At 65.8% G+C, this 57,671-nt stretch carries 45 protein-coding genes and 2 pseudogenes (2 of these 47 running past the window's edge); 22 read left to right on the top strand and 25 right to left on the bottom strand.

Going from position 1 to position 57,671, the window contains the following annotated elements:
• The 3 genes in view from J2848_RS30155 to J2848_RS30145 are tightly spaced (each overlapping or abutting the next) and all read left to right on the top strand, a layout consistent with a single transcriptional unit that may run on beyond the window.
• Nucleotides 1-910 carry the 3' end of an ATP-binding protein gene (locus J2848_RS30155; RefSeq protein ID WP_170307201.1) on the top strand. 2,051 nt of this gene lie to the left of the window's left edge, so only the last 910 of its 2,961 coding nucleotides appear in the window; its start codon lies beyond the left edge, outside the window; its stop codon occupies nucleotides 908-910.
• A complete protein-coding gene (locus tag J2848_RS30150; protein WP_149234067.1) occupies nucleotides 907-2,649 on the top strand; it encodes a response regulator receiver domain in 1,743 nt (580 codons plus the stop codon). Before J2848_RS30155 ends, J2848_RS30150 begins: the two co-directional genes overlap by 4 nt.
• Complete coding sequence (locus tag J2848_RS30145; protein WP_149234068.1) at nucleotides 2,639-3,727, top strand: DNA cytosine methyltransferase; 1,089 nt, start codon at nucleotides 2,639-2,641, stop codon at nucleotides 3,725-3,727. The genes J2848_RS30150 and J2848_RS30145 overlap by 11 nt, the downstream gene beginning before the upstream one ends.
• Before the next feature lie 133 nt (nucleotides 3,728-3,860).
• Here the strand turns inward: J2848_RS30145 and J2848_RS30140 are convergent, their stop codons facing one another.
• The 4 genes from J2848_RS30140 to J2848_RS30125 all read right to left on the bottom strand — a co-directional run bounded on the left by J2848_RS30140 (nucleotide 3,861) and on the right by J2848_RS30125 (nucleotide 7,938).
• Complete coding sequence (locus J2848_RS30140) at nucleotides 3,861-4,280, bottom strand: hypothetical protein (RefSeq protein ID WP_246194217.1); 420 nt, start codon at nucleotides 4,278-4,280, stop codon at nucleotides 3,861-3,863.
• 63 nt (nucleotides 4,281-4,343) lie between these two features.
• Nucleotides 4,344-5,524, bottom strand: a protein-coding gene (locus J2848_RS30135) for an IS3 family transposase (RefSeq protein WP_149234069.1) whose coding sequence is annotated in 2 segments (ribosomal slippage) — nucleotides 4,344-5,230 and nucleotides 5,230-5,524 — 1,182 coding nt in all. Because the reading frame shifts where the segments join, the coding sequence is not laid out codon by codon here.
• A 136-nt stretch (nucleotides 5,525-5,660) separates the two neighbouring features.
• On the bottom strand, nucleotides 5,661-6,683 hold the full coding sequence (locus tag J2848_RS30130; RefSeq protein WP_149234070.1) for an AraC family transcriptional regulator: 1,023 nt from the start codon (nucleotides 6,681-6,683) through the stop codon (nucleotides 5,661-5,663).
• Between the two features lie 49 nt (nucleotides 6,684-6,732).
• Nucleotides 6,733-7,938: an ABC transporter substrate-binding protein gene (locus J2848_RS30125; RefSeq protein WP_149234071.1), complete on the bottom strand. Its 1,206-nt coding sequence runs from the start codon at nucleotides 7,936-7,938 to the stop codon at nucleotides 6,733-6,735.
• Between the two features lie 209 nt (nucleotides 7,939-8,147).
• On the opposite strand from J2848_RS30125, the gene J2848_RS30120 reads away from it, so the two are divergent.
• Nucleotides 8,148-8,654 (top strand): 4-hydroxylaminobenzoate lyase, encoded by a 507-nt coding sequence (locus tag J2848_RS30120; RefSeq protein ID WP_149234072.1) that lies wholly within the window; start codon nucleotides 8,148-8,150, stop codon nucleotides 8,652-8,654.
• A gap of 130 nt (nucleotides 8,655-8,784) precedes the next feature.
• Here the strand turns inward: J2848_RS30120 and J2848_RS30115 are convergent, their stop codons facing one another.
• Genes J2848_RS30115 through J2848_RS30085 form a run of 7 tightly spaced genes read right to left on the bottom strand, consistent with a single transcriptional unit; the run spans nucleotide 8,785 to nucleotide 14,805 of the window.
• Entirely contained in the window at nucleotides 8,785-9,339 is a 555-nt protein-coding gene (locus tag J2848_RS30115; RefSeq protein ID WP_149234073.1) for a 3-hydroxyanthranilate 3,4-dioxygenase, read from the bottom strand.
• A 29-nt stretch (nucleotides 9,340-9,368) separates the two neighbouring features.
• Nucleotides 9,369-9,788 carry a RidA family protein gene (locus J2848_RS30110; RefSeq protein ID WP_149234074.1) on the bottom strand — a complete coding sequence of 140 codons (420 nt, stop codon included), beginning with the start codon at nucleotides 9,786-9,788 and terminating at the stop codon, nucleotides 9,369-9,371.
• Nucleotides 9,785-10,564: a 2-keto-4-pentenoate hydratase gene (locus tag J2848_RS30105; RefSeq protein ID WP_149234075.1), complete on the bottom strand. Its 780-nt coding sequence runs from the start codon at nucleotides 10,562-10,564 to the stop codon at nucleotides 9,785-9,787. Before J2848_RS30105 ends, J2848_RS30110 begins: the two co-directional genes overlap by 4 nt.
• The gene (gene dmpG / locus J2848_RS30100) at nucleotides 10,561-11,604 is read right to left on the bottom strand and encodes a 4-hydroxy-2-oxovalerate aldolase (protein ID WP_149234076.1); all 1,044 of its coding nucleotides are present in this window, start codon (nucleotides 11,602-11,604) and stop codon (nucleotides 10,561-10,563) included. The genes J2848_RS30105 and dmpG overlap by 4 nt, the downstream gene beginning before the upstream one ends.
• Nucleotides 11,604-12,548 (bottom strand): acetaldehyde dehydrogenase (acetylating), encoded by a 945-nt coding sequence (locus tag J2848_RS30095; protein ID WP_149234077.1) that lies wholly within the window; start codon nucleotides 12,546-12,548, stop codon nucleotides 11,604-11,606. The genes dmpG and J2848_RS30095 overlap by 1 nt, the downstream gene beginning before the upstream one ends.
• On the bottom strand, nucleotides 12,545-13,339 hold the full coding sequence (locus tag J2848_RS30090) for a 2-keto-4-pentenoate hydratase (protein ID WP_149234078.1): 795 nt from the start codon (nucleotides 13,337-13,339) through the stop codon (nucleotides 12,545-12,547). Before J2848_RS30090 ends, J2848_RS30095 begins: the two co-directional genes overlap by 4 nt.
• An 8-nt stretch (nucleotides 13,340-13,347) precedes the next feature.
• Nucleotides 13,348-14,805, bottom strand: a complete 1,458-nt coding sequence (locus J2848_RS30085; RefSeq protein ID WP_149234079.1) for a 2-hydroxymuconic semialdehyde dehydrogenase — start codon at nucleotides 14,803-14,805, stop codon at nucleotides 13,348-13,350.
• 455 nt (nucleotides 14,806-15,260) lie between these two features.
• On the opposite strand from J2848_RS30085, the gene J2848_RS30080 reads away from it, so the two are divergent.
• The 7 genes and pseudogenes from J2848_RS30080 to J2848_RS30050 form a co-directional block, all read left to right on the top strand.
• Entirely contained in the window at nucleotides 15,261-16,865 is a 1,605-nt protein-coding gene (locus J2848_RS30080; RefSeq protein ID WP_149234080.1) for an MFS transporter, read from the top strand.
• 46 nt (nucleotides 16,866-16,911) lie between these two features.
• Nucleotides 16,912-20,349: a molybdopterin-dependent oxidoreductase gene (locus J2848_RS30075; RefSeq protein WP_149234081.1), complete on the top strand. Its 3,438-nt coding sequence runs from the start codon at nucleotides 16,912-16,914 to the stop codon at nucleotides 20,347-20,349.
• 85 nt (nucleotides 20,350-20,434) lie between these two features.
• Complete coding sequence (locus tag J2848_RS30070) at nucleotides 20,435-21,412, top strand: LysR substrate-binding domain-containing protein (protein WP_149234082.1); 978 nt, start codon at nucleotides 20,435-20,437, stop codon at nucleotides 21,410-21,412.
• 197 nt (nucleotides 21,413-21,609) lie between these two features.
• Nucleotides 21,610-22,665: an amidohydrolase family protein gene (locus tag J2848_RS30065; RefSeq protein WP_149234083.1), complete on the top strand. Its 1,056-nt coding sequence runs from the start codon at nucleotides 21,610-21,612 to the stop codon at nucleotides 22,663-22,665.
• Nucleotides 22,666-22,734: 69 nt separating this feature from the next.
• Entirely contained in the window at nucleotides 22,735-23,307 is a 573-nt protein-coding gene (locus J2848_RS30060) for an NADPH-dependent FMN reductase (protein WP_211103281.1), read from the top strand.
• 29 nt (nucleotides 23,308-23,336) lie between these two features.
• The gene (locus tag J2848_RS30055; RefSeq protein WP_149234084.1) at nucleotides 23,337-24,182 is read left to right on the top strand and encodes an SDR family oxidoreductase; all 846 of its coding nucleotides are present in this window, start codon (nucleotides 23,337-23,339) and stop codon (nucleotides 24,180-24,182) included.
• Nucleotides 24,183-24,265: 83 nt separating this feature from the next.
• Nucleotides 24,266-24,811 (top strand): annotated as a pseudogene (locus tag J2848_RS30050) (IS6 family transposase); the annotation flags it as partial.
• A 42-nt stretch (nucleotides 24,812-24,853) separates the two neighbouring features.
• Here J2848_RS30050 and J2848_RS30045 read toward each other — a convergent pair.
• Genes J2848_RS30045 through J2848_RS30030 form a run of 4 tightly spaced genes read right to left on the bottom strand, consistent with a single transcriptional unit; the run spans nucleotide 24,854 to nucleotide 29,184 of the window.
• Nucleotides 24,854-26,311, bottom strand: a complete 1,458-nt coding sequence (locus J2848_RS30045; protein WP_149234086.1) for an MmgE/PrpD family protein — start codon at nucleotides 26,309-26,311, stop codon at nucleotides 24,854-24,856.
• A complete protein-coding gene (leuD, locus tag J2848_RS30040) occupies nucleotides 26,308-26,913 on the bottom strand; it encodes a 3-isopropylmalate dehydratase small subunit (RefSeq protein ID WP_149234087.1) in 606 nt (201 codons plus the stop codon). The genes J2848_RS30045 and leuD overlap by 4 nt, the downstream gene beginning before the upstream one ends.
• Nucleotides 26,914-26,917: 4 nt before the next feature.
• A complete protein-coding gene (leuC, locus tag J2848_RS30035) occupies nucleotides 26,918-28,315 on the bottom strand; it encodes a 3-isopropylmalate dehydratase large subunit (RefSeq protein ID WP_149234088.1) in 1,398 nt (465 codons plus the stop codon).
• 5 nt (nucleotides 28,316-28,320) lie between these two features.
• A complete protein-coding gene (locus J2848_RS30030) occupies nucleotides 28,321-29,184 on the bottom strand; it encodes an isocitrate lyase/PEP mutase family protein (protein ID WP_149234089.1) in 864 nt (287 codons plus the stop codon).
• Between the two features lie 104 nt (nucleotides 29,185-29,288).
• Here J2848_RS30030 and J2848_RS30025 point away from each other — a divergent pair, with 104 nt between their 5' ends.
• The 9 genes and pseudogenes from J2848_RS30025 (at nucleotide 29,289) to J2848_RS29990 (ending at nucleotide 38,292) form a co-directional block, all read left to right on the top strand.
• Nucleotides 29,289-30,074 (top strand): GntR family transcriptional regulator, encoded by a 786-nt coding sequence (locus tag J2848_RS30025; RefSeq protein WP_149234090.1) that lies wholly within the window; start codon nucleotides 29,289-29,291, stop codon nucleotides 30,072-30,074.
• A gap of 259 nt (nucleotides 30,075-30,333) precedes the next feature.
• On the top strand, nucleotides 30,334-30,678 hold the full coding sequence (locus tag J2848_RS36235; RefSeq protein ID WP_366520497.1) for an isocitrate lyase/phosphoenolpyruvate mutase family protein: 345 nt from the start codon (nucleotides 30,334-30,336) through the stop codon (nucleotides 30,676-30,678).
• Between the two features lie 258 nt (nucleotides 30,679-30,936).
• Complete coding sequence (locus J2848_RS30020) at nucleotides 30,937-31,731, top strand: ABC transporter ATP-binding protein (RefSeq protein ID WP_170307202.1); 795 nt, start codon at nucleotides 30,937-30,939, stop codon at nucleotides 31,729-31,731.
• Nucleotides 31,728-32,510 (top strand): ABC transporter permease, encoded by a 783-nt coding sequence (locus tag J2848_RS30015; protein ID WP_149234092.1) that lies wholly within the window; start codon nucleotides 31,728-31,730, stop codon nucleotides 32,508-32,510. The genes J2848_RS30020 and J2848_RS30015 overlap by 4 nt, the downstream gene beginning before the upstream one ends.
• A 49-nt stretch (nucleotides 32,511-32,559) precedes the next feature.
• The gene (locus J2848_RS30010; RefSeq protein WP_149234093.1) at nucleotides 32,560-33,585 is read left to right on the top strand and encodes an ABC transporter substrate-binding protein; all 1,026 of its coding nucleotides are present in this window, start codon (nucleotides 32,560-32,562) and stop codon (nucleotides 33,583-33,585) included.
• A 41-nt stretch (nucleotides 33,586-33,626) separates the two neighbouring features.
• Nucleotides 33,627-35,249 carry a long-chain-fatty-acid--CoA ligase gene (locus J2848_RS30005; RefSeq protein ID WP_149234094.1) on the top strand — a complete coding sequence of 541 codons (1,623 nt, stop codon included), beginning with the start codon at nucleotides 33,627-33,629 and terminating at the stop codon, nucleotides 35,247-35,249.
• A gap of 319 nt (nucleotides 35,250-35,568) precedes the next feature.
• Entirely contained in the window at nucleotides 35,569-36,780 is a 1,212-nt protein-coding gene (locus J2848_RS30000; protein WP_149234095.1) for an MFS transporter, read from the top strand.
• A 31-nt stretch (nucleotides 36,781-36,811) separates the two neighbouring features.
• On the top strand, nucleotides 36,812-37,552 hold the full coding sequence (locus J2848_RS29995; protein ID WP_149234096.1) for a Sua5/YciO/YrdC/YwlC family protein: 741 nt from the start codon (nucleotides 36,812-36,814) through the stop codon (nucleotides 37,550-37,552).
• A gap of 116 nt (nucleotides 37,553-37,668) precedes the next feature.
• Nucleotides 37,669-38,292: pseudogene (locus J2848_RS29990) on the top strand (transposase).
• A gap of 40 nt (nucleotides 38,293-38,332) precedes the next feature.
• On the opposite strand, the gene J2848_RS29985 reads toward J2848_RS29990, so the two are convergent.
• The 6 genes from J2848_RS29985 to J2848_RS29960 all read right to left on the bottom strand — a co-directional run bounded on the left by J2848_RS29985 (nucleotide 38,333) and on the right by J2848_RS29960 (nucleotide 44,662).
• Entirely contained in the window at nucleotides 38,333-38,821 is a 489-nt protein-coding gene (locus tag J2848_RS29985; RefSeq protein WP_211103282.1) for an IS6 family transposase, read from the bottom strand.
• Between the two features lie 69 nt (nucleotides 38,822-38,890).
• Nucleotides 38,891-39,757, bottom strand: a complete 867-nt coding sequence (locus J2848_RS29980; protein WP_149234097.1) for an isocitrate lyase/PEP mutase family protein — start codon at nucleotides 39,755-39,757, stop codon at nucleotides 38,891-38,893.
• 53 nt (nucleotides 39,758-39,810) lie between these two features.
• On the bottom strand, nucleotides 39,811-40,191 hold the full coding sequence (locus J2848_RS29975) for a putative antibiotic biosynthesis monooxygenase (protein WP_149234182.1): 381 nt from the start codon (nucleotides 40,189-40,191) through the stop codon (nucleotides 39,811-39,813).
• Entirely contained in the window at nucleotides 40,188-42,071 is a 1,884-nt protein-coding gene (locus tag J2848_RS29970; protein WP_149234098.1) for a TRAP transporter large permease, read from the bottom strand. The genes J2848_RS29975 and J2848_RS29970 overlap by 4 nt, the downstream gene beginning before the upstream one ends.
• Before the next feature lie 43 nt (nucleotides 42,072-42,114).
• The gene (locus J2848_RS29965) at nucleotides 42,115-43,173 is read right to left on the bottom strand and encodes a TRAP transporter substrate-binding protein (protein ID WP_149234099.1); all 1,059 of its coding nucleotides are present in this window, start codon (nucleotides 43,171-43,173) and stop codon (nucleotides 42,115-42,117) included.
• A gap of 76 nt (nucleotides 43,174-43,249) precedes the next feature.
• A complete protein-coding gene (locus J2848_RS29960; RefSeq protein WP_149234100.1) occupies nucleotides 43,250-44,662 on the bottom strand; it encodes an FAD-binding oxidoreductase in 1,413 nt (470 codons plus the stop codon).
• A 250-nt stretch (nucleotides 44,663-44,912) separates the two neighbouring features.
• Between J2848_RS29960 and J2848_RS29955 the strand changes: the two genes are divergently transcribed.
• The gene (locus J2848_RS29955) at nucleotides 44,913-45,587 is read left to right on the top strand and encodes a GntR family transcriptional regulator (RefSeq protein WP_149234101.1); all 675 of its coding nucleotides are present in this window, start codon (nucleotides 44,913-44,915) and stop codon (nucleotides 45,585-45,587) included.
• 469 nt (nucleotides 45,588-46,056) lie between these two features.
• The gene (locus J2848_RS29950) at nucleotides 46,057-47,331 is read left to right on the top strand and encodes a hypothetical protein (RefSeq protein WP_149234102.1); all 1,275 of its coding nucleotides are present in this window, start codon (nucleotides 46,057-46,059) and stop codon (nucleotides 47,329-47,331) included.
• Between the two features lie 37 nt (nucleotides 47,332-47,368).
• Here J2848_RS29950 and J2848_RS29945 read toward each other — a convergent pair whose 3' ends face one another.
• The 4 genes in view from J2848_RS29945 to J2848_RS29930 are tightly spaced (at most 9 nt apart) and all read right to left on the bottom strand, a layout consistent with a single transcriptional unit that may run on beyond the window.
• Nucleotides 47,369-48,742 (bottom strand): ATP-binding protein, encoded by a 1,374-nt coding sequence (locus J2848_RS29945; protein ID WP_149234103.1) that lies wholly within the window; start codon nucleotides 48,740-48,742, stop codon nucleotides 47,369-47,371.
• 8 nt (nucleotides 48,743-48,750) lie between these two features.
• Entirely contained in the window at nucleotides 48,751-52,659 is a 3,909-nt protein-coding gene (locus J2848_RS29940; RefSeq protein WP_281288650.1) for a contractile injection system tape measure protein, read from the bottom strand.
• A 9-nt stretch (nucleotides 52,660-52,668) separates the two neighbouring features.
• Nucleotides 52,669-55,371, bottom strand: coding sequence for an eCIS core domain-containing protein (locus J2848_RS29935; protein ID WP_149234105.1), 2,703 nt, complete (start codon nucleotides 55,369-55,371; stop codon nucleotides 52,669-52,671).
• Nucleotides 55,368-57,671, bottom strand: the 3' portion of a protein-coding gene (locus J2848_RS29930) for a glycoside hydrolase domain-containing protein (protein ID WP_149234106.1). Its footprint extends 1,236 nt past the window's final position; 2,304 of the gene's 3,540 nt are visible here — the last part of the coding sequence; its start codon lies beyond the right edge, outside the window — the gene reads right to left on this strand; the stop codon is at nucleotides 55,368-55,370. Before J2848_RS29930 ends, J2848_RS29935 begins: the two co-directional genes overlap by 4 nt.

Here is a 57,671-nt window from a genome sequence, read left to right as displayed (position 1 = left end):
TGGACGAATGAATCTCGATCGGCTCGATGATATGGAGGCTTACAATCGGCAACGTGAGTTGGAGCGAGCAATTGCTGAACGCCTTAACCAAGGGCGGCTTCTCCTTGAAGGCATGAGGGACCAACTTAGCGGCGTCGCCTCGGCAATGGCTGAGCGCAACGATCTGGACGAAACTGCCGCTGCTCTTGAGCGTCGTGCTATCGAGTTGCAGGACCGCCTTGACCTATATACTGATTTGGCTCAAGCGGGATCGGCTATCGGAATTGTCGGCCATGAGTTCGCCAACGTTGCCGATGGCGTACGGAAGAGTGTCCGCCGTCTCAAGCCATGGGCGGACGGCACTCCTGCTTTGAAGGACATCTACAACGATCTGGTATCCTATTTTGATGAACTGGACAGTTATCTCGCTCTGTTCGCCCCGCTGAGCCGGCGTCGATATCGGAAAAAAACATCTGTGACCGGAGCCTTCATTGAGAAATATCTATTGGAAGCACTAGCCTCAAGAATGCACGAATCTGGTATAAATCTAGAGGTCACGGAGAGTTTCCGTACAAAATCTTTAGAAGGCTTCTTGTCTACAATTCTGGGCGCGACCTTGAACATAGTGGACAATGCCCTTTATTGGGCCTCCTTGGGTATCGGTGAAGATAAGCGAATAATCTTGGACGCTGATGATGTAGGATGGTTGTTCTCAAATACCGGGCCAGGAATTTCATTGAGAATGGCTGAGCGCATATTTGAGTTCGGTATAAGCACTAAACCCGGCGGACGAGGCATGGGACTTGCCATATCTCGTGATGCCTTACAGAAAATTGGATTTGATTTAGAGCTTCTAAATCCGGGGACACAGAACCATCCGATATTCCGTATTGGGCCTAATGCCGATATGACTGAGGAAAATGAAAAATGACTCGTCTGTTTACGTCGTTACGAGAACTGCGCCAGGATGCGGTTGAAGCCTTTGTGCGTACTGCCATTCTGATTGATAACGAACCGCTAACCGAACAGAGCTCGGACGTAGTTGAAGGTACCATTCTGACGGCGCAGTCAGCTGCCTATCGTCCTGGTGCAGTAGCCAGATTGGAACCTTCAGCCGAGGACAGCGTTACCTCCGTTAAAGCGCAACGTCCTATCACAAACCATCCTCATCAACTCAGCGTGAGGCCGGTAACGAACGCTTTTGCTGGTCGTAGAATAACCTGCGGCTTCTATTTTCCTTCTGATGAAGACGCGGATATTGTAGAAACCGCATTTTCTGCCGCTAAACACGTCGATGTTACAATCTTGGATTGGCAGCTGCGTGTAGGCGATACCGCACCTGCAAAGGAGTTGATTGTCCGTCTGCTAAAGGATGACCAGGGTGCTGGTGGGCGCCTGCGGCTTATCGTCGTCTATACTGGCGAAAGACCGCTAAATGATCAATGTACGAACTTGCATAACCACCTTATCTCTCAAGGCTTTAACCAATTTAGAGTCGTAGATGAGGAACGCGGTCTGCATGATCGTGATGTTCTGATTGCATTTGCCAATAAGCCTACCCGAGGCCCACAAGTCGAGCAGGTGGGCCCTGCTGCTCGCCCTATAGCTTGGAGTGAGCTTCCTCAGTTCGTGTTGGAACAATTTGGCAATCTGGCGCAGGGCCTCCTTCAGGCATTTTCGTTGAAGAGTATTGGCGCCGTTCGCGATGACACGCACCACCTACTCTCTGTTTTCTCCGAAGATCTCGATGGAGCCTATCTTGCTCAGCGCGCCGGCATTGGCTCCCCGACTGATGCTGAAGAGATGATGGTTGGGTTACTTGCTTCGGAGTTTGTTACTTCGATTGCTGATCGCGAGATTGGTAAAGAAATTCTTGGTTCAGAATCTTGCATATATGCCGTTAAGCCGAGAAATAATCCGGAGCAGGTGGTGGTTAAGGAGTATAATGGCGGGGAAAAATACAAAACTATTGTGAATCAACCTAAAGGAAAATCCAAGTTTATTCAAGCTGACGACACGTCTCTTCAATATTTGGCTCGGATTGGGCTGGACAGCGGTGCGCTAAAACTGAAGGCGAATAATATAAAGCATTTAAAAAGGCAGTTTTTTGATAGTGATGCGGTGGCTGAGGCGGTGTTGGCTAAGTTTGCTAGATTGACGTTGTTCACTCGGGAGTCTGATGGAGTGCGCAAGTCTGGTAAAGATCCGATTGCTTTGACCGGAGGCGTCATTGTAAGAAGAGAAACCAGGGGTGAAGATGGCTCCGTTACCGAAACATATTTGCTTTGTATGCAGCCAGGATGCGACGCAGTCCGACTGTCTAAGCCGACGGCCTTTCCGTTTTGCAAAACGACTGTGAACGACAATTGTTTTGATCTCGTTGTTCATGTGAACGGGGTCAATATCTTTCTTCTAGTTGATAGACGGCCAAAGAATATGAGCCTTATTGAATTTGAGGTTGATTTACCTACGCAAGTTGTTAAAACGGAGGTGAATGGTAAGAAGCGAGGGTTTTGGACTAAGGGGCGCACGGAGTTTTGGGAGTTTGTGGCTGAGTTGCGCCCAATGGAAGCGCAAAATTTCACCAGTCAGCTCGTTGGGCAGTTTAATCGTGTGGCCTTGAACGGTTCCGAGTGGTTGCGGTTGAGTGGTAACAACGATGAGCGCTAACTTCTGGAAATCGAGGTCGAGAGCCTCGGCTGGCGGAAATTCGGCGGATAAGCCCATTGCTATTGACCTTTTCTGTGGCTCTGGGGCTGTTACCACTGCGATAAAGGCAAATGGATATCGTGTCGTTGCTGCGGTTGATATAAATCGAATCTGTGGTGTCACTTATAGGAAAAATCACCCAGAGGTTATCTTTAAGAGAAGGGATATTCGCTCTCTTCAGCCGTCGGAGCTTGCGGTTGCAATTCCTACTGGCAAGCAATTAAAGCTGATGGCTGTTTGTGCGCCTTGTCAACCCTTTAGCTCGCAAAACCGTAGGCGAGGAGCCGCGGACACACGGGCTCCTTTGATCCTCGAATCCGTTCGTCTGGCAAGGGCACTGAAGCCGCAGCTCATCATTTATGAGAATGTGCCTGGGATTGCCGCCAGCGCCATTTTTCAGCGGCTTAAACGCTCGCTTGCGTCGGCAGGGTATATCTTAGGAATTCCGCAGCGAGTTGATGCTGCGGATTTCGGTGTGCCCCAGCGGCGCGTTCGATGCATCGTGGCAGCTGTACGCGCGCCAGGCAGGATTAAAGATTTTGCGCTATCGACGCAGGGATCCGAGCGCGTGACCGTACGTGACGCGTTGGCAGATTTGCGACCTCTTTCGTCCGGCGAAAGCGACCCTTACGATCCTTTGCACATTAGCCGTGTGCACCACGAGATCACGCTTAGGCGATTGGCGGCTATCCCACAGGACGGCGGGAGTCGGGACAGCTTGCCTCCTGAGTTGCAACTTGAATGTCATCGAAATCGAGATAGGGGTGATTTTTGCGATGTTTATGGGCGCATGCGATGGGACGGTGTCGCTCCAACATTGACGACGGGCTGCACAGATGTGACCCGAGGACGCTATGCACATCCTCGTGATGATCGTGCAATTACGTTGCGCGAAGCCGCACGCTTGCAGACTTTTCCTGACTGGTACCGATTTGCAGGCAATCGCTCGCAAATTGCTGAACAGATTGGTAATGCCGTTCCTGTAGAGATGTTTCGTCGGTTGGTGTCGGCATTGAGGCGGTCTTATCCAGATGCGTAGGGGGATTAAGTGTACTTCTTAGAGCCATTAACGCTAATGGATATCTAGGATAAATTTCCCTTTTTTAATGGGCGTGGGGTGTTGCGAGTGAGGATTGGGAAGTAAAAAGCTGGAACGGCCAAGGGGTGTATGGTCATATTGACAGAATGAGCCATTGTTGCTCTCGGCCATTGCGTGCCCCCGCAACCAACGACAGTTGACAGCCCGCCTCCAACGAGGCGGGCTGTCGGCGTTTCGGGTCCGCCTCGGCGCACGCCTCCAGGATTGCCAGCAGGTCGCCATGAAGCTGGGCCTCCAGCCCGGCGCCCGAGGGGCAGGGGGACAGCACGACGCGGTCGACCATGGACCGGATCATCTCCATCGCGGCCATCCCCTCGTCGCCGTCGCCGAGCACGGACTCGAGCTCAGCGATCTTCCGCCTGTACAGCTCCGGCAGGTTGGCCGGCAGCAGTATCTCCGGCGCCTCCGTCCCCAGGGCGCCGATCTCGGCGGCGAGCGTGGCGCGCTCGGCCTCCAGGGCGGACAGCCGCTCCTTCAGGGCCGGGCTGTACATCCTGTTCTCCACCGCCTCCAGGATCGACGCGATTGATCTTGCCCTGCTTCGGTGGACATGGGTTCACGCAGATTTTAGCCCGGCCTGTTCGGGGGTGATGTATCCGATGGCCGAGTGAGCGCGTTGGCGATTGTAGTAGGTTTCGATGTAGGCGAACACCTCCCGGCGGGCCTGGTCGCGGGTTTCGAACCGGGTACGATGGACCAACTCGACCTTGAGGGTGTGGAAGAAGCTCTCCATGGGAGCATTGTCGTAGCAGCAGCCCTTGCGCGACATGGACTGCCGCATCCCGGCCGCCTGCAACAGGTCCCGGTAGTCCCGAGAGGCATACTGACTGCCGCGATCGGAATGCTGGATGAGACCCACAGACGGCCGTTGGCGCTGGATGGCCATCACCAGAGCCGAGGTGGTGAGTTCGGTGCGCATATGATCGCGCATCGCCCAGCCAACGATCTTCCGGGTCGCCAGATCGAGCACCGCCGCCAGATACAGCCAGCCTTCAGCAGTGGGCAAATAGGTGATGTCGGCAAGCCAGACCCGGTTGGGCTCGGCCACCTGGAAGACCTGACCCAGCAGATCGGGAGCGACCGGAAGGCCATGGCGGCTATCGGTCGTTACGGGCCGGAACCGGCGTGCGGCTGCACCCCGGATGCCGTGGCGGCGCATCAGACGCGCCACCCGGCCCCGGCTGGCGGCGACGCCCTCCGCGCGGAGGGATGCATGCACGCGCGAGCTGCCATAGTGGCCATAGTGGCGACCATGAACGCGTCGGATCTCGACCAGAAGCTGTCGGTTGGCGGCGGCCCGTTGGCTTTCCGGCCGCCCACGCCACGCGTAGTAACCGCTGGCGGACACCCCGAGTACCGAGCACATGAGCCGGGCCGGGAACTCGTCCCGGTGGTCCTCGATGAAGCGGAACCTCATCTCGGCGGTTCCGAGAAGATGCTGATGGCCTTTTTTAAAATGTCGCGTTCCTGCCGGGTGCGCTCCAACTCGCGTCGCAGCCGCGCGATCTCCGCCGTCTGCTCGTCCGGCTTGGCCGGAATGGCGGTGCCGGATACGGCAGGGGCGCCAGACCGTGAGCGCGGCGGGTGCCCTTGGGCTACCCGCCGCCAGTTCCTCAGCACCGAGGCCTGGAGGCCCAACTCCCGCGCCACATGCTCCAGTGGCCGGCCGCTCCCTTCCAGAAGGGCAACGGCCTCACGCTTGAACTCGTCCGCGAAGGATCGCCTCGTCTTCGTCATCAGACACCTTCCCGCTCCACTCGGAGCTTAGCTGTGGTGTCCACCGAAGCAGGGCAAGATCTCTTTTCCCTTGCGCCGCAGCGGTCGTCCACACAATGACGGTGCCTGGTCGGTGCCAACGAGTTGACGGTGCCCTTCAGCGGGCTGATCGCCGGGTTCGCCGGTATTGACCGGGGGACATCCCGACAACGCTCCGGAATGCCGAACCGAAGGCGCTTTGTCCGGAATAGCCGACATCCTGCGCGATGCTGGTCAGCGACGCATCGGTTTCGATCAGCAGACGACCGGCCACCTCCATCCGTTTCAGCAGTTGCCATTTCAACGGCGGCACCCCGATGGCGCGCCGGAAGGCCCGGCACAGGTGCTCGCCGGACAATCCGACAAGCGACGACAGCTCGTCCAGTCCGACCGGTCGATCGAGATTTCCTTCCAGATGCGTGCAGATCTTGCGGACCTGCCAGGGCGCCATCTCGCTTCCGGCGGATGGCGGGACTGCCGGACGTTGCCGCCAATGGCGTTGCAGCAGGCGCAGCACGATCAGGTTCGCCCGGCTCTCCATCTCGAACCTGGAGGGATGGTCGTCCCTTTCGAACGCCCGTCGCACGTACCATCCGATCGCCTCGGTGATTTCCCGGTCCTCGTACATCACCCGCTCGGTCCGGATGAGGCCGCCGGGGTCCCCCGCCGAAGCCATGCCGGACACCTGGGAGACGAAGGCGTCCGGCAGGTAGAGATGGGCGAACCGGATGGCCGAAGGGGCCATGAACCGCAGTTCGACATTTGCCGGATGGACGGAAAAGCCGTCTGGACGCAGCCGCTCCGGCCGGACGGTTGTCGGCCCGACACGCTGGACCAGACTGCCGGTCAGCCTGAGCGCGATGACGTGGCAAGGCTGGTGGTCCGGATGGAGACGGGTGTCGAACCCCTTGGGCGCATCCCACAGGGCGACGGGCATCGGCCAGGACGCCCCGACGCCGGCGAGGTCCATGAGTTCGACCCCAGCCCTCTTCGGAAGTTCATCCATTGAGAACACGAGACCCTCGCCACGCTGTGGTCCGCCCGATGCTACCACCTTGTCCGGAGAAGGCCAATCCGCACCGTTAGAGCGGATCGCGTAAGATCGGAATCGATTTGAAGCGTGAATCCGATCGCCAAACATAAAGCTATGGCATCGTGCATTTCATATGAAACACACGATGCCATAGCATCTATTTCGCGACCAGCGGGCACTGGCTCTCCGCCAGCGGGCGGACGGTGTCCACCGCCGGGATGGTGCGCAGGATCCGGTAGTAGTCCCAGGGGTATTGAACCTCCTTCGGCGACTTCACCTGGACCAGATACATGTCGTGCACCATCCGGCCGTCTTCGCGGATGAAGCCGTCCTTGGCGAAGATGTCGTTGACCTTCGTCTCGCGCATCTTCGCGGCGATTTTTTCCGGATCATCGGTGCCGAGCGTCTCGACCGCCTTCAGGTAATGCGTCACGGCGGAATAGACGCCCGCCTGCGCCATCGTCGGCATCGCGCCGTGCAGTTGATGGAAGCGCTTGGACCAGGCACGCGTCTCCTCGGTGCGGTCCCAGTAGAAGCCGGTCGTCAGGATCAGCCCCTGGGCGCTCTCCAGCCCGATGCCGTGGACATCGGAAATGAAGACCGCCATCCCGGCCAGCTTGGGCCCCCCGGCGTTGCCGCCGAATTCGGCGAATTGCTTGACCGCGTTGATCATGTCGGCGCCGCCGTTGGCCAGCGCGATGACATCCGACCCGGTCGCCTGGGCCTGGAGGATGAAGGAGGAGAAGTCGGCCGTGTTCACCGGGTGCTTGGTGACGCCGAGAACGGTACCGCCCTGCGTCTCGACCACCTTGGCGAGGTCGGCGGCCATCGCCTGGCCGAAGGAATAGTCCGCAGCGATCACGTACCATTTCCTCAGCTTCTCCTCCAGGATCGCCCGGGCCGTCGACGCGGCGACCGAGTAGGTGTCCCAGACCCATTGGAAGCCGGTCGGCATGCAGGCCTTGCCGGTAAGGTCGGCGGTGCCGGACCCGGCATAGACGACGAGCTTGCGCCGTTCCCTGGCGATCGCCTGCACCGCCAGCGCAACCGACGAATTGGGGACGTCCATCACCAGGTCGACGCCGTCCTCGTCATACCAGCGGCGTACGATGGCGGAACCGATGTCGGCCTTGTTCTGATGGTCGGCGGCGACCAGCTCGACCGGCACCCCGGCGACCTTGCCGCCGAAATCGTCGATCGCCATGCGGGCGGCGACCCGGCCGCCCGGTCCCGACAGGCCGGCGAAGATGCCGGAGTAGTCGGTTGCTATGCCGATGCGAACGACACCGCCGGAGATTTGGGCGACGGCGGCGGTGCCGCCCATCACGCAGTAGGTCAGGAATGCCAGTGTGAGACGCCGCATGTCAGCCTCGCTGCATGAAGAATGATTTTCATGAACGCACCGGGTTCCCGCCACGGCAACGGCCGAACGGGCCGTCCGCCCCCACTTGTCCGACTTTGCGTCAATCGCGCGAGAAACGGATCAATCCGGCGCAAACCGGTTCCGTCCGTCGCGCTAGCATCGCCGTACGACCCGCCCCATGACGGTGGCCGGAAAGGAGAGGGAACGCGATGATCAACCAGGACGGCCTGCCGACAGGACCCCACAAGCCCGAACTCGTCGCCCGGCTGGAGCAGCTCGTCGCCTTCATCGGCGACAGTCCGCTGGACGCCGCGCTGGAGGACAGGCTCAACCGGCATTTCGGACCGCAGACGCCGGAATTCCAGGACATGACGCGCCTCCTGCGGGCCGGCATCGAGGAAGGATGGGCGTGCTATGCCGAGATCGACGGGGCCGACTACCGCCGTGGCCGGCTGGGAACGGCCGGTGACGGCGTACATGATTTCGTCATCGAAAGCGCGCGGCTGAAGGACGTGAAGGGCAACCACCACCGGCATCCGCTGGGGGAGATCAACATGATCCAGCCTCTGGATCCGGCCGGCCGGTTCTGCGGCAGCGGAGAGGGCTGGAAGGTGTTCGCCCCCGAGACCAGCCACTACCCGACGGTGACCGGCGGGGCCTGCACCTTCATCTTCCTGCTGCCGAAGGGTAAAATCGAATACAGCGACGGGCCTTGAGGCCGGATTCCGCACGTGCAGGCCATCGCCGACCTGATCCTGGGGTCGGCGGGAAGCCGCAGACAGGGCACGACGAAGAACCCCGCGGGGACGTCCCCGCGGGGTTCTTCTTGAACCGGCGCCTTTCCGCCTACCGTCTTTCCGGCAGGGTCACCCAGCCCGCCGGTGGTTCCTTGCCGGGATGCACCGTGCCGCAATGGGGACAGGTGCGCTTCTCCACGCTCTCGTAGAAGGATTTGTAGAGCGGCGGCAGGTCGCGGACGATGGAGACGAGGCTGACCTCGACCCGATGGACGAGGTGCCGGCACTCGAAGCAGTACCATTCGAAGGCGTCGAGCGCGTCCTTGGGCCGCTTGGGCTCGACCACCAGCCCGACCGAGCCTTCCATCGGCCGCTGCGGCGAATGGCGGACGTGCGGAGGCAGAAGGAAGATGTCCCCCTCGCGCAGCGGCACGTCGTAGAAGTCGCCGTTATCCACCACCTTCAGCACCATGTCGCCCTGAAGCTGATAGAAGAATTCCTCCACCGGGTCGTCGTGGTAGTCGGTGCGGCGGTTCGGTCCGCCGACGACGGTGACCATCAGGTCGGCATCCTCCCAGATCTGCCGGTTGCCGACCGGCGGCTTCAGCAGGTGGCGGTGTTCCTCGATCCAGCGGCCGAAGTTGAATCCCTGAAGTCGTGCCATGGCGATGTGGTCCTTCCGGTTGTGCCGCCTCAGCGCAGCGGCTTGTAGGCGACGGCCTTGATCTCGATCAGCAGGTGGGGATGCGGCAGCTGGTGGACGGCGACGGTCGTGCGGGTCGGGCCATCGACGTCGAAATATTCGGCGTAGACTTCGTTGTAACCCTTGAAATCGTTCATGTTAATGAGAAAGGCCCCGACCTCCACCAGATCGCCCAGCGCGGCGCCCTCGACCCGCAGGATGTCGGCGATGTTCTCGATCACCGCGCGGGTCTGGGCGCGGATGTCGAGGTCGGTGGCGCCCATCGCGTCCACCGAAACCCCGTCGAAGCTGTTGTCGGGCCGGCGCGACGAAGTGCCGGAGACGAACAGGAAGTCACCCGCCCGCTTGATGTGGGGAAAGCGGCCGCGCGGCGTCGCCTTGCCCTCGACCAGGGTTGCCTTCACGCTCATGGTTGTTCTCCTCTCACGCTGAAGGCGACGGAACCCAGCCCCTGAATTTCGGTGCGGACATGCCGGCCGGCCTGCAGCGGCACCGCTTCGGTCGCCGCCCCGGCCAGGACGATGTCGCCGGGCGACAGGGTCTCGCCGGCTTCCGCCACCAGCCGGGCCGCCGCGACCAGGGAGCGCAGCGGATGACCGAGGATGGCGGCGGAGGAGCCGATCTGGACCGGCTGCCCGTCGATCCGCATCACCATGCCGAGATTGGCGATGTCGGTCGCCGCCGGGCGCAGCGCCCCCAGCACGATGCCGGAGGAGGAGGCATTGTCCGCCACCACATCGGCAAGGCTGAACTTGAAGTTCCGGTAGCGGCTGTCGATGACTTCCATCGCCGGCGCCACCGCCTCGACCGCGCCCAGCGCCTCGGCCGGCGACACCCGGCCGGCCAGCGGCTTCTTCAGGAGGAAGGCGATCTCCGGCTCGGCCCGCGGATGGATGCGGCCGGACAGTGACAGTTCGCCCCCCTCCTCGATCCGCATGGCATCGGTCAGCCGGCCCCAGATCACCTCCGACACGCCGACCTGACGCATCTTGGCGCGGGAGGTCAACCCCATCTTCACCCCGATGCGCCGTTCCCCCCGCTCCAGCCGGCGGGCGATCGACAGCTGTTGGACGGCATAGCCGGCGGCGGGGTCAAGGCCGGGGACCGCGTCGGTCAGTTGCGCGATGGCGGTACCGGTGCGGGCCGCCTCATCGACGATGGCGGCCAGTTCATTCAGGTCGGTCATGCCGCCGCCTCCTTTCGGGCCAGAAGATCGAGCGCCACGTCCACGATCATGTCCTCCTGGCCGCCCACCATGTTGCGCCGTCCCAGCTCCACCAGGATCTCCCGCGTCTCGATGCCGTAGGTCTCCGAGGCGCGTTCGGCGTGGCGCAGGAAGCTGGAATAGACGCCGGCATAGCCGAGCGACAGCGTCTCGCGGTCCACCCGCACCGGCCGGTCCTGCAGCGGTCGCACCAGCTCTTCCGCTGCGTCCTGCAGCTTGAACAGGTCGCAGCCGTGCGCCCAGCCGCAGCGGTCGGCGACGGCGACGAACACCTCCAGCGGCGCATTGCCGGCCCCGGCGCCCATTCCGGTCAGCGAGGCGTCCACCCGGCGCGCCCCGCCCTCGACGGCGACCACCGAGTTGGCGACCCCCAGCGACAGATTGTGGTGCGCGTGGATGCCGCGTTCGGTCCCGGGTTTCAACGCCCGGTCATAGGCGGCGAAGCGCTCGGCGACTGCCCGCATGGTCATCGCGCCGCCGCTGTCGGTGACGTAGACGCAATGGGCGCCGTAGCCTTCCATCAGCGTCGCCTGCCCGGCCAGCGCCGTCGGGTCGCTCATGTGGCTCATCATCAGGAAGCCGGAGACGTCCATCCCGAGGTCCCGCGCCGCCGCGATGTGCTGGGCGGAGACGTCGGCCTCCGTGCAGTGGGTGGCGACGCGGACCGACGCGACGCCGAGGTCGCGCGCCCGCTTCAGGTCATCGATGGTGCCGATGCCGGGCAGCAGCAGGGTGGTCAGCACCGCGCGCCTGCACGCCTTGCCCGCCGCCTCGATCCAGGCCCAGTCGGTGTGCGCGCCGAAGCCGTAATTGAACGAGGAGCCCGACAGCCCGTCGCCATGCGCCACCTCGATGGCATCGACGCCAGCCTCGTCCAGCGCCTCGGCGATGGCGCGCACATGGCCGAGGTCGTAGCGGTGGCGGATGGCGTGCATGCCGTCGCGCAGCGTCACGTCCTGGATATAGAGCCGGGGTGCTCCGGCGGTGTTGGATCCTTGCATCAGTGCGTCCCCCCGACCCAATTGCGCAGCACGGCCAGCCGTTCCGCCGTCGTCATCGCCGCCGAGGTCATGATGTCCAGATTGCCGGCATAGGCCGGCAGATAATGCGCGGCCCCCTCGACCTCGAGGAAGACGGAGACCTTGAGGCCGGTGAATTCGCGGTCCAGCTCTGCGATGCGCAGGGGCTGGTTGTGGCCGATCCGCTCGATCTGCACCGCCTGCTTCAGGCGATAGCCCGGCGCGTAGGACCGCACCGCCTGGACCATGTCCTCGACCGAGGCGCGGATCGCGTCCGGATCGGTGTCGTCGCACAGGCAGTAGACGGTGTCCCGCATGATCAGCGGCGGCTCGGCCGGGTTGAGCACGATGACCGCCTTGCCGTGGCTGGCGCCGCCGACCGCCTCGATCGCCTGTGCGGTGGTCTCGGTGAACTCGTCGATGTTGGCACGGGTGCCGGGGCCGGCCGATTTCGAGGCGATCGACGCGACGATCTCACCCCAGTGGACCTTGGCGACGCGGTTGATCGCATGGACGATCGGAACCGTCGCCTGTCCGCCGCAGGTCACCATGTTGACGTTCGGCGCGTCGAGATGCCGGTCGAGGTTGACCGACGGGACGACGTAGGGGCCGAGCGCGGCCGGCGTCAGGTCGATCACCTGCTTTCCGTCGGCCCGCAGCACGGCGTCATGCACCGCATGCGCCTTTGCCGATGTGGCATCGAAGACGATCTTGATGTCCTTGTAGACCTCCATCCGCCGCAGGCCCTCCAGCCCGTCCGCGGTGGTCGCGACACCCAGCCGGGCGGCGCGGGCCAGCCCGTCGGACGCCGGGTCGATCCCGACCAGCGCCGCCATCTCCAGCGTCCTGGACAGGCGCAGGATCTTGATCATCAGGTCGGTGCCGATGTTGCCCGAACCGATGATGGCGCATTTCGCTTTGCTCATTGGGACTCCTCCCCGCCGAAGCCGACGCGCACGGAGCCGAGCCCCTCGATGCGCGCCTCGTAGGTTGTTCCCGGCGATGCCGGCACCATCGGTCCCAGGGCGCCGGACAGCACGATGTCGCCGGCGCGCAGGGGCCGCCCCGATCGCGCCATCACCCGCGCCAGCCACAGCGTCGCATTGACGGGCGAGCCGAGGCAGGCGGCGCCGGCCCCGGTGGAGACCGGCTCGCCGTTGCCCTCCAGCACCATGCCGCAGGTCAGCAGATCGACCGCATCGAGCCGCCGCATCTCGTGGCCGAGCACGAACAGGCCGGAGGAGGCGTTGTCGGCGATGGTGTCGGTGATCCGGATGTTCCACCCCTCCACCCGGCTGTCGACGATCTCCAGCGCCGGGACCGCCCAGGCGATCGCCGACAGCACGTCGGCGGTGGTCAGCCGGTCGTCGTCGAGGTCGCGGCCGATCAGGAAGGCGATCTCCGCCTCGATCTTCGGCTGGATCAACCGTCCGGCGGGGACTTCGCCGCCGTTGGCGACATCCATGTCATGGAACAGCATGCCGTAATCGGGCTGCGACACGCCGAGCTGCGCCTGCACCGACCGGGCGGTCAGCCCGATCTTGCGGCCGACCAGCCGGGCGCCTTCGGCGAGCCGCCGCTCGGTGTTGCGTTCCTGGACCGCGTAGGCGGCCTCAATGTCGCTCTCGCCGATGATCGAGCGAACGGGGGGACAGGCGATCCCGCTTCCGGCGGCCTCCCAGAGGGCCGCGGCGGCGCGTGTTACGGAATCCGGCATGCGGGTCCTCACAGCTTGATGCAGATGTTGGAAGGTTCGGAATAGAAGTTCAGAGAGTGCACGCCGCCCTCCCGCCCGATGCCGGAGAGCTTCACGCCGCCGAACGGCGTGCGCAGGTCGCGCAGGTACCAGGAGTTGATCCAGACCAGCCCGGCCTCGATGCGGCGGGCGACGCGATGGCCGCGCGACAGGTTCTGCGTCCAGATCGAGGCGCAGAGGCCATAGTCGGTGTCGTTGGCGCGGGCGATCGCCTCCTCCTCGCTGTCGAAGGGGGCGATGTGGCAGACCGGGCCGAAGATCTCCTCGCGGCAGACCCGCGCATCGTCGCCGAGGCCGGTCCAGATGGTCGGCTGCACGAAGAAGCCGTCGTCGCGATCGTCGCCGAAGCGGGGCGTGCCGCCGCCGGTGACCACGGTGGCGCCTTCCTCCACCGCCAGCCGGAAATAGGACAGAACCTTGTCGCGGTGCCCGGCGGAGATCAGCGGGCCGGTATCGACGCCGGCATCCTCCGGCCGGCCCAGCACCAGCGCCTCCGCCTTCTCCTTCAGGGCGCGGACGAAGCGGTCGAAGATCGGCCGCTCGACATAGACACGCTCGGTGCACATGCAGACTTGTCCGCAATTGGTGAACACCGCCCGCGCCATGCCCTCGACCGTCGCGTCGAAATCGCAGTCGGCGAAGATCACCGCCGGATTCTTGCCGCCCAGTTCGAAGGAGATCGGCTTCACCCGGTCGGCCGCCGCCTTCATGATCGCGGTTCCCGTCCGGCTTTCCCCGGTGAAGGTGATGGCGTCCACGCCGGGGTGGGTGGTCAGCAGTTCGCCGGCCGAACCGGGGCCGAATCCATGCACCAGATTGAAGGCGCCGGCCGGGATGCCGACCTCCTGCATCACCTCGGCCAGCAGGGTGGCGGTGGAGGGCGTCTCCTCCGACGGCTTGGCGATCACCGCGTTGCCGGCGGCCATGGCCGGCGCCACCTTCCAGGTCAGCAGAAGCAGCGGCAGGTTCCACGGCGCGATCACCGCGACGACGCCCAGCGGCCGGCGGACCGAATAATTCAGGGCGCCGGCGCCGTCCGGGGTCGTCATCTCGTAGGATTCATTGGGATAGGCCCGGATCAGGTCGGCGAAGATGCGGAAGTTCGCCGCCCCGCGCGGGATGTCGATGGTGCGGGCCTGGGAATGGGACTTGCCGGTGTCGGCGATCTCCGCCGCTAGGAAATCGTCGAACCGGGCTTCCATCCGGTCGGCCACCTTGTGCAGCAGGGCGGCGCGCTCCGCATCGCCCATCCGTCCCCAGTCGCCTTCGACGGCCCGGCGGGCCGCTGCGACGGCGCGCGCCACGGTCGCCGCATCGGCTTCCGATACGTCGCAAACCTTGGTGCCGTTGACGGGATTCACGTTCGCGAAGGTCCGTCCGGTTTCGATCCAGCTGTTTCCTGCAAAATTGCGAAGCAAGGCCGCCATGGGTGCTCCTGTGCCGCAGGCCGGTGGCGGGCGAGGCCGCCACGGCGTCGATTTTCCGATGTGAGGCGATATTGGGAAGACGCAGGGCGCCGGAGCCCCGGCAGTGCCTGCAGGGGACGTTTTGAAAAGGCCGTCGCCGGGTCCGGTATCGGTTGTCGCCTGCCGATTGCCGTGACGAAGCGTCTCATTGCGCGGCATCCGGATCAAATAAGTTTTGCCTGCCCTGATATTCTGGATCGGAATACCAGACACCGCTCCACCCGGCCGGTATTCGATCGTTCGGCGATATTCCAATGCAGAATATCAAAGCGGGAATCTTTGATTATCGGCGCCTTATCCAGGGTCCTAAAGTGACGGCCGGTATTCTGACGCCTGTATCCAAAACGGGACCGCGAGCATTGTCCCTCCGGGCGGACAGATTTTCTTCGATGCGACGCCCAATACGGAGACTCACAATGACTGCCGAAATCATGACCGGCACGCCAGAGCGGCGTGTCTCCCGGCGCGAGACCGTCAAGGTTATTACCGGCGCTTCGGTCGGTACCGTTCTCGAATGGTATGACTTCTTTCTCTACGGCAGCCTGGCCGTATTCTTCAGCGCGCATTTCTTTCCTTCGGGCAGCGCCACTGCGGGCTATCTGGCGACCCTCGCGACGTTCGGCGTCGGCTTCGTGATCCGTCCGCTGGGTGCCGTCCTCTTCGGCCGCTTCGGCGACAAGGCCGGGCGCAAGGCGACGTTTCTCGCCACCATCATCGCGATGGGTATTTCGACGGCCGGCATCGGGCTGCTGCCCGGCTTCGAAACGCTCGGCTGGGCCTCGACCATCCTGCTGATCGCCCTGCGCCTGCTCCAGGGGCTGGCGATGGGCGGCGAGTATGGCGGCGCCGCCACCTACATTGCCGAACACACCGAGCCGGGACGCCGCGGCTACAGCACGAGCTGGCTGCAGACCACGGCGACCGTCGGCTTCCTGCTGTCGCTGGCCGTCGTGCTGGCCTGCCGCGCGACGATCGGTGCCGACGACTTCGCGGCGTGGGGCTGGCGCATCCCGTTCCTGTCGTCGGTCCTCATCCTGATCATCTCGGTCTACATCCGGGCGACGCTGAGCGAATCCCCGGTCTTCACCCGGATGAAGCGGGAAAACCGCGCCTCCGCCTCGCCGCTGCGCGACACCTTCGCCGACCGGGCCAACGTCAAGAAGATGCTGGTCGTCCTGTTCGGCGCCCAGGCGGCGGTCGCCGTAGTCTGGTACACCTGCAATTTCTACACGCTCTATTTCCTCACCAGCACGCTGAAGCTGCCGACCATGCTGACCTATGGCTACATGGGTGCGGCGTTGCTGTTCAGCCTGCCGCTCTACATCTTCTTCGGCTGGCTGTCCGACCGGATCGGACGCAAGTGGATCGTGCTGGCCGGCTGCGCCCTGGCGGTCGCCACGCTGCAGCCGATTTTCCAGCAGCTGACCGTGGCCGTGAACCCGCGGCTGGCGGAATTCCAGCGGACGGTGAAGGTCGAGCTGATCTCCGGCGCATGCAGCCGCGCCCTGTTCGCCGCACCGGTGAGCGACTGCGACAAGGCGCGGGACTTCCTGACCCAGGCGGGCATTTCCTACAGCCTGACTCCGGCGAAATCCGCGCATGAGCCGCTCGACATCCGCATCGGGGAAAACCGGGTGTCGGGCTTCGACCGCGCGGCCCTGCAGGACGCCCTCGACCGGGCGGGCTATCCGCGGGCGGCCGATCTCGAAGCGGTCGACAGGCCGATGCTGTTCGGCCTGCTCGCCCTTCTGATGATCTGGGGTGCGATGGCCTACGCACCGATGTCGGCCTATTATGTGGAGCTGTTTCCGGCGAAGGTGCGCTACACCTCGGTCTCGGTGCCCTACAACGTCGGGGCCGCCTATTTCGGGGGGCTGGCGCCGTTCATGTCCACCGCCTTCGCCGTCCAGTCGGGCAACATCTACAACGGCCTCTGGTACACCATCATCGTCGGCGGAGCCTCCGTCCTGTTCGGCGCCATCTTCCTGAAGGAATCCCGCGGCAACGACCTGTCGCAGTGAACGGTCCGTTACGGACCGCCCGATACCGGACGAGCGGGGGCTACCGATGGATGTACGCGAGGAACATGGCTGGTGCGCCCTTTGCCGGTCGCGCTGCGGAACCGTCAACACCATTGCCGGCGACCGGCTGGTCGGGGTCGCGCCCGATCCCGGCCATCCGACCGGCCGCGCGGTCTGCCCCAAGGGGCGCGCCGCGCCGGAGATCGCGCATAGTTCCCGCCGCCTGCTGCGTCCGCTCAAGCGGACCCGGCCGAAGACCGACCCGGACCCCGGCTGGCGGGAGGTGAGCTGGGATGAGGCGCTTGACGACATCGCGGCGCGCCTGGACGGGATCAGGCAGGAGAGTGGCGCCGAGGCGGTGGCCTTCGCGCTGAGCTCGCCGAGCGGGACGGCGCTGTCGGACAGCTTCGACTGGATCCTGCGCTTCATCCGCCTGTTCGGCAGCCCGAACATCTGCGACGCCATGGAAATCTGCAACTGGCAGAAGGACCATGCGCACAAGTTCACCTTCGGCGTCGGCATGCCGACGCCGGAGTTTTCGAAGTCCGACCTGATCCTGCTGTGGGGCTACAATCCGGCAAACTCCTGGCTCGCCCATTCCGGCGCTGTCGCGGCGGCGCAGGCCGCCGGCGCAAGGGTCGTCGTGATCGACCCGAAGAAGTCGGGACACGCGTTGCAGACACCGTACTGGATGCGGTTGCGCCCCGGCACGGACGGCGTCCTCGCCCTCGGCCTCGCCCATCTGCTGATCGAAAGCGGCGGCTACGATCAGGATTTCGTCCGGCGCTGGACCAACGGGCCCCTGCTGGTCGACCGCGCCACCGGCCTGTTCCTGCGCGGCGCCGACGTCGGGCTTGCCGAGACCCCCGATTGCTACGTCGCCTGGGACGAGGGGGATGGCGGGATCGTACCTTATCATCCCGACCTTGCGGTCGATCCGGACGAGGGGAGGCGCCTCGCCCTGCACGGACGGTTCGACGTCCGGACCGGCGGCCGGACGCTCGACTGCGAGCCGGCGTTCGCGATCTACGCCAGGGCCTGCGCGGCCTACCCCCCCGACCGGGTGGCGGAGATCACCGGACTGCCGCCGGAGGATGTCCACACCCTTGCCGGGCTGATCGCGAGTTCCAGCAGGATCAGCTATCACGCCTGGACCGGCATCGCCCAGCACGCCGAGGCGACGCAGACCGAGCGCGCCATCGCGCTGCTCTATGCGCTGACCGGCTGTTTCGATGCGGAGGGTGGCAATGTCCGGCTGAACCGGCAGCCGGTCAACCCGGTCGCCGACCTCACGATGCTCGACGAGGGGCAGCGGCGGAAGGCGCTCGGCCTGGCCGACCGCCCGCTAGGCCCGCCGGAGATGGGACAGGTGACGGCGACCGACGTCTACACCGCCATCCTGGAAAAGCGCCCCTACGCGGTCCGCGCCCTGGTCGCCTTCGGTTCCAACATGCTGGCGTCGCGGCCCGAGCCGGAACGCGGCAGGCAGGCATTGGAAAGCCTGGAATTCCAGGTGCACGTCGACCTGTTCATGACCCCGAGCGCCGCGCTGGCCGACTATGTGCTGCCGGCCAACAGCCTGTGGGAGCGCGAGGCGCTGCGCGTCGGCTTCGAGATCAGCGCCGAGGCGGAGGAACGCGTCCAGCTTCGCCCGCGTATGGTCCCGCCACAGGGTGAGTCCCGCTCGGACCTCTGGATCGTTTTCCAACTGGCCAGGCGCCTCGGTCTGGAAAAGGAATTCTTCGGCGGCGACATCGAGGCCGCCTGGAACCATGTGCTGGAGCCCCTGGGGCTGACCACCGGCGCGTTGCGGGCCAGCCCCGGCGGTGTCCGGCGCCCCGTCGCCCAGGGCTACCGCAAGCATGCCGACGGCGCGGCCGGCTTCCCGACCCAGACGCGGCGGGTGGAACTCTATTCGGAGCTGCTGGCCCGCCACGGCCATCCGGCGGTGCCGCAATTCGGGCACGGACCGGAACCGTCCGGGCGGTTTCCCTACCTGCTGACCAACGGCCGGCAGGGGTATTATTGCCACAGCCAGCACCGGTCCATCAATTCGCTGCGCCGCCGCGCACCCTTCCCCCTGGTCAGCCTGAGCGCCGAACTGGCGCGGGAGAAGGCGATCGCCGACGGCGACTGGGTGCTGCTGCTCAGCCCGGCGGGACGCGCCGGCTTCAAGGCGAAGATCGACCCCGACCTGCTGCCCGACGTGGTGGTGGCCGATTACGGGTGGTGGCAGCCCAACCACGATCTGGCGCTCCCCGGCTATCCGGCGCTGGGGCCGGAAACCAGCAACTACAACGTCCTGACTCCCGCCGGCGCGATCGACCCGGTCAGCGGAGCGGTGTCGTTGCGTTCGACGCGCTGCGACGTGGTGCTCGACCGCGAGCGGTCGGCGCGCGACGGCTCCGTCCCGACGGCGGTGTACCGGGTTCGCGGAATCCGGCGGGAAACCCCCGACACCGTCTCGGTTCTGCTGTCGCCCGCCGATCGGGAGCGGGAGGATCCGGACCGCAGGCGGAGCTTTGTTCCGGGCCAGCATCTGACCGTCGCCTGCGACATCGTCGGGAACCGCGTCCGCCGTTCCTATTCGCTGTCGAACCGGGCGGCGGATGCCGGAAGCGGCCTCTACCGGATCACCGTGAAGCAAATGGCGGCCGGTGGCACGGACGGCCGGGCGGCCGTTCGCGGGGTCATGTCCACCCACATCAACACCGCGCTTGCCGTCGGCGATCTGCTGACGGCAAGCGGACCCGACGGCGTCTTCCGCATCCCGCCGGCCCCCGATTTTCCGGTGGTGCTGGTGGCGTCCGGCGTCGGCATCACGCCCTTCCTGTCCTATCTGGAGACCATCGCCGACCTGGAGGAGCCGCCCGAAGGCGCCCTCTACTACGGCAGCCGGAACGGGGCCGCCCGCATCTTCGGCGCCCGGCTGGACGAGCTGCGGCAGCGGCTGCCCGGCTTCCGGATCGTCGAATATTTCAGCCGCCCCGACGCCACGGACCTGCCCGGCATCGGTCACCACCGGCGCGGCCGGGTTTCGGCCGACGGCATCGACCAGCGCTGGATCGATCGCCGTGCCCGGTTCTACCTGTGCGGACCGGTCGCGATGCTGGCGGAGATCACGGACGGTCTGGCGGCGCGCGGCGTGCCGCGGTTCGAAATCTTCCAGGAGGCGTTCCATACCCCGCAGACCGCGGTGGAGACGGCTCCGGATGCCGCCCATCACGTCCACTTCGCCCGCTCGAACATCGGCGCGACATGGACCGCCGGACAGGGAACGGTCCTTGACATGGCGGACAGGCTGGGCGTGAGGCTGTCGGCCGGATGCCGTGTCGGCCAGTGCGAAAGCTGTCTCGTCCGGATCGTCAGCGGAAGCGTGGGGCACCGCGTCGCGACCGGTGCGCTCGGCACCGCGCCCGAGGGCGGGCGGTGGTGCCTGAGCTGTCAGGCCGTCCCGACGGGCGCGCTGGTGCTCGACGCATGAAGCCTGTCCGGTGGTAAACCGTTCCCGGAGCGGCTACCATCTCCACGCCATCGAATGGACTGGCTGACCGGCGAACGGGTTGGGAATGGCGCGGCGTTCGATCAACATCACCATCAACGGGCTCGGCCGCCGATTGAAGGTCAGCCAGCTCCTGATCTTCAACCGGGTGATGGAAACCGGCTCCCTCCTGCGGGCGGCCAACGATCTGCAGATGACGCAGCCGGCCGTCACCAAGGTCGTCCAGGAGCTGGAATATTGCTTCGAGGGGGAGCTTTTCTCCCGGACCAACCGCGGCGTCGTCCCCACCGATCTGGGGTTGCTGGTCGCACGGCGCATCAAATCGCTGCTGGCGGAGCTGCGGCTGCTGGCGGACGAGGTGAACGACTTCCGCGGCGGCGTGACCGGCCACGTCGTCGTCGGCACCCTGATTTCGGCGTCCGCCCATCTGCTGCCGTCAGCGATCGCGGCACTGAAGCGGGACGCCCCCGGCGTGCTGGTCACGGTGCGGGAGGGGCCGACCGTCGAGCTGTTCTCCGCCCTGGCGACCGGCGATCTCGACATCGTCGTCGGCCGGCTGCCGGAAAGCGAGCTGCCGATCTCCAACGCGTTTCCCCTCAGCCATTTCTCGCTTTTCGACGACCAGCTGTGCGTGGTGGCCGGCAAGCCGCACGCGGACGGTCTGTCCGCGGTGACCTCGCTGCCGGAGCTTGAGGGGGTTCCCTGGATCCTGCCGCCACCGGAATCCCCGATGCGCCTGACGGCCGACCGCCTGTTCCGGACCTCCGGGCTGCCGTTTCCGGTGGATGCGATCGAATCCCTTTCCATGCTGACGAACATCGGCCTGCTGCTGGAGGCGCCGCGCGTCGCCCTGATGCCGCACCGCGTCGCCCGGCAATTCGTCGGGATGGGACTTCTGCATGTCCTCGACCTGCCGGCGATCGGAACGTTCGGCAGCGTCGGCTATTCCGTCAGGGCGGGCAGGGACCTCACCCCCGCCGGCCAGTCCCTGATCGCCCGTTTGCGCCAGGTGGCCGGAACCGTGGCCGAGACGCTTCACGATTGAACGGCGGTATTCCAATCCAGAATAGCCACGGCGGGATGTTTGATTATTCGGCCCCGCCGGTTTGACCTACTCTGGTCACCAGACGATCGCAGGCGTCCCAGCCGTCCGATCGAAGATCGGCTCCGGTGGACGGTGTCATTTCTTCCGACATCGACCGGCAGCGATCATGCGCTGATCCCAACCAACAAGGCATCCCCATGACATTGCGGGTGGATATGCATTCGCATTTCTTTCCGGCTGTTTCCCGGACGGAAGCGGAGCGACTGGACGACCGGCACGGACCCTGGCTGTCGATCGACGCCAACGGGGAAACCGGCTTCATCATGACCGGAGACCAGAAGTTCCGTCCGGTGACGCGGGCCTTGTGGGATCCGCAGCGGCGCCTGGAGGACATGGACCGGCAGGGCATCGATATCCAGTTGATGTGCGCAACCCCGGTGATGTTCGGCTATGGCCGCGAGGGCCGCCTGGCGCTGGACTGGGCCAGGCGGATGAACGACAAGGCGCTGGAGCTGTGCGCCGCGGCGCCCCGACGTCTCTTCGCGCTGGCACAGGTGCCGCTCCAGGACGTGGATCTCGCCTGCGCCGAGGCGTCCCGCGCCTTTGCCGCCGGGCATCGGGGCGTGCAGATCGGCAACCATGTCGGGCCGCGTGATCTGGATGATGAGGCATTCATCACCTTCCTGACCCATTGCGCGGGGGAGGGAATTCCCGTGCTGGTCCATCCCTGGGACATGATGTCGGACGGGCGGATGAAGAAATGGATGCTGCCATGGCTGGTGGCGATGCCGGCCGAGACACAGCTGGGCATCCTGTCCCTGATCCTGTCCGGTGCGTTCGAACGGATTCCCGCCTCCCTGAAGATCTGCTTCGCCCACGGCGGCGGCAGCTTCCCGTACCTGCTCGGCCGCGTCGACAATGCCTGGAAGCATCGCGACATCGTCCGCGAGGACTGCCCCAGGCTGCCGTCCTCCTATGTGAGCCGCTTCTCGGTGGACAGCGCGGTCTTCGACCCGGCGGCCCTGCGCCTGCTGATCAACGTCATGGGCGAGGATCGGGTGATGCTCGGATCGGACTATCCGTTCCCGCTGGGCGAGCAGCGGATCGGCCGGCTGATCGGTGAACATCCCGGTCTGTCGCTCGGAGAAAAGCGCAAGCTCCTGGGCGAGAATGCCAGACGCTTCTTCGGCCTGCCGACGGCGGTGGGGCTGGAGAGGCCGTCGCCTGCGCCGGCCGGCCGGATGTCGGCGTGACGGTGAAGCCGTCGGCAGCTCCAGAGCCCCGGACGGCCCCCCCAAATCAACACACCGGAGGCACAGATCATGGTCAGAATTCTCGCGATGTCCGGCAGCTCCCGCAGGGGATCGGTCAATCAGAAACTGTTGGACAGGGTGGCGGCGGGTGCCCGGGACGCCGGCGCGCTGGTCACTGCGGTGCGGCTGGCCGACTACGACATGCCGATCTACGACGGGGACCTGGAGCAGGAGCGCGGCGTCCCGGACGGTGCGCGTGCCTTCCAGGCTGCGGTCGCCGAGCACGATGCGCTCCTGATCGCCACACCCGAACACAATGGCGGGTACACGGCGCTGCTGAAGAACGCGGTCGACTGGCTGTCCCGACCGCTGGCCGACGGCCGGACCGGCGTTTCGTTGCTGTCCGGCAAAACGGCCGCCCTGGTCTCCGCCTCGCCGGGAGTCCTCGGGGGCATCCGGTCGCAGACGGCACTGCGGATCGTGCTGGAAAAGCTGGGCGTGATCGTCCTTCCACAATCGATGGCGCTCGGCGGCGCGTACGACGCGTTCGACCAGGACGGGCGTCTGAAGGACCCCGTGACGGATGGCGTCGTCCGCAACATCGGACGGGACCTCGCAAGGCTCGTCGGACGGCTGGGCTGAGGCCGGGTCACATCAACGGAGTTTTACCCATGGCAAAGACGGTTCTGATTACCGGCACCTCGTCCGGATACGGCAAAGCCATCGCGACGCACTTCCTTGATCGCGGATGGAATGTCATCGCAACGATGCGGCGTCCAGATCGCTCGGTATTCACGGCGGCGGCCTTCACGGCGGCGACGGGCCGGCTGAACGTCCTGCCGTTGGACGTCACCAGTCCGGACAGCATCGCAGCCGCCATCGCCGACGGCGTCGGGCGGTTCGGGGCGATCGACGTGCTGGTGAACAATGCCGGCATCGGCTTGGCATCGGCGTTCGAGGCGACACCCGATGCCGTCATCCGCGAGGTCTTCGAGACCAACATATTCGGCGTCATGGCGACCTGCCGCGCCATCATCCCGCAGATGCGGCGGCAGGGCCATGGCGTGATCGTCAACCTGACGTCCAGCACCACCATCGGACCGATGCCGCTTGTCGCCGCCTATACAGCCAGCAAATCGGCGGTCGAGGGGTTCACCGAATCCTTGTCCTACGAGTTGCGCCAGTTCGGGATCGAGGCGCGGCTGGTGGAGCCGGGCTACGCACCGACCACGAATTTCTCGGCGAACGGCGCCCCCCGCATGCAGGGCCTGATCCCCGCGGAGTATGGCGCCTTCGCCCAAGCCTTCTTCGCGAAGATGGCCGACTATCCCACCGCCTACTGCACCGAGGCGGAGGTGGCGGAGGTCACGTTCGCCGCCGCCACCCTTGCCGGCCGTCAAGTGCGCTTTCCCGCGGGGCCGGACACTCGGATGCTGGCCGAATTGCGCTGGTCCACATCGGATGAGCACTATCAGGCACGGATGCGCGAGCTGTTCGACGTGGCGCCGGCGGCCTGACAGCGCGATCGATCGGAAGATGGCTCGGCGGCATTGTCACATCAACGATGGTGTCGTGTCGGTCGTGACGGTAAGCTTGAGGGATGTCGCCGCTCTCGTATGCCCGCCACCACTTCCGGCCCGCGATTATCCAGCATGCGATCTGGCTGTATCTGCGGTTTACTCTGAGCAACCGGGACGTCGAGGAACTGCTGGCTGAACGCGGCATCGACGTGTCTTACGAAACCTTGCGCCGCTGGGTCGTGAAGTTCGGGCCGGCCATTGCGGGCAACTTGCGGCGCCGCCGGCCGAAACCCAGCCCGCGCTGGCATTTGGGCGAGATGGTGACCAGGGTCAGTGGCCGGCTCATGTACTTGTGGCGGGCCGTCGATGATGAAGGCGAGGTGTTGGAGGTGCTCGTCCAGCGCCGACGCGACAAAGCTGCGGCTTTGAAGGTGATGCGCAAGCTGCTGAAGAAGTATGGCTTCGCCCCCATCCAGGTCACGACCGACAAGCTCCGGTCCTACAGGGCCATCTTCCGCGAAATCGGTCTGACAGCCCACCATGAACAAGGGCGGCGAACGAACAACCGGGCCGAAGTCTCGCACCAGCCGGTGCGGCGACGAGACCGGAAGATGCGGCGGTTCAAATCGTCTGTGTGATCAGTTGGTCTCGAGGATTCCGGGGGACGCTCAGTCGTCCTGTGCTCCGAGTGCCGATGCGGTCTCCTGCGCCAAAAGCCCAAACAGCCCGCTCAGGTCTTCGGCCCGCTCCAGCCCCAACACGGCCTCGACGATCCGCTCGCAACGGTCGGCCGGAACGATCGGCTCGCACAGAGTGCGGAACTTGGCGACAATGTCGTCGTTGGAGATCGCTTCGGAGAAGCGAAGCCCCTGCTCCACCTCCCGCATTGATCCGTCGGTAAGCGCAATGCGCAGCCGACAGCCCAGCTTCTTGTGCGGTCCGCCCTGGAAGCTCTCGTCCTCATGCATCCGGACTTTGGGGATCAGAGTCCAGAGATCGTCGGATTCGATCCGCTCCGCCGTGTATTGCGGGATCATCGCGCTGCCGTCGACGACCGCGACGGCGACCGCATAGGCAAGGCTCATCTGCGCACCGATGGAGGTCAGCGGCCGTTCCACCGGAAAGCCGCCGTGATGATAGACGGCCTTGCCGACCCAGACGTCGATGCTCTCGACATCTTCTGGCCGGAATGGCCGCTCCGCCAACGTTCTGCGGACCGCGTCGATGGTGGAATGCAGGCCGCCCATCGCGGCGTGGAACTTGACGACGATCCGCTCCGTCTCCCAACGTTCTCCCAGATCGGCAGCGACCTGCGAGGCGTCTGGATCGTGCCCCTCGCCGAAGGCGGCGAGGAAACCACCATAGTCGCGCTCGAACACCCGCTTGATTCCGGTGTAGCCGTCGGCGGCGAGCCAGGCGGCGCCGAGGCCGGCGCGGGCGGCAAAGCCATGGTGCATGCGCTTGCACATCGCCTCGAACTGGGCGGCCATCAATCCGCCCGACTGGGTTCCCGCCATGCCCAGCGCATCTTCGAACCCGGCGGGATCGAGGCGGAGCAGCGTTCCGGCCGCGGCCGCGGCCGCGTGGGTTCCGAACACCGCTCCGGAATGCCATCCGCGCGACAGCATTTCGATTCCATGCAGGCCGAGACCGACGCGCGGTCCGACCTCAAACCCGGCGATCGCCCCCTTGAGGAAGACGGCGCCGCTGACCGGCCCGCCGCGCTTTCCGTCCGCCTGGGCGCAGGCCAGCAGCGCCGGCAGTACGAGCGACGCGCTGTGCAGCGGGGCGAAGGGATGGAAATCGTCCAGCTCGAAGCCCTGGATGAAGGTGCTGTTCAGCAATGCTGCGAGCGGCGGCGGCGCCCCGCGGTTCCAGCCGATCAGCTGGGCAGGTCCGCATCCCTCCAGGCGGCAGAGCGATTCCACCGCACGGCGCGACCAGGGCAGCCGGGCGCCGACCAGGGCGCAGCCGATTCCGTCGAGCAGAAGATGGATCGCCCGCTGGCGGACACGCTCCGGCACATCCTCCAACCGCAGGTCGGCGAGCCAAGTGGCAAGGCGCCCGGTCGGGCCGGCCGGATCGGTGGTGGCGCGGCCGGTGTGGATCTCGTCAATGGAACTCATGCGGCGTCCTTCCGGATGGTTGGGACCGCCCAGGGGCGACGCAGGGCGTCGGCACGCTCCCAGGCGGCGATGTCATCGACGCAGCGCAAAGTCAGGCCCAGCTCGTCGAGCCCTTCCAGCAGGGTTTCCCGCTGCGTCGCGTCGAGCGTGAAGGTGTGTCCCGTTCCGTCGGGGGCGGTGAGGGTGCAGGTTTCCAGATCGACCGTCAGCGGGGCGCCGTCGGCGGCCTGCACGGCGATCGCTTCCACCGTCGCCTCGGGAAGCACGACCGGGAGTACGCCGTTCTGGATGCAGTTGGAGAAGAAGATATCGCCGAACGACGCGGCGACCACGCAGCGCAGCCCGGCCTCCTGCAACGCCCAGACCGCGGCCTCGCGGGAGGAACCGCAGCCGAAGTTCGCTCCGGCGAGCAGGATCGGTGCACCGCGGAACTGCGGCCGGGACAACACGAAATCGTCGCCGTGCAGCGCCTCCAGCGCGAAGGGGCCGAGCTGGCCGCGGGTGTACTGGGTCAATCGGTCGATCCGGATGATCACGTCGGTATCGATGTCGCGGCGCATCAGCGGGGCGGCGGGGCCGGTGACGTTTTTGAACGGTTGCATCGTTTCAAAACCTCCGGATATCGGAGATCGCTCCGGTGACGGCGGCGGCGGCGGCCATGGCCGGGCTTGCCAGATGGGTGCGCGCGCCCGGTCCCTGGCGACCGACGAAGTTGCGGTTGGAGGTGCTGACCGATCGGGCGCCCGGCGGCACCTGCTCGCCGTTGGCCGCCACGCACATGCTGCACCCCGGCTCCCGCCATTCGAACCCGGCGGCGCGGAAGACCTCGTCCAGGCCCTCGGCCTCGGCCGCCCGCCGCACCGCGTCCGAGCCCGGCACCACCCAGGCGCGGACGGTGGGGGCGACCCGGCGCCCGCGGGCGATGCGCGCGGCGTCGCGGAGATCGGACAGCCGGGAGTTGGCACAGGAGCCGATGAAGACCCAGTCAATTTTGGTCCCCTCCAACTGCTGGCCCGGCTGCAGCCCCATGTAGTCGAGTGCGGCCTGCCAGGCAGCGCCTCGGGTCGGGTCGGACGCGCGTGCGGGGTCCGGTACGCTGCCGGTCACCGCCACCGCCTGATCGGGCGATGTGCCCCAGGTGACGGTTGGCGGCACCTCTGCCAGGTTGAAGCGGACCTCCACGTCGAACACTGCATCGTCGTCGGTCCGCAGCCTGCGCCAGTCGGCGAGCGCGGCCTCCCATGCATCGCCGGCGGGGGCGAAGCGCCGGCCGCGGACATACTCAATGGTTCTGTCGTCGGGGGAGCACAGCGCGATCTTGGCGCCCAGCTCGACCGACAGGTTGCACAGCGTCATCCGACCCTCGACAGGCAGATTGGCGATGCCCGGACCGGCATGCTCAATGGCGAAGCCGGTGCCGGCTGAGGCGCCGAGCGTGGCGATGACATGCAGAGCCAGATCCTTCGCAGTGACCCCCGGCGCCAGGAATCCGTGATAGGTGATGCGCATCTGCCGGGGCTTGCGCTGCCGCAATGTTTGGGTCGCCAGGACATGGACCAGCTCCGACGAACCGATGCCAAAGGCGATCGCCCCCAGCCCGCCGTTGGTGCAGGTATGGCTGTCGCCGCAGACCAGGATCGTGCCGGGCAGGGTGATGCCGAGTTCGGGGGCCATCACATGCACGATGCCTTGCCCGTCCTGCCCGATGTCGAAGAAGGGGATGCCGAGTTGCCTGCTCCGCTCCTTCAGGCCGGTGTAGAGGGCTGCCCCGCGGTCATAGCTCGTTCCGGTGCGGCCGGGGGCGCTGCTGACGGCGTGGTCGGCCGTGGCGAAGCAGAGGTCGGGACGGCGGACTATCAGGCCGCGGGCCTCGACCTCCTGCAGTCCTCCGGTTCCCGACAGATCGTGCAGAAGATGACGGTCGATGTGGAGCAGGGCCCAGCCGTCGCCGAGGTCGGCGACGACATGGCTGTCCCAGATGCGGTCGAACAGGGTGCGGGGCATCGCCGTCACTCCGCAGCCTGGGCGTACCGGCGGCGCAGGCGGTCCCATTCCGGCGCACCGAGCCGGCCGAACAGCTCACGGACGTTCGGCCCGGTGCTGGAGTCGACGAATTCCGTTTCCGCAAAAGCCGTAAGCGCCGCGTCGAAGGCGCCGATGGCGGCGGTGATCAGCAGGCCGGGCAGGATGGCGACCCGGAACCCCATCTCCGTCGCCTGGGCCATCGTCACGTCGGGAGTCCGTCCGCCGGGGACGATGTTCAGCAGGCAGGGACCCTTGACCAACTGCGGGATCGCAGCGACCTCCTCCAACGACTGGGGCGCCTCGACGAAGGCGAGGTCGGCCCCGGCGGCCAGTGCCAGATTGGCGCGGGCGACCGCCTCGTCCAGGCCGGCGACGGCGCGGGCGTCGGTCCGCGCGATCACCACGAAATCCGGCGACCGCCGTGCCGCGGCGGCGGCGGCGATCTTGGCGGCGAATTCCTCGCGGCCGATCACCTCTTTGCCGTCCAGGTGGCCGCAGCGCTTGGGCATGACCTGATCTTCGATGTGGAGCGCCGCGACGCCGCGCATCTCGTACTCGCGCACCGTTCTGGTGGCGTTCAGCTCGTTGCCGTAGCCGGTGTCGGCATCGGCGATGACCGGCACGCCGGCTGCGCCAGCGATAACGCCGGCCGCTTCGGTCATTTCCGTCAGGGTCAGCAGGCCGTAATCCGGATAGCCGCGGGCGGCCGACACGCAGGCGCCCGTCATATAGACGGTCTCGAACCCGGCCTGGACCGCCAGCCGGGCGGTGATGCCGTCGTAAACGCCGGGAGCGACGAGGAGCCCGCCATCGCGAAGCTGTGTCCTGAGGATGTGAGCCATTGTCATAAGTTCTGTTCCCTGCATCGGACTTGAGCTATCACATGTTATGACTTATCCGAAACATGCTGGCCCTACATATCATATAGTATGCTAAGTAGCAAGGAGATATTATGATTAGTCGCCCCCACGAGGCCGCTGCCGATGCCAAGCCGCTCTATATGCGGGTGCAGCAGAACCTGCGTGATGCCATCAGGGCCGGTATCTTCGCCCCCGGTTCGCTGCTACCCAGCGAGAAGGAGCTGGAGGACGAGCACAAGGTCAGCCGGATCACCGTCCGCCGTGCCCTGGAGGAGTTGGAACGCGAGGGCTTGATCGAGCGCGGCCGCGGCCGGCAGGCACGTGTTGCCGCCATGCTGACTGCCGCCGTCAACACCCGTATCGAGGAGGAACTCGCCTCCATCCTGCAGATCGGCCGCGGCATGGAGGCGGAGGTGCTGTCCTACGGCTGGCGCATGCCCACCGTACAGGTGGCCGAGGCACTGGAGGCTTCCGTCGATGAGCCGGTTCTCCAGGTGGAGCGCGTGAGGCGCCGGCGCGGTCAAGCCATCCTTCATACGCTGGCCCATGTGCCGGCGGCCATCGGTGCGATGCTGCCGCGCGAGGCGCTGGTCAAATCGACGATGCTCGACCTTCTATCTGCCCGTGGCATCCAGCCCGGCAGCGTCGAGCAGGAGATGCGCGCTGCCCCGTGCGATGGGGACGTGGCAGCCCTGCTTGGGCTGGAGCCGGGTGCGCCGGTCTTCATCCTGGACCGGCTGGTGCGCGATGGAGGCGGACGGCCGATCCAGCGGATGATCGCCACCTTCCGTTGGGATTCCTTCCGCTACCGCATCTCCTCTACCAAACTCGGCAACGGGCAAATGCTGGAATTCGAGGCGGCCGGGCGGATCGACTGACGTACCGCCCATGGCATACCACCAACAATGAATATGTCATGGCGCATTGTTCCTGCTGCCTGGTCACAGCAGGGGTGCGCCGGGGCATATCCATGTTTGGAAGTGATTGGATTGACGAATCGATCCCGCCTAGGGATTTGGGAACGAGATTTGGGAACGGCTGCGGCTGGACGTTACGAGGCAGTCGAGGTGAACCAATCCGCGGGAGGGGCGGAGGTCCAAGAATAAGCGGCTATTTGACCCAATCCAGACGCGAAATGTGCTGCCGGTTTCAGGCGCCTATGACGCGTACGGCATGCTTCTGGTCGAGCAGGCCGGCTTCCTCGCCCGTCGGGGAAGCAATTTTGGCGTAGCGGCGACAGTGCTCGGACTGCCGGACGTCGGCATCCTGTCGATGCGCAACCAAGTCAACGCGGTGCAGTCGATCGCCAACGCCGTCTCGATTCCGGTGAGGGCATGTGGCGGCACCGGGTTCGGCAATGCACTGAACACCTTCCATATCGTTCGCATGCCATATCGTTCGCATGGTGGAGCCCGCCGGAGCGGTCGGAGCAGACGTTGGGCAGACATCCGACATAGTATAATAAGACATTGCATGTTATGATGATAAATGCTATGCCTAGCGAATAATAGAGGACCCGGATGAAGCGCACCTTGTCCTTCCGGGCGGGGCGCGGCCGCAGTGACCTTCGGCATTCCGGAACAACCGATGGGAGGGAAGCATGGATCTCACCGACGATGGAGCAGCGTTCGGCAACAGCGGGAATGACACCCGATGATACCCCGGCCGAAGACGGAAACGTCCGTCGGTGCGCCCCCGCAGCCGTCGGGGCGTGGGGTCCGGCTCCACTCCGAAAACGCGGTGACGGCTCAGCTGATCCGCTTCGAAGGGTTCGGCAAGAGCTTTGGCACGGCCAAGGCGCCGATGGTGGCGACCCGCGGCATCGATCTGGAGATCGCGCGCGGCGAATTCATCACCATCGTCGGCCCTTCCGGCTGCGGCAAATCCACCCTGCTGAACGCGACCGCCGGCATTTTTGCGCCCACGGAAGGGCGCGTGCTCTATGGCGGCGTGCCGGTCGCCGGCTACAACCAGCGCGTCGGCTACATGACGCAGAGCGACCATCTGCTGCCCTGGCGCAAGGTGGACGCCAACATCGCGCTGCCGCTGGAAATCCAGCGCCGACCGAAAGCCGAGATCGCCCGGCGGGTGGAGGAGCTGATCGAGCTGGTCGGGCTGACCGGCTTCGGCAACTCCTACGTCTCGCAACTGTCCGGCGGCATGCGCAAGCGCTGCGCGCTGGCCCGGCTGCTGGCTTACGATCCCGACACGCTGCTGATGGACGAGCCGTTCGGCGCGCTCGACGCCCAGCTCCGCCTCGCCATGCAGGTGCAACTGCGCAACCTCTGCACCCGCCTGAACAAGACCGTCCTGTTCGTCACCCATGACATCGACGAGGCGGTGGCGCTGGGCGACCGCTGCGTCGTACTGACCGGCCGTCCGGGCATGGTCCGCGAGATCGTCACCATCGACCTGCCGCGCGACCGCAATCTCTACCGCCTGCGCTCCAACCGCCAGTACATCGCCGCGACCGACCATTTGTGGAGCCTGCTGGCTCCCGACGCCGCCCGCGAGGAGGGGGAGGAGACGCCATGAACAGGCAAATCATCACGATCTGGGCGATCCGGCTGGCCCTGCTCGGCGGGCTTCTCGCGGTGTGGGAGGGTGGGGCGGGGATCCTGTTCGATCCCTACTTCGTCAGCCGCCCCAGCGAGATCGCGGAGCAGTTCTGGGGTCTGCTGGCGTCGGGCCGCTTGTTCTACCATGCCGGCATCACGGTGGTGGAGGCGTTGGCCGGCTTCGTCTGCGGCGGGCTGGCGGGAACCGCGGTCGGCATCCTGCTCGGCCGCAACGAACTGCTGGGCCGGGCGCTCGACCCGGTCATCCTGATCTTCTACAGCCTGCCCAAGATCGCGCTGGCGCCGCTGTTCGTCATCTGGTTCGGCATCGGGATCGAGATGAAGGTGATCCTGACCGGCACCATCGTCTTCTTCCTGGTCTTCCTGAACACCTATACCGGCGTCCGTGGCGTCAGCCGGGAGCTGGTGGCGATCATGAAGCTGATGGGGGCCAGGGAAAGCGACCTGCTGACCAAGGTGGTGCTACCCTCGGTCGTCACCTGGGTTTTCACCGGTCTGAAGCTGTCGGTGCCCTATGCGCTGATCGGCGCGCTGGTCGGCGAGCTGATCGCCGCCAACCGGGGCCTGGGCTATCTGCTGTCGGATGCGGCCGGCCAGTTCAACACGTCCGGCGTATTTGCCGCGATCCTCGCCATCATCATCCTCGCTGTCCTGCTGAACCTTGCCGTCCGCGAGTTCGAGCGCCGCATGATGCCCTGGCAGGCCGGCCAGTACGACCGTGAGATGTCGATCTGACCGGCGCTTGGCCGGTCCCCATAGGAACCGATTTTGTCGGGAGGCGATCATGACCATCTGGAAGGCCCTGATCCGGGGCTCCCTGCGCGCTTGTGTCTGCGCGTTCGTCGCCGGAAGCGCGACCGCGGCACTGGCGCAGGACAAGGTGACCTTCACCGCTTCGACGCTCAGCCTGTTCAACATGCCGGTCTATGTCGCCGACGTGATGGGTCATTTCACCGAGCAGAAGATCGCTCCGGAGATCACCGTGCTGAAGACCGGCGGCTCCACCGCGCTGGCGGCGGTGCTGGGCGGCAACGCCAACGTCTATATCGGCGCCCCCTCCAGCGCCCTGTCGGCGGCGAGCCGTGGGGTCGAGGCAGTGGTCATCGGCTCGGTGCTGAACGAGGTGTCGATCGATCTGGTCATGCGCAAGGAGGTGGCCGAACAGGCCGGGCTGACCGACCGGACTCCGGTTGCAGACCGCTTCCGCGCCCTGAAGGGAAAGAAGATCGGCGTCACCGGCTCCGGCAGCGGCAGTCATCAGGTGGTGCAGTACGCCCTGCGCTCGGTCGGGCTGGATCCAGAACGCGACACCACCATCGTCTTCGTCGGCGGGTTGGAGGAGCTGCGCGCCGCCCTGCCGCGCCTGGATGCCACCGTCAGCGCCAGTCCCCTGACCGAAGATTTCGTGCGCTCCGGCGCCTATCTGATGGCGAGCGGCCCCGGTGGTTCCTATGAGGCGTTGAAAGGCATGCCGACGGTGGTCCTGGTCGCAACCAAGCGGTGGGCCTCGGCGGTCCCCGAGCGCACCACCCGCCTGCTCGCCGCCATCGCCAGCGCGCAACGCGACATCCACGACCGGCAGGCAAGGATCAAGGCGCGCGACCTCGTCTACGCCAAGTACTTCCCGCAGCTCGAAAAAGCCCTGTACGACGCCGCCTGGGAGACCATTACCCCGGCGATTCCGACCGATCCGGCGATGCCGGCGGACGCCCTACGGCGGAGCATCGATTTCCTGAGGGAGTTTTCCGACCAGAAATACTCGGTCGATCCGGACAAGGTCTACACCAACGCCTATCTGCCGAAATCCTGACGTCCGGCGCACGGCAAGATCATCAAATAAGGGAGTAGACGATGCGCTCGACCATGATGGACGTGCCGCTGATGGTTTCATCGATCCTGCGCCATGCCGCGCTCTATCACGGTGATACTGAAATCGTTTCGCGCACGGTCGAGGGGCCGCTCCATCGCACGACCTATGCCAAGACCTGGAAGCGCAGCCAGCAACTGGCCAATGCGCTGGCTGCGCTTGGATTGGGACGCGGTGACCGGGTCGGGACGCTGGCGTGGAACGGCTACCGCCATTTGGAAATCTACTATGGGGCGTCGGGAGCAGGCCATGTCTGCCACACCATCAACCCGCGCCTGTTCCCCGACCAGATCGCCTACATCATCAACCATGCGGGCGACCGAGTGCTGTTCGTCGAGCTGAGCTTCGTCGACCTGCTGGAGTCGATCGCCGATCGGCTGACCGGGGTCGAGGCGATCGTCGTGATGACCGACGCCGCTCATATGCCGGCATCCCGGCGGCTTCCCGCCCTGCTCTGTTACGAGGATCTGCTGGCCGCCCAACCGGACAGGTTCGACTGGCTGCAACTCGATGAGAACGAAGCGGCGGCGATGTGCTACACGTCGGGCACCACGGGCGATCCCAAGGGGGTGCTCTACAGCCACCGCTCCATCGTTCTGCATGCGATGGCGGTGTGCATGCCGGACGTGTTCGCGCTCGGCGCAGGCTCGGTGGCGATGCCGGTGGTGCCGATGTTCCACGTCAATGCCTGGGGCCTGCCCTATGCCGCAGCGCTGGTCGGGGCGAAGCTGGTCCTGCCCGGATCGAAGCTGGACGGGGCGAGCCTGCACGAGCTGATCATCGCTGAGGAGGTGAGCTTCACCGCCGGCGTGCCGACCATATGGATGGCCCTGCTCGACTGGGTGGCGGCCAATGACGTGTCCTTCGGGTCCTTGAAGCGCGTGGCTGTCGGCGGTTCCGCCTGTCCGCCAGCGATGTTCGCACGGTTCCGCGACCACGGGGTCGAGGTGCTGCATGCCTGGGGGATGACCGAAACCAGCCCGGTCGGTCTCGCCAACAGCCCCAAGCCCAACCGGCCGACCCGCAGGCCCGATGAGGAGGTCGCCCTCTCCACCAAGCAGGGCCGTCCCTTGTTTGGCATGGAGTTCCGGGTGGTCGGCGCCGACGGAACCGAGATCGCCCATGACGGCGTTGCGTTCGGCAACATGCAGGTGCGCGGCCCCTGGGTGGCTGCCGGCTATTTCGGTGACGAGCGCGCGGCCGTCCACGCCACGCCCGGCTGGTTCGAGACCGGCGACGTGGTGACGATGGACGCCGACGGCTACGTCCAGATCGTCGACCGCTCCAAGGACGTGATCAAGTCGGGTGGCGAATGGATCAGTTCGATCGACCTGGAGAATATCGCCATTGCCCACCCCGCGGTGCAGGAGGCGGCGGTGGTCGCCCATCCCGATGAGCGGTGGAGCGAGCGGCCGCTGCTGGTGGTCGTGCGCCGGCCGGGCTCGGCGCTGACAGAGCGGGAAATCCTGGCACATTATGAGGGCAAGGTGGCCCGGTGGTGGATTCCCGATCACGCGATCTTCGTCGACGAATTGCCGCATACCGCGACGGGAAAGCTGCTCAAGGCGAGAATCCGCGAGATTTACAGCAAACCATCCCCTGTGTGACAAGGTGCCGGTCCAGCGTCGGCGCGACAAAAAGGCCGCCAAACGCCTGCTGCGCAAGCTGCTGAAGCGGCAGGTCAAGCTCCTCGCGTCATGATCACGGACAAGCCGTAAGCACGACGCCTCGGGATGATCTGCAAGGGGTCGCACGGGCCTGCCGCTCGTTCGTGTCTGGCACGTCCCGGCGCTTCGCCGCGGCGCGCTCGCAGGCTACTTCGAGCCTGTCCAGGCCGGCCGCCGACGGCGCCCTTGCAGGAGAACTGGCCGGACGTCCCTTGCGGCGAACAAACCAGCTCAGAAACAAATATGAGGAGCGCATGCCATGAGTGGAAACACCAAGCTTCTGATCGCCATCTGGGTCATGCAGTTCGTGAATTACGCCGACCGGGTGGTGGTGAGTTTCGCCGGCCCGTCAATGATGAAGTCCCTCAGCATCGACACCGATACCTTCGGGATTGTGCTGTCCTCGTTCTCCCTGGGGTATCTGCTGTCGCAAATACCCGGGGGAATCATAGCCGACAAATGGGGAGCCCGCGCCGTCGTGATCGTCGGTCCACTCTTCTGGGCGCTTTTCACGGGTATGACCGGCTTGGTGTCGACGATCGCTGCACTGATCGCGGCGCGGATGTTGTTCGGCGTTTCCGAGGGATTGTCGAACGCAGCGACCTACAAGCTGATTGGCGACAATTTCGCCGCGGAGGACCGCCCAAAAGCCATGTCGATATGGGTGACTGCGCTTGCCATCGCGCCCGCGCTGACGGGGCCCGCCGTAGGCATGCTGCTGACGTCGTTCGGCTGGCATGAGGTGTTCCTGCTGTTAGCGGTCCCTGCACTGGCTGTGGCGGCAGTCAACTTCGCACTGGTGCCGTCAGGCAGTCCACAAGCGCAGAACGAAGAAAACCGGGCCACCAATGCCGGCTTCCGCAGTGTGCTCAGCGAGCCGTCGCTTTGGCTCATCTGCGGTGCCTACGGCTTCTGGAGCATCGCATACTGGGGATTCCTAGGCTGGATGCCAAGTTATCTGGCTTTGGAGCGCCACATCGATATCAAAGGCGCCGGCATTCTCGGCGGTCTCCCTTACGTGTTCGGGCTTTGCGGTGGACTAGCGGCGGGCTGGGCGGGGGCCAAGATCGGAAGCCGCGGGCGCCCCTACTTCCTGGCGGCCGTCTATCTGTTGGCGTGCCTGGCACTGTTCGGAGCTTTCGCCTCGGCGACGCTCGCTCTCTCAGTGGCGTCCCTCTCGATCACCGGCCTCTTCATGTACGCCGGACTGGCCACCTACGGCGCTGTGGTGCTCGACCTCGCTCCCGGCCGCGCTCGGGCGGCGTACGCCGGCATCGTCAGCACTGCGGGCCAGATCGGCGGGACCCTGGCCCCCACGGCCATCGGTTACCTGGTGAAAGCCACCGGCAGTTTCGGCGCCGGATTCGCATTCATGAGCGCCTCGCTGTGCATTGCGGCCGTGTGCGCTCTCGCGCTGGTCCCGATCAAGGCCAGACGGCAAGGGCGGATCGCAGCCCAAGTCGTGAACTGAAAACACTCACAGAAAATTGGAGGATCATCCCATGGCAGTCATCGACGTGCGCGGGGACGCAGAACGAGTGTTCAACGCCCTTAAGGACGGAGGCATCGCGATATTCCCGAACGACGTGGGCTACGCGTTGATGGGCGGCTCGGAAGATGCGGTGAAAAGGATCAACTCGGCCAAGGGGCGGGGAGGACACAAGCGGAACGCATTCCTGTGCGGATTGGACACGCAACGTGAACTGCATGTGCTTGATGCGCGTTCACGGGAGATGATCGAGGCGATCACGTCCGATTACGATCTGCCGCTGGGGGCCGTGGCGCCGTTCGACCCCGGACATCCGATGCTGCGGAACGTGCCGCCTGGTCTCCTGGCCACCAGCACCGCCCACGGAACCCTTGCGATGCTGCTGAACGCCGGTCCCTTGTTCCGCGAAATCTGCCGGCTCAGCCGGGATAACCTGCACCCGATCTTCGGATCCTCCGCCAACTTGACGGGGACCGGGCCGAAATTCCGCGTGGACGACATCCAGCCGGCGATTCGGGAAATCGCAGACATCACCGTCGACTACGGTATCCGCAAGTACCATACATACAAGCGCTCTGCCACGATCGTACGCTTTCCCGAGCTCGAGGTTGTCAGGATCGGATCGTGCTACGAACTCGTCGCCGACGTCCTGCGGCGTCACTTCAAGGTCGAACTGCCTGACGACCCCGGAACGGACGCGAACCCATCCGGGCACCTGCAGGAGTTCGCTTTGCCCGATCTCTCGGCCGGATGAACGGTCCCGTGCGGCGAGCTTGGATACCTGAACGACGTTGGCGCATAAATCGTCAGGGGCTGGCGGTGTGAGGGTTCTGGCGGGTATAGAGGCGTCCCGCTGAAGCCGAAAGCCCGATGCCTTACAAGGCCAACGAGAGCCGTCGCCACAAAATCCCGAAGGCGCGCTACCGGGTCGAGAACTGGTCGAACTACGATGCGGCGCTGCGCCGGCGCGGCGACCTGACGCTCTGGGTGACGCCGGAGGCGATTGCCGCCTGGACGCCGCCCGCCACGAGGCGGCGTGGCCGGCCTTCCCGCTACTCGGACTTGGCGATCGAGGCCGGGCTGATGCTGCGCCTCGCCTTTGGTCGTCCGTGGCGCCAGACCGAAGGCTTGCTGGGTTCGCTGATGCGCCTGCTGGGACTGGATCTGCCGGTTCCGGATCACACACGACCTTCTCCCGGCGCAGTGCCATCCTGGAGGTCGCGTCGGCACTGGCCAGGACGGACGGGCCGGTGACGGTGGTCATCGACTCCACCGGGCTGAAGGTGTTCGGCAAGGGCGAGTGGCACCTCGAAAAGTACGGCCGCACGGCCGCCGCTCCCTCGGGAAGTCGCGATGCTGCGCTACAAGACGCTGATCGGTCGCAGCCTCCACGCCCGGACTCTGCCTCGACAGGAGACCGAGGCCAACGTCGCCTGCAAGGTGATCAACATCATGACCGGCCTCGGCATGCCGGTGTCCCGCCGCGCCACCTGAACACCGTGGGATAGGGCGAAGTCCGCCCAAATGCTGATTTCTACACCAACGTCCTTTGCCGATGCTCGCTGCCGAGCTTCAAGTCCTTCTTCGCTGCAGCGTAGGATTTCAGCTTGTCGGTCACCAGGACACGCGGGGCATAGCGCAGCCCCTTCAGCAGCTTGCGAAAGAAGCGCTTGGCTGCCTTCGTGTTGCGGCGGCTCTGGACCAAGATGTCGAGGACCACGCTATCCTGGTCGATGGCACGCCACAGGTAGTGCTGCTTGCCGCGGACGCGGATGAACACCTCGTCGATAAACCACTTGTCACCCGGTCTGGGCCGGCGACGCCTGAGGGTGTTGGCAAAGTCACGCCCGAACCGGCGGCTCCATTCCCGGATGGTCTCGTAGCTGACTTCGATACCGCGCGCTGCCAGGATCAGTTCGACCTCGCGCAGGCTCAGGCTGAAGCAATGGTACGGCCATACGGCCTCGTTGATGATTGCCGCCGGAAAGCGGAAGCCGCGGTATGGGTTGATGGGCGTGCTCATGACCGGAAACCTGCCACGGACGGGGCACGTTCGCCAACCTGACAGAACCGGCCGAAGTCGGTCGCGGGATCACGACCAGCCGAAATCGTCGTCCAGCGTCTTGAAGCGCCCCAGATCGACCAGGACGCTGAAGTCGGCATAGGTCATCATGGCGGATTCCCGCGACTTGGGTGTTCCTTCGGCGCGCAGCGCCGCCAGCGTCGCGGCAATGGCGCGGGTTGCCGAGAACAGGGCCGACACCGCGTAGAAGACGACGGAGAAGCCCATCTCCTGGAGGTCGCTCGCGGTCAGGGCGGTGGTTTCGTTGCCGTCGACGATGCTGACGACCTTCGGCCCCTCGACCGACCGGGCGACGGCCTCGACCTCGGCGATCGTCTTGATGCCGTCCACGAAGACGAGGTCGACCCCGGCGTCCTGGTAGAGCCTGGCGCGGCGGACGGCCTCCTCCGGACCAACCGCCGCCATCGCGTCGGTGCGGCCGATGATCAGCAGATCGTCGCCGCCGCGCGCGGCGAGCGCGCATTTCAGGCGGCGCACGTTCTCCTCGGCGGAGATCAGCTTGACGCCGGCCAACTGGCCGCAGCGCTTCGGGGCCCTCTGGTCCTCGAAATGGATGGCGGCTACCCCGGCCTGGATATATTCCCGGACCGTGCGCTCGATGTTGGCGGGGCCGCCGTAGCCGGTGTCGGCGTCGGCGATGACCGGGATGGTGACGGCGCGCGCCATGTCGCGGGCGTGGGTTGTCATCTCCGTCTGGGTCATCAGCCCGAGATCCGGGGTTCCCAACCGGACGGCGGTGGCGCCGAAGCCCGTCATGTAGAGGGCTGGAAAGCCCGCCGCCTGGACGAGGCGGGCCGTCAGGGCGTCCTGGGCGCCGGGTGCCATGACGATCTCGCCGCGACCGAGGAGCTGTTTCAGTGCCGTGCCGGAAGTCATCGATTCAGTCTCGCTCTGTGTGCGGCCGGCGCACGGAGACGCCGGCCCGGTTTTCATGGCATGTCCAGGCCGTACGGGACGGTGCCGTGCTCGTCGACGGCGAAGGTGGTGTGGAACACCTCGCCCTCGAACATCGCCAGCAAATCCCGCGTGGGTTCCCGCGTCCGTTCGCGGATGTCCGAGGCCAGGGCCTCCCGCATTGCCGCGAGGCTCGGATAGCGGACGGATAGCACCAGGGCGAGGGGCGGCGCGTGGGCGTCGGCGTCCAGCGGACGCAGCAGCCGGACCTCCAGCGCGCCCGGAAAGCGGCGCCACAGCGGCACCAGCCGCTCGACCAGCAGGGCCTCGAAGGCGGTCTCGCGCCCCGGCACCACCCGGCCCCGGAAGAAGGCGCAGCGCACGACCTGGGTGGGCGCTTCCGGTGCCGCCGTCATCGGATCATCCCCAGATGGCGGGGCAGCCACAGCGAGAAGTCGGGCACCAGGACCAGGACCAGCAGCGCCGCCACCAGCACCGCCAGATACTTCATCATCGGCCGCACGACGTTCTTCATCTGCGTTCCGGTCAGCGCGTTGGTGACGAACAGCCCGACCCCGATGGGCGGGGCGAAGAAGCCGAGCCCCATCGCGATCACCATGATGACGCCGAACTGGAGCGGGTTGATGCCCAGAGCGCCGGCGATCGGGGTCAGCAGCGGCCCGAACAGGATCAGCGCGGGCGCGCCCTCCAGGATCATGCCGAAGCCGAACATGATGACGATCGACACCAGGACGAAGCTGAGCGGCCCGAACTGCTGGCCGAGCGCGATCATCGTGGTGGAGATCTGGTCGGGGATGCGCTCGATCGTCAGCGCGTAGGACAGGCTGGAGGCGACGGCGACGATGAACAGGATGCTGCCGGTCATCGCGGCCGCCCGCACGAACAGGGCGACCGTCATCTTCAGCGTCAGTTCGCGGAACATCAGCCCGCCGACCAGGAAGGCATAGATCACGGCGAAGGCCGAGATCTCGGTCGAGGTGGCGATGCCGGTGGTGACTCCCCGTCCGATCATCAGGATCATCGCCAGCGTCACGGCGGCGCCGCCGATCAGCGGCAGCAGCGGACGGCGCGGAACCTCGACGAAGACCCGGTCGAGATCGACGCGGGTGCCGGCATAGATTGCGACGCCGGCCAGGCACAGCGCCATCAGCACCGCCGGGATCACCCCGGCCATGAACAGGCCGCCGATCGAGATGTTGGACACGAAGGCGAAGATGATGAGGTTGACGCAGGGCGGGATCGTCTCCGCCATCACCGCCGTGCAGGCGAGCAGGCCGGCGGTCTCGTTCTCGTTCTGCCCGGTCTTGCGGATCGCCGGCATGATGACGCCGCCGACGGCCGCGATGTCGGCCAGCTTCGACCCCGACACCCCGGAGAACAGCATGGTGGCGAAGATGACGATCAGGTTCAGCCCGCCCCGGAACCGTCCGATCATGCGCAGCAGCAGCTCGATCAGCCGCGATGACATGCCGTTCACCTCCATGGTGAGGCCGGCGAGCACGAAGAAGGGAATGGCCAGCAGCACGAAGTGGTGGGCGCCCGAGGACACCTGCTGCGCCCAGATCAGCATCGACAGCGACGGATCCATCAGGAAATAGGACATCGACCCGAGCCCGAGCGCGAAGGCCACCGGCACGCCGAGCGCCAGCCCGCCGACGGCGGCGATGCACAGCAGCAGGATCGGCGACACCGTGTCGTCCGGCAGCAGCACGTTCCAGCCGAGGATGGCGGCGGCGACGGTCAGGCAGACGGCCAGCGCCGACCAGCGCGCCGCCGGCTCCGCCTTGAAACAGTTGTTGACCGCAAACACCGTCATGGCAGCGACGCCCAGCAGCACCGGCAGGTGGAACCACCATTGCGGCAGGCCAATTGGCGTCGTCTGCCCATGGGTGTCGAGCATCAGGTCGTAGGTCGAGTAGAGCAGCATGCCGGCCACCAGGGCGGTGGCCCAGGCGGCGACCGATGCCACGAAGGGCCGCCAGCGCGGCGGCAGGAGGTTCACGACGACGTCGATGCCGACATGCTGGGTGCGGCCGAGGCCGCTGGCCGCCCCCAGGAAGATCATCGTCGACATCAGGCCGCTGGCGATCTCCTCCGCCCAGTCGAAGGGGGCGTGGAAGTAGTACCGCGCCACGACCGAGGCGGCCACGATGACCATGTCCAGCGCGAGGATCGCGGCGCCGAGATATTCGATCGTCGTGACGAAACGGGCGAGCACCCGCTCGGTCAGCGCCGTGTCGCCGTATTCCCTGCGCGGGGGCAACGCTATTTCCATGACAGTCACCTCGCTTCGGAAGGGGGGAGGAGCGCCGGGGGCCTCAAGCGCTGGCCTTGATCTTCTCGAACAGCGGGGCGGTGGCGGGATACTGCTTCAGGTAGGCGGTGTAGAGTTCCTCGCTCATGCGGCGCTTCAGGTCCTGCAGCTCGTCCGGCTTCACCTCCAGGAAGGTCAGGCCCTTCTCGCGAAGCTGGGTCATCGCCTCCTCCTCAACCTTCGGCACCTCGGCCCGGCAGGCGGCGGTCGCGGCCGCGGCGGCCTGCTGGAACTGCGGTATCAGCGCGGCCGGGATCTTCGCCAGCCCGCGCTTGCCGATATAGGCCAGCAGCGGCGTGTAGATGTGCCGGGTCTGCAGGCAATGGCGCGACACCTCGTACCACTTGTAGGACAGGACCGTGCCCGGATCATGCTCGAAGCCGTCGACGACGCCGGTCTGGAGCGCCGTGTAGACCTCGTTGATCGGCATCGGCGTCGGGGTGGCGCCGATGATGTTGAAGGTGTCGATGAAGGCCTTGGTCGGCAATACCCGCAGCTTGTTGCCCTTGAGCTGCGGCAGCGTGGTGACTTCCTTGTTGGTATAGATGCTGCGTGCGCCTACCTGGAATCCCCAGCCGAGGATGGTGACGCCGGCCCGCTCCTGGAGCATCGCGTCGTAGGCAGCGCCGACCCCGGTGTCGAGCGCGCGGGCGCAATGGTCGTAGCTGTTGAACAGGAAGCCCAGGTCCAGCAGCCCGAACTCCGGCACAATGGTGGCCCAGATCGAGGCGCCGGTCAGGATCATGTCAACCGAGCCGCCCTTCACCTGATTGACGACGTCGGCCTCGCGGCCAAGCTGGCCGTTGGGGAAATATTCCAGCTTGATCTGGTCGCCGACGCGCTTGGCCAGTTCTTCCTGGAACGGCTTGAACCACAGGTAATGGGCGCCGAACCGGTCCGGCGGGGCGGAGGAGGACACGCGCAGCGTGATCGGCGCCGCGGCCTGCGCGCGGCCGGAGCCGGCGATGCCCAGGCCGGCGATTCCCGCGCCCAGGGTGAAGCCGGTCCCCAGGGTGGCGGCGCCGGCGATCAGGCCGCGGCGCGAAATCAGGGTGTTCTGCATGGATGTTTCCTCGAATTGACGGCGTCGGCCGTTCTTGTTGTGAAGGCGTTGCGCTCTCGGGGGAGGGGCCGGCCGCTCAGGCCGCCGGCAGGACCTTGCCGGGATTCAGGATGTTGGCCGGGTCGAGCGCCGCCTTGACCGCCTGCATGACGCGGACGGCGCGGCCGTGCTCGAGTTCCATGAACTTGATCTTTCCCGAACCGATGCCGTGTTCGCCGGTGCAGGTCCCGTCCATGCCGATGGCGCGGCGGATCAGCCGGTCGTTGATGCCGTCCGCCTCCTCCAGCTCCGCCGGATCCGACGGGTCGATGACGAGGCCGAGATGGAAGTTGCCGTCGCCGACATGGCCGACGATCGAGATGAAGAAGGAGGCCGACGCGATGTCCGCCTGGGTCTCGGCGATGCAGCGGGTCAGGCTCGATATCGGGACGCAGACGTCCGTGCTCCACACCTTCGCGTTGGGGCGCATGGCCTGGACCGCGTAATGGACGGCGTGCCGGGCGCGCCACAGGGTCGCGCGGGTATCGGGATCGCTGGCCGATTCGAAGTCCAGCGCGCCGTGGTCGGCCGTCAGCTCCTTCGTCATCGCGATCTGCTCGGCGACGGTGCCGGGCGAGCCGTGGAACTCGAAGAACAGGGTCGGCGTCTCGCGGTAGGACAGGCCGCAGTAGCGGTTGGTCGCCTGCACGGTGCGTGTGTCCATCAACTCGACGCGGGCGACCGGTATGCCGTACTGGATGATCGACACGACCGAGGCGACGGCGGCCTCCACCGTCTCGAAGGGCACGACGGCGGCCGAGATGGTCTCCGGGATGCCGTAGAGACGGACGGTCAGTTCGGTGATGATGCCGAGCGTGCCTTCCGAGCCGACGAACAGCCGCGTCAGGTCGTAGCCGGCCGAGGATTTGCGGGCGCGGCCGCTGGTACGGATGATCTCGCCGTCGGCGGTCACCACGGTCATCGACAGCACGTTCTCGCGCATGGTGCCGTAGCGCACCGCGTTGGTGCCGGACGCCCGTGTCGCCGCCATGCCGCCCAAGGTGCTTTCCCCGCCGGGATCGATCGGGAAGAACAGGCCTGTGGCGCGCAGCTCCTCGTTCAGCTGGATGCGCGTCACCCCGGCCTGGACCGTCACATCCAGATCCTCAGCCCGCACGGCGATGATGCGCGTCATGCGGCTGAGATCAATACAGACGCCGCCGCGCACGGCGGAGACATGACCTTCCAGCGAAGTGCCCGCCCCGAAGGGCACGACCGGGACGCCATGGGCGGAACAGAGACGCAGAATCGCCGACACCTCCTCCGTGCTTTCCGCGTAGCAGACGGCGTCGGGAGCCTGGGTGGCGTGGTAGGACTCGCCCCGCCCATGCTGTTCGCGCTCCGCCAGGCCAAGGGCCAGGCGCGCGCCCAGAAGATGCCGCAGATCCGCCAGCATCGCGTCCGGCAATCTCCTGCCGCTCTCGACGTCCGGGATCCTCTGGGTGGCCATGATCTCCATCGGCGTCTTCCCTCGCATGATTCCGTATGTCCGGCGCCCGGCCGGCTCATTTGCTTGGTATGCCCTCTATCACGGTCCATGATTGTGTGCAAGGCTCTGTATCTTGGATACAGTGTCCAAGATGGAAGATATTGCTCTTCGAAGACGGAGGGATTATCTCATGCGTCATGGCCCGGCGGTTCGGCGACCGCCGGATAAGGCCTGACAGAGCGCACGCAACCGGCGGACCGTGGAACAGACAATGATACCGCGCTTGCAGATCGAGCTTCCCAAGGCCCTGTCGACGATCGTCGAGGAGCGGCTGCGCGACGCCATCGTCAACGCCGAACTGTCCTTCGGCCAAGCCCTGTCGGAGGATGCGGTGGGGCTGTCGCTCGGCGTCAGCCGCACCCCAATGCGCGAGGCGCTGACCCGGCTGGAGCAACAGGGGCTGGTGGTGATCGTGCCCAAGAAGGGGACCTTCGTCTTCCAGCCGACGCTGGAGGATGTCGAGCAGCTCGCCTCCTTCCGGCTGCTGCTGGAGACCAGCGCGCTGGAGCGCTGCATGGAGAGGGCTCCTGCGGAGACGCGGGACGACATGACCTCCGCCCTGGAAACGATGCGGGTTGCGCGCGAGGCTGGCGACACCAAGGCCTACGCCCGTGCCGACACCGTTTTCCATGAGAGCTTCGTCAACCATTGCGGCAACGTGCATCTGGCGAATGCCTATCGGACGATCTCGGGCCGGGTGGCGGCGTTGCGCGCGCATCTTTCGGTTCCGCACAGCGACCAGCAGGATTTGTCGTTCGGCGAGCACCGCAGCATGATTGAGGCGTTTGAGAACCGTGATTTGACGCTGCTCAGGCAATTGCTGTCCCAGCACATCCTGCGCGCCCAAGCCGCCTATGCGGACGCTCTGGTCGAGATGCAGCGGTAGCCGCCAATTGCTGCGAGCTTGGGGATTTGAGCTTCGAGCAATCGTAGGAATCGTTGGTTGCGTGCCCCGCAACCAAGTCACAAAAAGCCCGCCTGAACCGCTCCGTCCCCGTCAGTACCTCGAACCGTTGATAAGCCATGACGTTTGCAACTCGTTTGCGTCCGAGCGATGACGCGCAACGCAAAAATCAGACGCCGGACCCTACTTTGCCAAGACGGCTCTCACCGGAGGCGTACGCTGCAAGGTCATGAACATGATGACCAGCTTGGGCATGCCGACCACCCGCAAGGTCGCCTGAGCACCATTGGCTGCCGGTGAACTCCGCCCTTGCGCCAATTTGTGCGCCTAAGTCGGGCAGACCCGCTTCTTTCCCGCGTCTTGGAAGCCGTCAATCCCACCTGCGGTTTGTTTTATGGGAAATTGCTCGCTAGTTTGGTAGGCTGTCCACCTTCCTGACGAGGGGACGGTCATGCGTGGTCCATCGGGCGCTTCCGGGCAAGGAGGTGGTTTCCAGATGCGAGACCGCCAGCAGGTCATCGAGCGGCAGGATGTGGATCGGGGGCGGAGCCCCGGTCAAGCGGCGACCTCCCATCTCGCGTCGTTGTCGGCCACCTTCAACAACAGTTCGAGGGTGATGGCTTTGCAGCAGTTGGGCACAAGATTGAATCAAAACCCGGTTCGGTCCGCCCCTGTTCAAGCAAAAAGTCAGGAACACTCCGGTACTGTTGTACAGCGTGTCCTGATCGGAGAGGTGGGTGACGAGCCCGAGGTCACACTCGACACTTACGAAAAGGTCGTGGATTACATAGAGAGCGATAAAACAATCGAATATAACTTTCTGGAATACAGGGCTGATGCCAAGGAATTGGTGGAAAGATTTATCGAGAAAAATGATGGAACCTATGAGAGTCCATCGGATTTGCTTCGCAGCATCGAGAATTTTGCCAACGAAGAGGAAGCGGAAAGCGAATCCGACCAGGAGGATCATGAAGAACCGCTTGTGATTCCACGTAAACGGCATGTGAAGAATAAAGACAAATCAACCAGGAAAGGGAATGCGCGTCTTCGCGTTTCCCCTGGGAAAAGTGACGCCATCATGGATAAATATGCCTTGATGAGCGGCGACGAAATAACAAAAGGTTTGAATTCAATCAATGATACGCATATCGATTTGTTCAGCAATCTTTATCAAGGCGGCAAAGAATCCGATTTCCGCCATTTTCAAGGAAGAAGTAACTTAAAGGACTTGAGAAAGGCGGCGGACTTCCTGGAGAACGATAAGGCAGACGTCAATTACAAGAACCAGCTTGAGCTGGCCACCGCCAAGATATTGGCTGGAAAGCAGCTGGTGCGGAAAATGTCGAAGGCGGAGAGTGCCGCCTATCAAATTTCCCGTGGAACAGAAAAGGATGTCTTCCGTAAGGGGAGCGAGGGAATGAAGGCGTTTCGTATCGATGAAACTTATTCATTCAGCAGCACGGAGAGAAACAACCGTGAAGGTGATTATGATGTGGTCATGCTCGTCAATCTGTCTCCAAAATTAAAAACATATTTCATCAATTTTCTTTCTCCAAATACTTCGAATCCTCTTGGCGTTCAGGACAAATCCATGCAGTTCGGGATCAATCCGCAATTCAAATTCGAGGGGGACGATGTCACGATCTTGATTCCCCCCTCCGGGTGGGCCGCGTTCTGGTCCTTCGTGGCAAACGACGTGTCATTCAAGGACAACGCATCCCCGTGAGGGCTACGGTGCGGAGTTGGCCGGCAGGGGGCGCCCGTCAGCGGGTGAGGTAGTGCCCCTCCTTGCGCAGCTCCTGACGGATGCCGCTCATGATGTCGGCAAGCTGGACGCGGGGCGGCTCGCGCTCCACCGCCAGCAGGCAGGCGTGCCGCAGAACGTTGACGATGGCGCCGCCGGCCAGTTCGTGCCGGTCTGCCAAGGCTTCGAAGTCGATGTCCCCGGCCAGCGGGACCGCGCCCGTCGCGAACATGTCCTCCCACAGCTTGCGGCGCGCCTCGCGGTCCGGCATGGGGAAGAGGATGGAGGACTGGAAACGGCGTGCGAACGCCTCGTCCATGTGCCCACGCTGGTTGGTCGCCAGGATGACGACGCCGGGAAAATCCTCCAGCCGCTGGAGCAGATAGGCGATCTGCTGGTTGGCCGAACGGTCGTTGGCCGACTGTGCGTCGGTGCGCTTGCCGAACAGGGCCTCGGCCTCGTCGAAGAACAGGATCCAGTCATGATGCTGGGCGCGGTCGAACAGCGCGGCCAGATTCTTCTCGGTTTCGCCGATCCACTTCGACACCACCCGCGACAGGTCGACGCGGTAGACTGGCAATCCATGGCTCTTGCCGAGCAGGCAGGCGGTCAGCGTCTTGCCGGTGCCGGGGCCGCCGTAGAACAGGCAGCGGTAGCCGGGTTTGAGCCGCCGCGCCAGCCGCCAATCGTGCAGGAGCGTATGCGAATGGCGGATCCAGCTGTCGATCATCCCGATCTGCCGGCGTGTCGCGTCGTCGAGCACGAGGTCGTCCCAGTCGAGCGGCGTGGTGATGCGCTCGGCCGGGAAGCCCTCGCCGGGCGGCCATGTGTAGTCGCCGCCCGTCAGCAACCGTTCCAGGTGATCGCGCGACATGCCCAGTACCGCGGCGGCGGGTGGCTCTTCCGGGTGGCGGTGCTCGACCGTGAGGATGCCCTGGCGGACAAGCCGGTGCTCCGGCTTGAAAAGCGGAAGTGCCGCGATGCGTGCCGCGCGGTCGGTGCCGGCTAGCAGGAAGAGCGCCGTCTCGACGGTTGGCAGGATGCCGGTATGCGACTGCCCGACCTGGCCGCCGAGTTCGCTGAACCGCCGGCCCGTCGCCTCGTTCTGCAGGAGGAAGGGGTCGAGCGCCTCTGGCGCGAGGTAGGGCGCCAGCGCCAGCATCAGAACCAGCCGCTCGGCCGGCGTCGGGTCGAGCCGGCGCAGCGCCGTGGCGAAGGGGCCATCGTCGCCGGTATGGTCGGGCGGTGCCGGCCACCCCCCTCCATCCTCCGCCAAGGTGCCGAGATGCAGAGCGAAGCGGTGGCTCAGCGTCTCCTGGAACCATGCCAGCTCGCGTTCGAGGGCGGGGGCGGAGGCGGACCGGGCTGCAGGTGGGGTGGGGCAATTCGTCATGTCCGGGCTCACCATGTGACGTGGATCGGGGCCGCCATCCAGCGGTGGTAGACGACCGAACGGTTCCACGGGACCTGATCGGTCAGGATGTCGACGGTCTTGCGCTGAATCTCCAAGGTCCAGCGGTCGTTGCCCCGTTGCAGCCGTCCCTCGCGCTGCAGGAAGGTCTCGCGCAGACCGGCTGGCGAAGTGTTGCGGATGATCGTCCAGTTGCCGATCACCGCGCGCAGCATCTCATCGCAGACGCTGCGCTCCGCCTCCGTCGGCTCGATCGCGCGCAGGACCGGCGCCGACGCCACGACGCCGCACAACAGCTTGTTCAGCACGAGCTGCGGTTCCGGACGGTCGCAGTGCTCGTCGACGAGATATTGGAGGAGGTGGACGGCGCGCGAGGCCGCATCGGTCCCGACGATGGCCGGCGCGCCATCGCCGCCGTGGGTGAGCACCCCGAGCCGCTCGAAGAAATGCGGCAGGAACGGGTTGAACAGGATCAGCCCGGCATTGCCGACGTAAAGCGTCTCGCCGACGCCGGAATCGCCGGCGCGGTCGGACCCCCGGCGCGGCGCCGGTGGCGGTGGCCGGCGTGGCGGGCGCGGACGGAGAAGGGCCGACAGGCCGGTGTAGCCGCCGTCGCGGGCCAGCTCGCGGGCGCGGGCGAGGACGCGGGCGGTGGTCACCGGATCCCTGATGACTGGATCCGGGGCCTCGCGTCTGCCGTCTTCAGGGTCGCCGCCGGTCAACCCGGCGATCAGGCGGTCGGCGGTGGCGCGCATCGTCGATGCCCGCGGGCCGGCCAACACCGCGAACAGCCGGCTCCAGACCAGCCGGCGGGCATCGCCACGGCGGTCGGGCGCCGCCGCCTGCCGCCATGCCGCCGTCAGCACGGTGGTCAGGGCCAGCAGCGGGCGTGCCCAGCCCGGTTCCAGCCGGTGAACCAGCCTCGCCAGGATCTCGTCGGGCATCACCGCCACCCAGCCGGCACGGACGCCGGCGCGGGACAGCCCGTTGCACAGGGCGGCGTCCAGTTCCGGGTCGCGGGCGTCGGCCAACGCCAGGGTCAGGCGGATCAAGCCGTCGCCGAAGGCCGGCGTCGGCACGGCGCCGGCCAGGAAGGCGATCAGCGCGGCGCGGTTGGCCGGGACGTCGACGCTGTCCGCCGTCCCGGAGACGGTCGGATCCGGCGGCGTGTCCAGCGCTTCGAGGTCGAACGGCTGGCCCGACAGCGTTGCGGCGACTGCGCGCAGGGACAAATCGCGCCGTTCGCCCTCGGCAAGGCCATGCATCCGGGCGGACAGTGGGCCGTCGGTGGCGAACACCCAGGGCGCCAGCCGGCGCAGCGCCGCCTCCGCCCGTGACCAGCCGAGCCGGTCGGCGGCGCGTCGCAGGCGGGCGGCATTGGGCCCGGCGTCGGTGTCGCCGAACAGGGTCAAAACCTCGGCCAGCGGCCACGCGGTCAGCCCGTCGAGCAGATCCGAGGGGAGGGTGCCGGGCGGTGCCCAGTCCGGCAGAGCGCCACGGTCCAGCCAATGGCGCAGCAGAGCCGCCCGCTCCGCTTCGGGAAGGGCGTCGGTCACCGTGCCGGGCGCCTCCGGCACCGGCTCACCGCGCAGGATGTGGTCCAGCACGGCGCTCCACGCCGATGCGCCGTCGCCGCCCGCATCGCCTGTCTGCACGGCCGCCCATCGTGCCGCGGCCACCGTACGGCCTGGCTGCAGACAGTCGACGATGTCTTCGGGCGGCAGCCAGGCAAGGAGCCGCCCGATCAATGCCGCCGTGCGACCGGCATCGGCGGCAACCAGACGGCGCAGAAGCGCGGCAAGGCCCGGTGCATGGCTTTCCGCCGCCTCGGCCAGCGCCGGCCCGCCGGCCGGTGGCTCGCCCGTGCGCAGGAAGCCTTCGACGAGGGTCAACGGATCCGGCGGATCCGGCGGGTTGGCGCCAGGCAGCGCCGCGCGCAGGGCGGGGTCGGCCACCCGCGGCCACAGCGCCGCCGTCAACCCGCTGGTCGGGATGCCTTGGTGCCTCGCCAGCCGGGCCAGCAGGTCGCGCAGCAGGGCGGTGCGGCCGGCCGGAGGCCTGACGCCGCCCGCCAGCGCCTGGACGGTCAGCGTCCACACCAGTCGGGCGAACGCCTCGCCGTCGAGTGGCGTCAGCGGCTGTCCGGCGTGCAGCCGCCGCAGTTCCCGCACGGCCGCCCGTGCTCCGGCGCCGTCGGCGGGATCGAGCGCCGCCAGCCAGTCGTCACGCCGCCTGTCGCCCAGCGCTGCGGCGAAGCGGATGAGCAGAGCGGGGTCGGCGGTCAGCCAGCGCAACAGGCCGGCACGGTCCGCCGCCGCCGTCCGCTCGGCCAACCGTCGCCACGCCACTGAAGTGTCGGTGGCCAACGCCTCCACCAGCGCCGTCCGAGCCCGTCCCTGTGGCAGCGGGGAGTGTCGCCCGGTTGCCGTGCCTCGGCGCTTCAGCGATGCCGTCAGGCGCCGCATGGCGGGGTCGCGCTCCGGTGGCCAGGGGAGAGCTGCGCCGCGCCCGGCCGGCAGTTCGGCGGCGAGATCGCCGATCAGCGCCGGCAGCGATGCCGTGGGGGGCAGGCGATGGCGCAACCGCCGCATGGCCTGCGTCAGCGTGGCGAGCAAGCGGTCATAGGGGACATCCTCCTGCGCGGCGAGATCGTGGAGAAGCCTGCGCAGCCAAGAGCGGCGGTTGAATTGCGTACCGGCGTCGCGCAGAAGCAGACGCAGCACCACAAGGCGCAGCAGCGGCTCGAAGGCGGCGTCGGACAGGGTCAGAAGCGCCTCGGCGCGGTGCGTCCTGGACAGTTCGGCGACATAGACGAGGATGAGCGCGGCGTGCTGCGGCTCCAGCGCCCGGACCAGCCGGGCGAAGACCGCGCCGCTCAACCTGGCGGTCAGCGACAGGATGGCGTCGTCGTCGGCACGGCGACGCAGCAGCGCCAGCAGCGGCATTACGTCGCCGGCCTCCGCCAGGAGGAACGCATCGTCTTCGCCGCCATCGGCGGCCGGTGCGTCCGCGTCGGCCGGCAGCTCGGCCGCCAATGCGTCGAGCAGCCCCGGCAGCGAATCGCCCAGTGGCCGCTGCCGCCGCGTCCGCGCCGCCGCCGCGCGCAGGGCGAGCAGCAGCGCGGCGTAGGCGATCCCCTCGGCCCGCGCCGCGCCGGCGACCAGGAAGCGAAGATACATCCGACGGTTGAAACGCGTTCCGGCGTCGCGCAGAAGGTGGTCCAGGGTCAGCAGCCACAGCCGCCGTTCCAGTGCCGACCCGCTGATCGGCAGCGCCGGCACCTTGCGGTGCAAGCGCAGCAGTTCGGCCAGATAGGTGAGGATGACCGTGGCGTCTGCGGGTGCCAGCAGAGCCAGCAGGGCGCGCAGTTCGGCCGTGCCGGCTTGCAGGACCAGCCGTTCCAGCGCATGGCGGTCGGTAGCGCGCCGGTGCAGCAGGGCTGCCAGCGCCGCCGGCCGCTCGGCGAGCAGGCGGCGCAGATCCTCGGTGGGGTCGGCGGCGGTTGCGGCACCGAACGGCATGGTTCCGCTGGCAAGGTAGGCGTCGAAGCGGTCGAGCAGTGCCTCGCCCGGCTCCATAAAGCGGCCGTCCGGGACGGGCGCGTGGAGCGCCGCGGCGATGGCGCCGGTGAGCGCATCGCTCAGCGCCCGCTCCAGCGCCGCCGGCAACTCCTGTTCCAGCCGGTCGGCGGCGACGGTGCCGAGGTCGAGGTCGAGCCGGCCCAGGCGCAGGTGGCGGCCGTCCGGCACCAGGGCGTCGAACACGCGTTCCAGTACCGGCGGCATGGCCTGCCGCGCCATGTCCTCGACGCGCGCACGCAGCGCCAGCGCACTATCGAGATCGGCCACCGCACACTCGACGGTGAGGCGGCCTATGTGATGCGTTGCGCGCACTGTCATTCCGCGGGCTTATTTTCTGGACTTGGAGCGGCGACCCGTGCGGGCTTGCTCCTCAGCCCGCTCATAGTGGGCACCCTCGTGGAAGATCACGAATGGATTGGGGCCGTCGTGCGTCACCGCATTGACGAAACTGTCGGGATTCTGGTCGTGACGACGGTGGATGTGCAGGCCACGGTTCTCCATGGTCGCCACTTCCCTGAGATCCTCCTCGCGCAGGTAGTAGGCCGGATTGCGAACCACAGCCGCATAGGCGTTGCGCAGTTCGGCAATGTGACCGTTCACAAGGCCGTCCATCTCGGCCCGGCGGTCGTTCCCCGCCTGCTCGCGCTCCGCATGGTACTGCTCGACGTCGTCCTTGATGTCGCTGGTGTCGAGCGCCACCACGCCGTCGAAATTCGCCTCGATGACCCGTTCGAGATAGTCGGGATCAAATGTCATCAAAAGCGCAGCGCGCCCGCCGGAGGCACATCTTTCCAAGCGGCGGCGTGCATCCCGGTCCGACTTCGCATCCGACTGCATGATCTCGTCGACCAGAAAAGCCTGGATGGCGGGCACCGTACCCAGCTGCTCACGGTATCGTCGCAGCAGGTCGGCCCTGTCGTCGCGGAGAATCGCATCCGTTTCATCATGCGGGGCCATACGGTCGCGTAGCGCGTTGCGGAACCCCGGTATCTGGCGGAACTGGTTCCACAGCAGCGCCTGATCCGGTGTGAGTTGCGCTCTGGCGTTGCGCATCCGGCGTAGAACGGTTTCCTCCACCAGATCAGACAGCATCAGGTGATAGCGTCCACCGTCCACGTTGCCGGTCTCGATCCGTTGCGCCAACGCTTCGCGGCGCTGCGGGGCATCCGCTGCGGTGTAGCATCCATCTTCGTCGGGGGTGCCGAACATGGCATGGATGCCGCAACTGCCGTCCCCTGTCGTCTCGTACGCGGTGAGCGTGGACTGCCCGTCCATGCCGGTCAGGATCTGGCTCGGTTGCGGCGGCTTGGATGACTTCTTGGTCTTGCCGCCGCGCTTGGCGTCCCGTGACAAAGGGTCATACTGATCGAACGTGTCGGGAGCCATTGGCACCGGTGTCTTGGCAAGCTGCTCCAATATTGTCTGTTGGCTGATTGGCCCCTCAATTTCTCCAAGAGCGGAAAAGAAATCTTCATAGGCTTTTTTGTTCAAAGCAATCGATTGCAAAATATACCGTTTTTGCTGATTTTTATCCGTTTTATTTATGGATTTATCTCTGATTTTCAAAGTGCGGTTGTATTTTATGCGGGGTTTCGTGACATTCTTCATCTTTTTCTTGTCGAGAACCAGCGGGTTGCCTTCACGGGGGAGCTGGCTACCCAATCTGGCCGCGACCTCTTCCATGTTCGGAGCGAACCAGGGCACCCTGTAGCTCTGCGATTGGCTGGGCTCCGCCTCCGTCGGATAGACCGTAGGAAGGCGAGCCGATTGCAGCGAGAGCGAGCAGAGGCCACAATGCGGCTCTCCTGTGTAGAAGAAGCTGGTGTGCTTTCCATTTTCATCCATGAAGTCCTGGAAACTGGAAGTGACGAGGCTGTGATCGATCACACCGTGATCGTGCTCCATCCCTTCTTCGTCACCTCTCCCGGCTCTCTCCGTTCGGCTCTGCTTATCCAGCTTCACTTTCTTCCGGGGCAGGAATTCGGCGCCGTTCCATTCGGAATGCATGTTGTTGCCTGTCTTCTTCGAATGGAAGGTCGCACTCCATTCTTTACCTGTCCTGTTCCTGTTGAGCACGTAGGAACTGGCTCCCTGCCCACCGAGAAGGGCATAGGGATATTTCTCCTGCTTGGGAAAATCGTGGTTGGTTCTGACGTGTCTGTACAGTTCATGCCAGTTCTTGTATTTTTTCCCGCAGTCGGGATGCTGGCACACTGAATATGCGCTTTTTTGATCGAACAGCGTCTCTTTGTCATTTCCATCGCCGTACTCGGCAGGATTGTCCTGGCTGATGTTGTTCCTGTTGGAAATTGAGATGGTTCCGCCGTCTTCGGACCTGAAGTTCCAGGCCCGGCCGTCGTCCGAAATGAATGTGGCCTTCACCCAATCGACGCTGCCTGCGGGCTTCACCCAGACGACCTCACCCTTTCTGGTCGGCGCATACTTGCGCTGAACAACCGCCAATCCGGGCAGGGCGATCCGCAGGGGGGCGGCGTCGGTGGTGCCGACCATTGGCGCGCGCGTCATCATTTGGACCGCCTGCGCACCCATCACGTCTGCTTCCCTCTCCAACTGTGCATCGTCGTTGAGCGGCGTGGCATTCTTCATCTGCGTGGTTGCCCGGACCCGGCCCTGCTTCTGCTGCACGGCGTGCCAGGCTTCGTGCGGCAGATGTTGCTCCTGTCCCGGTCCGACATGGATGTCGGTCCCCTGTGTGTAGGCCAGGGCTTGCATTCCCGCGGGCTTGGGCGAGTTCCGGTAGACGCGGACATCGTCCAGCGATACGCCCGACAGCGCTTCGATTCCGGCTTTCAGTGTGTCGGGAAGCCCCGTGCGGTTGCGGCCCGCAGCCGGCGTCCGCTGGCCGGGCGCCGCATCGGCGAACTGCCTCACCCCGGAGCGGGCGTTCAGGTCAGCCGCCAGTTGCGTCAGGATGGCGTGCTGGGGACCTGCGGCGCGTGCCGTCCCGGCGGTGTCGGAGGTCTGCGCCGGACGGGTATCGGCACGCCGCAGCGTGGCATGGGTGGTCATGGGCTGTCCTCCTCCGGTGGGGTGGCTGCCGGCGGCGCGCGGGTCAGCCAGAAGGGCGTGTTGCCCGTCCGATCGGTCTGCACGGCGTCGTCATCGTAGGCCACGCCATCGAGCGAAGTGTTGGCGGCGATCGTCTGCAGCAGACAGTAGCCGCGCCCCGGCACGTCGGGGACGGTGCTGCCCGAACGCCAGAAATAGCGCGTCCGGGTGGTGGCGATCTGCTCGCCGGTGAGGCCGCAGTCGGCGCCGACATAGAGGCCGGCGACGTAGCCGGCGTCGGTCACGACGTCGGCCCAGGTATCGCAGTAGTCGATGATCCGGTCCGCCGGCGTACCGGCGGCCACGCCCTCCAGGTCGAGCCACAGCGTCACCCCGGAGGGCAGGCCGACCCGCCGCGCGTTGATCGCGGCATAGAGGCCGTAGCGGCGGCCGAGCTTTCCGCTCGGCGTCCAGCCGGCCGGCGCGACGTGCTGGACGGCCATCAGTGCCAGACCGGCCTGCAGGATGTCTTCGGCCTCGGCGTCCGTCAGGTCGCCGCCGGCCTGGATCGCGTCGCGCGACAGGTAGCGGATGGCGAACTGGAAGCCGTCCGCGGCGAACGCCCGGGCGGTGGCGGCCGTCAGCACCGTGTCGGTGTCGAATCCCGCGGCCCCTGGCGTCGCCGCGACGACCCGCCCGGCCAGCGACGCGGTGCGCCGGTCCGGGCTGTCTGCTGCTGTCTGATCGGGCGGCGCCGGCGGTTTGGTCGGCGGAGGGGGAGTCGCCTTGGATCGGCGCCAGAACTGCCACCAGCGCCGCTCCGGTGGGGCGTCCGGTGTCGGCTCCGAGGGCTCCGGGGCTTGTTCCGGGGCGGGCGTGACGCCTGGTGCCGGCGCGCGCCGCGGTGGGAAGCGGACCTGCTGGCGTGTTTCCGATGTTGTCTGCGCCGTCGCCGCGGGCATCGGCATCGGTTCCGCTGCCGGCTCGATGGGGGGCGGTTCAGGCTCCGGGGTGGGATCGGGCGCCGGTGATGGCGTGGAGGTTGGCGCCGGTGTCGCTGTCGGAGGCGGGGCCGCTGACGGCGCAGGGGCAGGCGTCGGGACGGGACGGGGCGCCGCCTCGTCCAGGAAGTGCGCCAGGCGCCGGCTTGTCTCGGCCCGGCGGCCCGGCGGCCCGGCGCGCAGCGCCTCGGCCCACGCTTCGTACAGCCTTCGGAAGCGGCGCAGCCGGCGATGGTCGAGAAACAGGCAATCGAGGACGATATGGGCTGGGACATTGGCGCGCAGGATCGCCTCGGCCCCGCTGCGCCAGCCGGCGTCGCGGCGCTCGTCCTCATGCACGGCCAGAACGGCGCTGACGCGGAAGCTGAACGTTCCGCCAGTGCCCCGGTGGTTCCCGTGGCCTTGCCCGCCGGTCTGCCATTCGTCCCACGGCCCGTGCATCGCGTAGCGCAGCAGCGTCCATTCGACGATGGTGAGCTGCGTATGGCGGCCGCCCGCGGCGCGGATCAGGCGGTCGGCGGCGGCGATGGCCTCGGCGACGCCGGAATGTTCGCCCAGCAGCCACCAGACGCCGTCATTGTCCCGGCAGGTCAGGCAGACGGCGCCGTCGCGGTACAGCAGTCCGATGCGGTAGCGCCGGGCGTCGGCCAGCGCCGGCCACAGCGCGGCGGTGATCCGCCGGCCGGTCAACGGCGCCCCATGGTCGTCCGCTCCGTCGATGTCTGCGCTGCCGGGAGTGATGGGCAGGAAGTCCCGTTCCACCGCCGTCGTCTCGTCCGCCGTCAGACGGCGTCCGAAATCGGCGTCGCCGGGATCGGCGACCATCTGTGGCTGATTGCCGTGCAGCGAGGCGTCGAGCACCGCCAGTTCGATGCGGGCGCGCACCTCCAGCCCGGCGATCCCGTCGCCCGGCTGAGGCCGCAGATAGTCGAAGCCGCGGCCACGGTCGCGCGTGGCGGGTACGGTGCGGGCGAGAAGTGCCCGCTTCGCCTCGACCAGCTCCGTCTGCTGCCGATCGCCACCACAGCTGCAGGCGGCATGGGCTGGTGCCGTCAACGATTCGGCGTAGAGCGACAGCAGCAGGTCGAGGATGGCCGACTGCCGGGCCGCCACCGGGTCGTCCGCGGCGACCAGCCGCTCCAGGCCCTCGCGGTAATCGGGACGCAGCAACGGCGCCGCGTCGGGCACGATGTGCTCCAGCGATTGCCAGGCGTAGGTGGAGCCGCCGCCCGTCGTGATCGAGAACAAGTGGCGCAGGAAGGCGAGCTGGCTGAAGTAGTTGGCCATCAGCTGGTCGAAGACCATCAGATAGCCCTTGAG

This window comes from Azospirillum lipoferum (assembly GCF_024170005.1).
Taxonomy (GTDB): domain Bacteria; phylum Pseudomonadota; class Alphaproteobacteria; order Azospirillales; family Azospirillaceae; genus Azospirillum; species Azospirillum lipoferum.
This window is presented reverse-complemented; position numbering and strand designations above follow the sequence as displayed.

What these genes read in the sequence shown, in the direction of transcription:
- J2848_RS30150 (WP_149234067.1), top strand. Translation starts at nt 907, where the DNA reads ATGACTCGTCTGTTTACGTCGTTACGAGAACTGCGCCAGGATGCGGTT.
- J2848_RS30065 (WP_149234083.1), top strand. Translation starts at nt 21,610, where the DNA reads ATGACATTGCGGGTGGATATGCATTCGCATTTCTTTCCGGCTGTTTCC.
- J2848_RS30080 (WP_149234080.1), top strand. Translation starts at nt 15,261, where the DNA reads ATGACTGCCGAAATCATGACCGGCACGCCAGAGCGGCGTGTCTCCCGG.
- J2848_RS29975 (WP_149234182.1), bottom strand. Translation starts at nt 40,191, where the DNA reads ATGACGGCGGCACCGGAAGCGCCCACCCAGGTCGTGCGCTGCGCCTTC.
- J2848_RS29935 (WP_149234105.1), bottom strand. Translation starts at nt 55,371, where the DNA reads ATGACCACCCATGCCACGCTGCGGCGTGCCGATACCCGTCCGGCGCAG.
- leuC (WP_149234088.1), bottom strand. Translation starts at nt 28,315, where the DNA reads ATGCCCCGCACCCTGTTCGACCGCATCTGGGACAGCCATGTCGTCGCC.
- J2848_RS30120 (WP_149234072.1), top strand. Translation starts at nt 8,148, where the DNA reads ATGATCAACCAGGACGGCCTGCCGACAGGACCCCACAAGCCCGAACTC.
- J2848_RS29940 (WP_281288650.1), bottom strand. Translation starts at nt 52,659, where the DNA reads ATGACAGTGCGCGCAACGCATCACATAGGCCGCCTCACCGTCGAGTGT.
- J2848_RS30000 (WP_149234095.1), top strand. Translation starts at nt 35,569, where the DNA reads ATGAGTGGAAACACCAAGCTTCTGATCGCCATCTGGGTCATGCAGTTC.
- J2848_RS30105 (WP_149234075.1), bottom strand. Translation starts at nt 10,564, where the DNA reads ATGACCGACCTGAATGAACTGGCCGCCATCGTCGATGAGGCGGCCCGC.
- dmpG (WP_149234076.1), bottom strand. Translation starts at nt 11,604, where the DNA reads ATGCAAGGATCCAACACCGCCGGAGCACCCCGGCTCTATATCCAGGAC.
- J2848_RS29965 (WP_149234099.1), bottom strand. Translation starts at nt 43,173, where the DNA reads ATGCAGAACACCCTGATTTCGCGCCGCGGCCTGATCGCCGGCGCCGCC.
- J2848_RS29980 (WP_149234097.1), bottom strand. Translation starts at nt 39,757, where the DNA reads ATGACTTCCGGCACGGCACTGAAACAGCTCCTCGGTCGCGGCGAGATC.
- J2848_RS29970 (WP_149234098.1), bottom strand. Translation starts at nt 42,071, where the DNA reads ATGGAAATAGCGTTGCCCCCGCGCAGGGAATACGGCGACACGGCGCTG.
- J2848_RS30110 (WP_149234074.1), bottom strand. Translation starts at nt 9,788, where the DNA reads ATGAGCGTGAAGGCAACCCTGGTCGAGGGCAAGGCGACGCCGCGCGGC.
- J2848_RS30075 (WP_149234081.1), top strand. Translation starts at nt 16,912, where the DNA reads ATGGATGTACGCGAGGAACATGGCTGGTGCGCCCTTTGCCGGTCGCGC.
- J2848_RS30090 (WP_149234078.1), bottom strand. Translation starts at nt 13,339, where the DNA reads ATGCCGGATTCCGTAACACGCGCCGCCGCGGCCCTCTGGGAGGCCGCC.
- J2848_RS30045 (WP_149234086.1), bottom strand. Translation starts at nt 26,311, where the DNA reads ATGAGTTCCATTGACGAGATCCACACCGGCCGCGCCACCACCGATCCG.
- J2848_RS30010 (WP_149234093.1), top strand. Translation starts at nt 32,560, where the DNA reads ATGACCATCTGGAAGGCCCTGATCCGGGGCTCCCTGCGCGCTTGTGTC.
- J2848_RS30145 (WP_149234068.1), top strand. Translation starts at nt 2,639, where the DNA reads ATGAGCGCTAACTTCTGGAAATCGAGGTCGAGAGCCTCGGCTGGCGGA.
- J2848_RS30015 (WP_149234092.1), top strand. Translation starts at nt 31,728, where the DNA reads ATGAACAGGCAAATCATCACGATCTGGGCGATCCGGCTGGCCCTGCTC.
- leuD (WP_149234087.1), bottom strand. Translation starts at nt 26,913, where the DNA reads ATGCAACCGTTCAAAAACGTCACCGGCCCCGCCGCCCCGCTGATGCGC.
- J2848_RS29950 (WP_149234102.1), top strand. Translation starts at nt 46,057, where the DNA reads ATGCGTGGTCCATCGGGCGCTTCCGGGCAAGGAGGTGGTTTCCAGATG.
- J2848_RS30140 (WP_246194217.1), bottom strand. Translation starts at nt 4,280, where the DNA reads ATGTACAGCCCGGCCCTGAAGGAGCGGCTGTCCGCCCTGGAGGCCGAG.
- J2848_RS30125 (WP_149234071.1), bottom strand. Translation starts at nt 7,938, where the DNA reads ATGCGGCGTCTCACACTGGCATTCCTGACCTACTGCGTGATGGGCGGC.
- J2848_RS29945 (WP_149234103.1), bottom strand. Translation starts at nt 48,742, where the DNA reads ATGACGAATTGCCCCACCCCACCTGCAGCCCGGTCCGCCTCCGCCCCC.
- J2848_RS29985 (WP_211103282.1), bottom strand. Translation starts at nt 38,821, where the DNA reads ATGAGCACGCCCATCAACCCATACCGCGGCTTCCGCTTTCCGGCGGCA.
- J2848_RS29955 (WP_149234101.1), top strand. Translation starts at nt 44,913, where the DNA reads ATGATACCGCGCTTGCAGATCGAGCTTCCCAAGGCCCTGTCGACGATC.
- J2848_RS30025 (WP_149234090.1), top strand. Translation starts at nt 29,289, where the DNA reads ATGATTAGTCGCCCCCACGAGGCCGCTGCCGATGCCAAGCCGCTCTAT.
- J2848_RS29995 (WP_149234096.1), top strand. Translation starts at nt 36,812, where the DNA reads ATGGCAGTCATCGACGTGCGCGGGGACGCAGAACGAGTGTTCAACGCC.
- J2848_RS30070 (WP_149234082.1), top strand. Translation starts at nt 20,435, where the DNA reads ATGGCGCGGCGTTCGATCAACATCACCATCAACGGGCTCGGCCGCCGA.
- J2848_RS30130 (WP_149234070.1), bottom strand. Translation starts at nt 6,683, where the DNA reads ATGTTTGGCGATCGGATTCACGCTTCAAATCGATTCCGATCTTACGCG.
- J2848_RS30055 (WP_149234084.1), top strand. Translation starts at nt 23,337, where the DNA reads ATGGCAAAGACGGTTCTGATTACCGGCACCTCGTCCGGATACGGCAAA.
- J2848_RS30095 (WP_149234077.1), bottom strand. Translation starts at nt 12,548, where the DNA reads ATGAGCAAAGCGAAATGCGCCATCATCGGTTCGGGCAACATCGGCACC.
- J2848_RS30115 (WP_149234073.1), bottom strand. Translation starts at nt 9,339, where the DNA reads ATGGCACGACTTCAGGGATTCAACTTCGGCCGCTGGATCGAGGAACAC.
- J2848_RS30005 (WP_149234094.1), top strand. Translation starts at nt 33,627, where the DNA reads ATGCGCTCGACCATGATGGACGTGCCGCTGATGGTTTCATCGATCCTG.
- J2848_RS30060 (WP_211103281.1), top strand. Translation starts at nt 22,735, where the DNA reads ATGGTCAGAATTCTCGCGATGTCCGGCAGCTCCCGCAGGGGATCGGTC.
- J2848_RS30030 (WP_149234089.1), bottom strand. Translation starts at nt 29,184, where the DNA reads ATGACAATGGCTCACATCCTCAGGACACAGCTTCGCGATGGCGGGCTC.
- J2848_RS29960 (WP_149234100.1), bottom strand. Translation starts at nt 44,662, where the DNA reads ATGGCCACCCAGAGGATCCCGGACGTCGAGAGCGGCAGGAGATTGCCG.
- J2848_RS30085 (WP_149234079.1), bottom strand. Translation starts at nt 14,805, where the DNA reads ATGGCGGCCTTGCTTCGCAATTTTGCAGGAAACAGCTGGATCGAAACC.